This is a genomic window from Amycolatopsis halotolerans, assembly GCF_042647905.1.
Lineage (GTDB): Bacteria > Actinomycetota > Actinomycetes > Mycobacteriales > Pseudonocardiaceae > Amycolatopsis > Amycolatopsis halotolerans.
The window spans coordinates 277268-332976 of sequence record NZ_JBHRWI010000027.1 but is presented as its reverse complement, the minus strand read 5'-3'; the positions used below and the strand labels follow the sequence as shown (position 1 = coordinate 332976).

The window sequence follows — 55709 nt, the reverse complement described above, 5'->3', positions numbered from 1 at the left end:
GCCGCACAATTTATTCGACGTCGTCGGGAAAAGCCTTCGCATCGAAGGGTTTCTGGTGCGAAATCACCTGGACGCGCGCGAGGAGTTCGAGGAATTCCTGATCCCGCACGTCCGCAGCGGGCAGGTGCTCGTGAATGAGACTGTGGCAGAAGGGTTTTCCAGCATCGTGGACGCGTTCATCGGGATGCTGCGCGGAGAGAACGTCGGGAAGATGCTGGTGCGGGCCTGACCGCCCGCAAAGGACGCCAACAGCACCGGAATGCCCGATTTGCCGCCAGGTGGCCGGGTCTTGAAGTCCGTGAGGGGAACCCTGAGGGAATCAGAGTTCCTCAGGGTTCCCCTCACGGACCATAATCCGGCTTCCGTTCCCGGGTCCCGGGGGCCACTGCGGAAATACGCCGGCAGCGCGTCCACGGCACAGCCTTAAGCTACCGGCATGGGGCCTGACCGCCGGGAGGGGCCGCGAAGCCCCTCCCGGGTCAGAACCTCAATCGCGCCAACGGTTGTTGAGGAAGGCGTCGTCGTCCTCGTCGTCTTCCACCGGACGCGGGCGACGCGCCGGGCGACGCGGAGCCTCGCTTCGCGGGGCGGGCTGGTTCGGAGTCACCGCGAACGGGGACGCCGAACCGGGCTCGTTGCCGAACTCGTCCGAATCGAACGCCGAGGGCGGCTCGGTGCTCGGCCGGTCCGTGCTCCACCCGGACTTGGTCTTGCGCTTCCCCATCTCCCGCCGGTGCTGGACGTACCGTTCGGCCGCCTGCGCCTGCTTCGTCATGTACTCCTGGGACTGCGCCTTGACCTCCTCGGCCTTCTGCTCGCGCAGCGCCCGGCGGTCAGCCTGCTCGCGGACCAGCGCGTCCAGTTCTGCCTGCATCGCGGCGGTTTCGCTCATGCGTCCTCCTACCTGGTCCGGATGATCGGCGCGTCGTCGTCATCGTCGAGTGAACCAGTGATCCGGCTGGCCGGTTCGACGAGGTTGTCGAAGACCGCGCCCTCCACCCGGTACGCCGCGCGCCGCTCGGTCTCGCCGCCGCCACCGCCGCCGCCGTGTCCGCCGCCCATGCCGCCCATGCCGGGCATCCCGCTGCCGCCGGGCTGGCCCGAGCCGCCGGGGTGATCGCCCGCCGGCTGCGAGAACCCGCCGCCGGTTTGGGTGCCGACGACCGGCGTGCTGTCGACCCCGACCATGGGCCCGCCGTGCAGCGGAGCGCTCGGCGCGCCTGCGGGCACGCCCGGACCGCCGGTGTGCGAGATCTCCGGACCGGGGCCGCCTTCGATCGGGTGGCCCGGCGCCCCGCTCGGGACGCCGTGGTGCAACGGCTGGGCCGGACCGCCCGCGGGGTGTCCCGGGACGTCCGAACCCGAGGTCCCCGGACCGGCGGGGCCGCCTCCGGCCGGATGCGTCGGGTCGCCTGCCGGGTGCCCGCCGAACGGGTCCCCGGTGTGCGACATCTCCGGCCCCGGCCCGCCCTGCAACGGATGCACCGGGTGGCTGCTGCTGGGCGAGGCTCCGCCGTGCCCGTTGCCGTCGGGTCCCTTGTGCTCGCCGCCGTGGTGGCCGGGAGCGTCGTCGCGAGGCTGGCCATGAACGTCGCCCGCGTGGTGCCGTCCGGTGGTGCCGTCGGGCATTTGCGGGCCGTGGTCGACCTCGTGCACGCCCTGCCTCTTGTCGTCCTCCTCGCCGAGCGTGTAGGTCGTCGGGTTGCCCTTGCCGTCGTCGACCGTGACGACGGTGGGCCCGTTCGGCCCGTCCGGCCGCTCGGCGGTGATCTTCGTGTCGCCGTCGCGGAGGTGGATCTTGCCGTCCGCGCCGGGGTGGTGGACGTCGTCGCCGTGCTGCTGGCCGTCCCCGCCGTCGTGCGCGGACTTGTCGTCGGACCAGTCGATCTTGAAGTCCTTGGCGGGACCGGAACCCTCGCCGATCTTGATGTCCATCTTGCCGTCGTGGTCCGGCTCGGACATCTCGAAGGTCTTGTCGCCCTGCTTGACCTTCAGGACATCCCGGCCGTCGTCGTCGGGCTTGCCGTCGTGGTCTTTGTCCTCGCCGGGCTTGCCGTCGTGACCCTTGCCGTCGTCGTCGGGCTTGCCGTCGTGGTCCTTGTCCTCGCCCGGCTTGCCGTCGTGACCCTTGCCGTCGTCGTCCGGTTTGCCGTCGTGGTCCTTGTCCTCGCCGGGCTTCCCGTCGCCGGGCTTGCCGTCTTCGCCGCCGGGGCCGCCGTCGGCGGGGTCGGTCTTGATCGGCGGGCCGTCGACCGGACCGCCGCCGGGGGAACCGCCGCCGCCCTTGTCGCCGGGAGCCTTGTCACCGGGGCTCTTGTCGTCGCCAGGGCTCTTGTCGTCCGGCCCCTTGCCGTCGGGACCCTTGCCGTCGCCGCCGGTCGAACCGGGTTCGCCGCCGCCAGGCCCGCCGAGCGGACCGCCGCCGTGGCTGCCCTGCGAGTCCTTCTTCAGCGCGTCCATCGCGGCCTCGGCCTTTTGCTTGGCCTCGGCCTGGGCCTTCTGCTTGGCCTCTTGTTCGGCCCGCTGCTTGGCCTCTTCGTCGGACTGGGTGTGGTCCTGTCCGCCACTCGAACCGGAACCGCCCGGACCCGAACCGCCGGGGCCGGACCCACCGCTGGAGCCGCCGCTGGAGCCGCCGCCGGGATCGGTCTTGATCGGCGGGCCGTCCGCCGGACCGCCCCCGCCGGTCCCGCCGCCGGGACCGCCGCCCGAACCTCCGCCGAGCGGACCGCCGCCAGGCGAATCGGACGGAACGTCGAGGTCGGGGACCTTCCCGCCGCCCCCGCCGGAGCCGCTGCCGGACCCGCCGCCCGAGCCGGACCCGCCGCCGGTGCCGCCTCCCGGACCGCCGCCGATGCCACCGGGGCCGCCGCCAGTGCCACCGGGGTGGTCACCCTGCGGCGTGTCCGAACCGGACCCGCCGCCGGACCCGCCGCCGTAGCCGCCACCGGTTCCCCCACCGGTACCGCCGCCGTGCCCGTTGCCCTGGCCACCGCCGTTGCCGTTCCCGTTGCCGCCGCCGGAACCGTTGCCGTTGCCGTTGCCGCCAGGCCCCTGACCGCCACCGCCAGGACCCCCGCCACCGGGACCGCCAGAACCGCCCGAGCCGCCGGCGCCGCCGTCCTTGGCGCCCTCGAACTTGTTCTTGATCTTGCCCATCTCTTTGTCGAGAGTGTCGTAGGCCTTGTCGACGAGGTCCTTGGCGTCCTTGCAGGCCTTCTCGAAGCCCTTGTAGACGTTGTCCCACATGTCGGGGTTGAACTGGTTCATGATCCACTGCTTGGCGAGGTCCTTGCCGTGGCTCTGGATCTCGTCGTCGTCGCAGCAGCCCTGGTCGTTGAGGGTGTTGACCAGGTTGGTGTTGAAGTTGTAGTCCATCCAGCCGGCGATCTGGGCCAGGTCGTCGACGCTGCCGTGCTCGCCGTTGGCGACCGCGACGACCTTCTGCGCCATCGTGTAGTCGGCCTTGCCGACCTGGTCGCGGTACAGCGCGATGACCTGGTCGGCCTTCCCCTTGCACAGGTCGAACAGCGTCTTCGTGGTGGCCAGCGTCGCTTCACTGGCGTGGTTGAGTTCGTCGCCGAGCTTCGCGGCCTTCTTCTGGATGCTCTCGTTGTACTTGTCCGACGCCGCGTCGGCGCCGGCTCCGGTCCAGGTCCCGAACAGGGTGCCCAGTTCGGTGCCGGTTTCGGTCAGCGTCGACTTCACGGTTTCCGAGCCGTGCTTGAAGTGCATGGCGTCGTTGACGAAACCCTCGAAGCTGATCCCGCGCTGTTCGTCGAACGGACCGCGGATGTCCTTGTCGAGGTCGAGCTTGCGCGTGTTCCCCTTGCAGTCGTCGGGGATCTTCTCGAGCAGCCCGCCGAAGGTCTCGAACACCCGCAACGCGGCCGCCGCCGGGTCGAAGAGTTCATCGGACGTCTTCGTGCCGGTCGCCGCGGCGTCCTTGCCCTCGCCGGGGGCAGGCGGCTTCTTCTTGCCGAGGTCGTCCTTGCCCTGGTCGACCGCTTTTTTCTTCTCGTCCTGGTTGTAGCTGTTCTGCTGGCCCTTCTGCCGGGCCTCTTCGTAGACCTGCTCGAGCGGCGGAGCGCCGCCCGGCGCCGCGAACGGATTCTTCGGGATGGGGATGAACGTCCGGCCGTACGACTTGATGTACTTCGCGACGTCCTGGCCCTCATCGCCCTGGGGATTCGGGTGCTCGTGCACCCACGCCCGGAGCAGGCCGTCCTTCAGCTCCGGCGGCACCGCCGAGTTGTCGAGCAGCTTCTTGACATCCGGCCACGTCTTCGGCTTGTTTTCGTCCGCCATCAGAGGATCCCGTCGACGCCGTTGCCGGTCTTGTTGATGTTGCCGACCTGGTCGTCCTCGTTCTTGCCGTAGGCGGACCCGGCGGTCTTGATGTTCGTGCCGAACGATTCGAGCGCCTTGCTGTAGCCGGAGAGCGCGCCCCACAGCTGTTTGGTTCCCTCGAGGTACTTATCGGCGTGCGCCTGGTGCACCCGGCCGAACTTCTCCTTGGTCAGCTCGGAGTGTTCGAGGTCCGGATTGTCGTCAAGCAGCTTCTCCGCCAGGTCGCCGATGTTCGTCGACGCCTTCGACAACGCTTGGGTTGTCGCGGTGTACCCGCCCCCACCGCTCATTTCAGTGCTTCTCCTCAGCTCGGCAAGCTGTCAGGGCCTCCGCGAGCACTTCCGCCACGGATTCCACGTCGGTGAACCGATCGAGCTCGTCCAGATCGATCGATACGTCGTAGTAGATCTCCAGCGCCGCGAGAAGCCGGATCCGGCCCTTCGAGTCGATGCCGAGCTCCTCCAGCGGAGCGTCGGGCACGACGAGGGCCGGGTCGAGCCGGAAGGTGTCGCTGACGACCTTCGTGACCTCGGCGCAGTGATCACCCACGCACGCCACCGTAACGCGCTTTGGCGGCGGACCGGGCGACCTTCCCGCTGGAAGTGCGCGGAAGTCCGCCAGAAGGGACCAGGTGTACCGCACGGAGAGTGAGATCGTGCTCTCTCGAGACCGCTCGCAGCACCGCCCGGGTCACGTCTTTGACCTCGGCTTCCGCGCCGCGAGCCCATTCCGCGACCACCATCGCGCCCTCGCCCTGTTCGTCCGCGACGCCGAACGCGGCGACCCGGTCGCGGCGGATCGCCGGATGCGCCTCGCCCGCCGCCGCCTCGAGGTCCTGCGGGTGGAAGTTGCGGCCGTCGACGACGATCAGGTCCTTGAGCCTGCCCGTGACGTAAAGGTCGCCGCGGTGGACGACGCCAAGGTCGCCGGTGCGCAGCCAGCCGTCGAGCCCGTCGAGGACGCCGCTGAACGCCTCCGCGTCGCCGCGGCCCCAGTAGCCGGACGCGACGTTCGGGCCGTGCACCCAGATCTCGCCGACCTCGTCCTCGGGCTGCTCGTGTCCGTCGTGGACGATCCGGACGAGCTGCCCCACCGGCCGTCCCACCGACATGACCGGCTGGCCGTCCGGCGTTTCGACGGCCCGTCCCTGGGCCAGGGCTTCCCGGTCGAGCACCGCGCCGCGCGGCCCTTCGTCTCCCGCGCTCGCGACGTACACCGTGGCCTCGGCCAGCCCGTACGACGGACGGTGCGCTTCGGGACGGAACCCGCGCGGGCCGAAGACCTCGTGGAACCGCTCGACCGTGCGCGGCCGGACGGGCTCGGCGCCGTTGAGCGCGACCCGGACGTCCGAAAGATCGAGGTCGTCCTCCGCGCCGACGTCAGCCGCCAGGTCGTAGGCGAAATTCGGAGCCGCGGTGAAGACGGCCGGGTAATCCGAGAGCTGGCGCAGCCACCGTTGCGGCCGGTGCACGAACTCCGCCGGGGACATGAACACCGACCGGCCGCCGACGTAAACGGGCAGGCACAACAGCTGGATCAGGCCCATGTCGTGGAAGAACGGGATCCAGCCGGCGCAGGTCGTCTGCTCGTCCGAGGCGTAGGCCTGGCTGGCCTGCCAGCACGCCGCGACGATCGCCCGGTGCGGGATCACCGCGCCCGCCGGTTCGCGCGTCGACCCCGACGTGTACTGCAGGTAGGCGGGGCTTTCCGGGTCCACGCGGACCGGGTCGGCACCAGGTCCGGACAGCTCGTCCACCACCACGAGGTCGCCGGGATCGCTGAACTCGCGCACCTTCGCCGCGACGGCCGACGACGTCGCCCACACTCGCGCGCCGGAGTCGGCGAGGACGCCGGCGAGCCGGTCCGCCTGCGCGCGGTTGCCGGGCAGCATCAGCGGAACGGCGACCATCCCGGCGGCGAGAGCGCCGAAAAACGCCAGCGGATAAGCGAGTTCCTGCCCGGCGAGGATCGCGACGCGCTCGCCCGGTTCCGCGACCCGGCGCAGTTCCCCGGCCACGACCCGGACTTTCGCGGCGAACTCCGCCCACGTCAGCGTGTGCTCGACGCCGCGAGTGTGCTCTTGGTGGGTGAACAGCGGCCGTTCGTCGTCCTCGCGGGCGAACAGCCGGTCCACGATCGAGACGCGCATGACCTCGTCAGGCACGCTCGCAGACGTCCGGGACACGCAGCGCAACCTACTCGAACTCGGGACCGGCCCGCGAGGCCGGTCGCGGAGAAGTCCGTGAGGGGAACCCTGAGGGAATCAGATTCCCTCAGGGTTCCCCTCACGGACTTTCGCGGCTCGGGATTCCAAATAGCGCTTCTCCGCGATACTCGCCGTCGCCTTGGCCGCGAGCCGGTAGTTCTCGTACGCGCCAGGCAAATCCCCGGCCTTCTCCAGCAGATGCGCCCGCACCGACAGCAACCGGTGATGCCGCGCCATCCGCTCGTCACCGTCTAATGTGGACAGCAGAGCGAGCCCGGCAAGCGGCCCCTCGGTTTCGGCGAGCGCGATCGCGCGGTTCAACGTGACGACCGGGTTGGGCGCGATCCGTTCCAGGATCAGGTAAAGCGCGTGCACCTGCCGCCAGTTGGTCTCCTCCGCCGTCTCCGCGTCGGCGTGCGTCGCGGCGATGGCTGCCTGCAGTTGATACGGGCCGAGCTCCGAACCGGCCAGTGACGCTTTCGCCAGCTCAGTGCCCTCGTCGAGCATGGCGCGATCCCAGGTCGAGCGGTCCTGATCGGCCAGCGGGACCAGGTCTCCGGACGGCGTCGTGCGGGCCGTGCGGCGAGCATGGGTCAGCAGCATCAACGCGAGCAGACCGGTCACTTCGCTGTCGTCCGGCAGCCGCGCATGCACCATCCTGGCCAGGCGAATCGCCTCGTGCGCCAGGTCGGCGCGATGCAGATCGCTGCCGGACGACGCGGTGTAGCCCTCGTTGAAAATCAGGTACAGCACCTGCAGCACGACATTCAGCCGCTCCGGGCTTTCCGTGCCCGGGAACGAACTGCCCGCCGCCTTGATCCGCTGCTTGGCACGGCTGATCCGGGCAGCCATCGTGCCCTCCGGGACCAAAAACGCGCGGGCGATCTCGGCCGTGGTCAGCCCGCCGACCGCGCGCAGGGTCAACGCGGTCTGCGACGCCGGGGTCAGCGTCGGATGGCAGCACAGGAACAGCAGGAGCAGCGTGTCGTCGGTGTCCGGCACCTCGGGCGCGGCCTCGACGGCGTTCGCCAGCTCCCGCTCGCGGCGCGCCTGGTCGCTGCGCAGCTGGTCGACGTAGCGCCGGGACGCGACCGTCGACAGCCAGCCACGCGGATTGTTCGGCACGCCTTCGACCGGCCATTGCTGCGAAGCGGCGAGGACAGCCTCCTGCACGGCGTCCTCGCACCCCTCGAACTGGCCGTACCGGCGCACCAACACGCCGAGAACCTGCGGCACGAGTTCGCGCAGCAGGTCCTCGACGGCGGGAGGATTCACGCTTCCAACTGTCCTTCCGAGAACATCACCTGGCGCACCTCGACCCCCAGGCCCTCGATCGCGGCGTCCGGCACCTGCGCGGCCAGCTCGATCGCGCGTTCCTTGCTCTCGACGTCGATCATGTAGTAGCCGCCGAGGAACTCCTTGGACTCGAGGAACGGCCCGTCGGTCACCACCGGCTGCCCGTTCCGGACCGACACCACCGCGGCCTGCGACGGATCGGCGAGCGCCTGTGCGGCGATCAGCTCGCCGGACTTCTTCGTCGACTCCATGAACGCGGTGACGCCGTTGCCGAGGGCTTCCTTCTCCTCGTCGGTGAGCGCGTCGAGAACGGACTGGTTGATGTGCAGGCTGATCAGGAACTTCATCGTCTTGCTCCTCGTGGTTTCGGGGTCTTACGGGGAGTGGTCGGAGGCGCGGGCGGGTTCTGGACATGCACTTTATGTGACGCGCGTCACTCATGATTCGGGCGCAGTATGAACAGCATGGAGACCGACGTCTGGGCCGCGCTGGCGAGTCCGTTCGTGGAAGGCGCGTACGCGACCGTCAAGGGCCGAGTTCGCACGTACGTCCTGCATCAGCAGCTCTTGGCGCACCTGCCTCCGCCGCCGGCCACGGTGCTCGACGTCGGCGGCGGGGCCGGGCATCAGTCGTTCCCGTTGGCGCGCCTGGGTTACGACGTCGTCCTGCTGGATTCGTCCGACGCGATGCTGGCGAAGGCGCGGGAGCGGCTCGCTTCGGAACCAGCCGAGGTTCGCGAGCGCGTCCGGCTGGTGCGCAGCCGCGGCGAGGACGCCGTCGGGGCGGTCGGCGGCCAGAAGTTCGACGCGGTGCTGTGCCACGGCGTGCTGATGTACGTGGACGATCCCGTGCCGATGATCGACGCGCTGTGCGCCTGCGCGGCACCGGGCGGGATCGTCTCGGTGATGGCCCTCAACGCCGAGACGCTGGCCGTCCTCCCAGCCTTGGAAGGACGGTGGAGCGACGCGCTGACGGCATTCGACGCACGCGGCGAGCGGGGCGTCCTCGGCGTGGACACACGCGCCGACACCGTGGCGGGGCTGTCGCAGCTCCTCGTCGGGCAGGGAGCTGAACCGCTTGCCTGGTACGGAGTTTGGCTGTTCGCCGACTGGATGAACCTGGATCCCGAGGAAAGCCGGATCGCCGAGATCGCGGAGGTGGAGCTGGAGGCGGCGCGACGAGATCCGTACCGGCGGATGAGCCGGGTGTTCCATCTCGTCGCGCGCGCCTGAACTGTCCTATTCGGACGCTTCCCAGAACTCCGTGAGGATTCGCGCGCCCTGGACCGGATCCTGCGTCATCCACCAGTGCCCGAGACCCTCCAGCACCGCGACCTTCGCGCCGGCCCGCTCGGCCGCGCGGCGGCGCTGCTCGTCCGTCCCGACGAAGTGGTCCTCGGTCGCCAGCACGACGAGCCCCGGCCGCTCCGCCGCGCGTTCGAGATTCCGCCCGAATTCCGCGATCGCCGGCTGCGCCGCGGACCGGTAGAGCGGGAGCACCGCGCGGGCCATGTCGTCGTTCATCCCCTCGGCGACCTTGGCGGCCACCGACTCGTGCATCCCGCCGCCGACCAGGCGTTCCGCCCGCTTGTCCGCCGGCGCACCGAACATCGCCGCGACAGCTTCCTCGCCGACGCCCGGTTTCTGCCACCCCTGCGCGAGGTCGTGCCAGACGTAATCCGGGTCGAACGCGCCCGCCGTGTCGCTGACCCAGCTGCGCACCAGCTCCGGGCGGGCCATGACGGCGTTGAGCACGTGCGCGCCGCCCCAGTCGTGGCCGACGAGGTCGACCGGTTCGGGGAATTTCTCCAGCTCAGCGATCAGCCAGTCGCGGTATTCGACGGCCGTCGCACCGAATCCTTCTGGCCACGGCGTGCCGAATCCGGGCGGGGACAGGCACCCGACCGGCCGGTCGCCCAGCTCGGCGAGCAGGCGCTCCCACACCGCGGCGGTTTCCGGGTTGCCGTGGACGAAAACTGCGGTCATCGGACTTCCTCCCTCTCGTCGCTCCCACTCTACGCATACTTGCTTGTCAACTGGCAAGTATGTTGTAGAGTTTCTTCCCATGACCACGCGCCGCACTCAACAGGAACGCCGCGACCAGGCGTCGGCCGCTTTGCTCGAAGCCGCCGCCGAACTGGTCGTCGAGGAAGGCGTGCGCGCCGTGACCTTGGCCCGGGTCGGCGAACGCGCCGGGTACAGCCGCGGCCTGGTCACGCACCACTTCGGCGGTAAGCAGGCGTTGCTGGAACAACTCGCCCGCACCACGCAGACCGGCTTCGTCCCCGGCCTGGACTCACTGCCGCCCGGCCTGGACCGACTGCTGCGGCTCATCGACGGCTACCTCGCCCAGCTCAGCGAACCGGACGTGCTCAGCCGCGCTTTCCTGGTGCTGTGGGCGGAATCGATGACCGCGCCGGAGCTGGCCCCGATCTTTCGCGAACGCGACCAGGCCTTCCGCGACGACCTGCGCCACGAGATCTCCGCAGGCATCGCCGAGGGCACCATCCGCGCCGACGCGAACCCGGAGCAACTCGCCGTGGCCATCGTCGGACAGCTCCGCGGCATCGCACTGCAGTGCCTGCTCGATCCGGCCGCGGTGGAGCCCGCCGAACTGTGCCGCTGCGCCGCCGAAGTGTGGAAACGCGCACTGTCCTAGAGCGGTGCCAATTCCGCACCCGCGGTGTAGGTGGCGTTGAAGGCAAGGAACAACATCGCCCCCGGACCAACTCACGACGATCGTCGGAACGCGATAACGACCGTCCCGCAAGAGAAGCAGACCCGGTCCCGCCCCGCCGCCCATCAGACGGCGAGGCGGAACTCCCCCTCGAACGGAACTCCCCTCAAAGCACCGCTTCCCTCAAGTGGTCGCCCCTTCAGCGGCGCGGTCCCTCTCAGACATCCGTCCCCTCAAACGGATGCGCCTCGAACGCCGCCCCTCACGACCACCCTCCGGCACTGCCCCTCTCAGCTGGCTGCTCCCCTCAGGACACGCTCCCCTCAAAGCGCACGCTCCCCACGAACGCTCCCCACAACGCTGCCCATGAAACCGCCGCTGCCCTCGAGTACTGCCCCAACACAGTTGCCCCTCCAGCACCGCCCCGGGCAGTCCGGCTTCATCGAGCGGCACGACCCCTCAGACGTGCCGCCCGCGAAAACCGCGTCCCGCAAAGACCTCAGACCGCGAACGCCGCGGCCTTCCGCGCGATCACCGCGTTCTTCCGCGCCCGCACCGCTCGGTTGGCCCCGGGCAGCCACTGCACCACGAGCACTGCCAGCAGGCTCAGTACGGCAACCGCGTCGAAGGCGTTCAGGAGCGCCGGGTTCAGGTCGATCAGGTCGCGCAGGCCAAGCCCGATGCCGAAGACCGCGAACACCGTCAGCACCACTCGCGCCCAGTTGTGCGCGGCGAGGACCAGCACGGCCGACACCAGGGTTACCAGGCCGATGACCAGCCAGATCGCCGCGCGGCCGTTGAACGACGACATGGCGATCCCGGTCAGGTCGTCGGCGCTCAGCAGGCCGCTCGAGGCCAGTTCTCGGCCTTCGGCCTGCAGGTATTCCTGCACGGCGGGGCGGATCAACCCCTCGCCTTGCACCAGCACCATCGCACCCCACAGCAGCCCGCTGAGCGCGCCGACCAATCCCAGCCCCCCGCCGATGGTCAGGGTGCGAGAACGTCGCGCGCCGGTGGAACTGTACGAACTCACTTCTGTCGAACTCCTTGGATCAGCAATCGAATCAAGCGTCACGGAGTTTCCCGCCGACTGCTTGCGCCGTCCACTGGTTCGCCGATAAAATCTGCAGATTTTTTGAACTGGCCGCGAGATCAGGAAGGCCGGGTTAGGCTCTCCGGCGTCCGCGATGAGAATGAGAAGGCGAGTCCTGCCCGATGTCCGCACCCAGCCCGTTCCGGTCGCCGTCGTTCAACGTCCTCAGCAGGCTCCTGCGCTCGTCACCTGCCCTGCTCGACACGACGTTCGACCAGTTGCGCACGCTGATCACGGTCGCGGAGACCGGAACCGCCCTCGCCGCCGCCCGCACGCTCGGCCGCGACCAGTCCAGTGTGCAAAAACAACTCGACACTCTCAACCGCAATTTCTCCGAATTGTGCGGAGAACCATTGTTGCACCGCCAAGGACGCGGCCGTGACGTTCTTTTTACCGACACCGGACGCGCCGTCGCCCACCAGGCTCGCCGCACTCTTACCGAATGGCTGGACACCATTCACGAATGCCGCCGCGAACTCGGCGGAACGCTCACCGTCGGCGCGACTCGCTACACCCTCGGCAGCCTGGCCCACGCCGGCGATCTCGTGGCCGAGCAGTTCCGCGCCCGCGACATCGAACTGAACGTGGTGCACGTGCGCACCAAGGACCTGATCGACCGCCTGCTGGCCAAGGACGTGGACCTGGTGTGCGGCAGCGTCGTCACGACCAACGCGCTCGACTCCGTCGACGTGCTCGAATGGCGGCGCAGCGGTCTCGGCATCCTGTCCAATATGGACACTCCGAAGTCCGGCGAGTCCGTGCGCACCAGTGAATTGCCGACGCTCCCGCTCGTCGTGCCCAGCGGCGGCGTGATCAACGACTTTATGCGCGGCTGGTTCGGCTCCGACTACCGCAACCGGCTCGACATCGTAGCCGAGATCGACTCCGCGCAATACGGATTCGAACTGCTCCGTTCGGGTCTCATCCGCGGCTGCATGCTCGTCACCCAAGGACTCGGCGAAGCCGCGGGCGAAAACCGCCTGCACGCCGCCTCCGGATTGCGCACAATCAGCCTCGTCGACGACATCGAGCCGAAACTCGAACTTCTCGTCGGCGTGTTCGCCCGGCGCGGCGAACGCTCCTCGTACCCGGACAGCCATCCGCTCAACCTGCTGTGGAACGCGCTGCAACAGGCGGGCGAAGCCTCCTGGCTCGAAGTCGACCGCTGACCCGGCATTCGAGCCAGGATCAGCAGCCAGCCGAGACCGGCGCTGAACCAGGCAGAACGAAAGCGGCCTCGGCGCCGAACCGGGACCAGCGACCAGCCGGGACGACCAACTCGCCGGGAATCGGCGCCAAACCAGGACCAACGCCGAGCTTGGCTCAACAACGCACCGGGAACAGCACCGAACCAGGCCCAGCGACCCACCTGGCCCAGCGAACAGCCAAGGATCGGCGCCAAACCGGGATCGGCCCCCGAACCTGGCTCAGCGGCGAACCGGGACCAGCACCGCATCGGCCGCAACGCCGAGCCGGGGCCAACCCCTCCACGATCAGCCGCTCGAGCCGGGGCCAGCCCCGCGCCACGATCAGCCACCGGACCAACCGAAGAACCCCTCAGCCGACCTCCTCGATCTCCACCCGGTCCGGATAGAACGCGACGTGCCCCTTGATCGGAGCCACCGCGTCGTACGGGGCCTCGTAAACCCACACCGCGTTCTCGCCGTCCGGCACTGCGGCCAGGCTGTAGTACGAAGCGTCGCCCTTGTACGGGCAGTGCGTCTTGTGTGCGGTGGGCGACAGCATCGCCAAGTCGACATCCTCCAGCGGGATGTACTGCACCGGCGGGTAGCTGGCTTCCCGCAGCACCTGCGCGCGGGTGGTGTCGGCGATGGTCTTCTCGCCTGCCTTGACCACCACCCGCGCGGGGTTGGGCTCAACGGTGATCGGGTGGTCCGGCCCCGGGATCAGCTTGTCGGGCATCGTTCTCCTCCTCCGCGCAACGGAAGCGGTGCGCACTCCCAACACTAGGCCGGACCACCGACAAAATCAGACGTCGGCGAGGTCAGACCCCGGCGACCTGCGAGATCCAGCTGCGGTACCGCGTGATGTTGGTGTACGCGGTGCTGCTCTGCCGGTCGCTGGTCGACGCGACGCCGACCTGTCGTCCGGACGCGAACATCGGGCCGCCCGAGTCGCCGCCTGCGGTGATGCCGTCGCCGTACGTCGCGCACACCGCGACGCCGCCTTCGTAGTCACTGCACGAAGGCGTCGTCACCCGCACGTTGGCCACCTTCAGGTACCGCGACTGGCAGTTGATCTCCGAACCGCATCGGCTCGTCGCGCCCCAGCCGTACACCTGCACGGTCTGCCCGGCGCGGACGTCGGTCGACGTGCCGAGCGGCGAGTACGTCGCGTTCACCGAGCTCGACAGCCGCACGATGGCCAGGTCGGCGGCACCGGGGTAGCGCGTGATCGCGGCGCCGGTGGCCGTCGTGCCGCCGCTGCTCTGGTCGAGGCTGCCGATGCGGAAGGTGTACGTCCCGCTGGAGGCGACGCAGTGCTTCGCGGTGAGGATGTACTGCGGGGCGATGATCGTGGCCGTGCAGTTCTGCTGCCCGTTCACGAACAGCCGCGCCGCCCACGGGGCGTTGGACGCGTAGCCGCCGCCGATGATCGCCGGGCCAGGACTCGGGGAAGCGACAGCGGCGCCGGCCTGACCGGCGAATCCGGCTAGGCCAAGCGCGGTAGCGAGCACGAGGAAACAGGTGCGCAAACGCATGGTCTCTCGTTTCTGCGGCTTCGTCGCCGCGGGTTCCGGTGGGGACGGGAACCTCGATCATCTTCCGCCGCGCCCAGGAACCAGAACCGGCGAAAGTAGCCGGGGACCACCTGTTCTTCTGCCGCCACCGCCGCTACGGACAGTTCCGCGTACTGTTTCTCAGACCCGCGTCCGGCGCAGCCAGTACAGCCCGATCACCGGAAGCACCAGCGGGATGAACAGATACCCCTGCCCGTACACCGACCACACCGTGGCGTCCGGGAACGCCTGCCGGTCGAAAATGCTCAGGGTCCCGACCGTCAGCACGCCCAGCAGCTCGACCGTGCACGCGGCCAGCGCGATCCGCCACCACGTCCGGCCGCCGCGGGCGAGTGCGATCGTGGCCAGGATGTAGACCAGCGCGGCGAAGGCCGACAGCACGTACGCCAGCGGCGCCTCGTGGAATTTCGTGCCGATCTGGACGCCCGCTCGCGACGTCGCGGCGAGCGCGAAGATGGCGTACACCGCGACCAGGATCCGGCCGGGGCCGGTGGCCGTCTTACGCGCTTGCTCCACTCCACACCTCGTTCAGTCGCAGCACCATCACCGGAATGGCCAGGCAGGCGATGCCGAGCACGACCGTGCTCGACCGGCTCTGCTCGGCGAGCGCCCACGCCGCGCCGACCGGCAGCACGACGAGGCAGCCGATCAGGTAGGCGAGGTAGGTCGCGAGACTGCCCGGACGGTGGCCGCCGACCAGCAGCACGATCCCGATCACGAGCTGGGCGACCAGCAGCACCTCGATCACGCCGAGCGCGACGAGCAGCGGGGTGTCCGGCAGCTTCTTGCGCGCCGCCTGGACGAAACTCCACAGCGCGACGAGCGCCGCGCATCCAGCGACCGCTATCGCGAACCCGACGATCACCCGTTCCTCCTTTTGCCCGCCGGGGTCAACGTACCCGCCCGGCTGACCGCCCCGGACGGGCGAGGGGCCGACGGCGTGGCCGGGGCCACGTTCACCGGAACGGGTTCCTGGCATTCCGTCAATTCCCGAATGCCACGGAAATCCCGCTCGACCGGGCGACGGGGAATCACGCACGGTTCGCCGGTGCCGGTTTTATCCGCGCCCCGCTCGGGTCGGCCGAACGCTGAATTGGCGGATTGGCGCGGCGGCGAAGCTGTGCGGGAATAGTTTCCGTCGCCGGAGCACCGGAGAAGCGCACACGCGGAAAGGTCGACTTTATGAACGTCCGGCACGAGGCATTCTGCCTCGCCGATCCGTGGTTCTTCGACCGCCGACGGGAAATGTCCGCCGACGACCTGGCCGCCGTCCCGCCGAGTCCATTGTGGACGATAGAGGAAAGCGAACACTGGCGCTACCTCCGCCCTCCCGGAGCCGCATTGCCCGAACAGGGCTGGGCCGTGGAGATTTCCGCCGCTCCCGGCAACGCCGAGCGAGTACTGGACCGCGTCCGCGAGTACTGCCGGACCCGCGGGCTGCACCACCGGCACCTGCGTTCCCGGTCGATTTTCCTCGATCAGAATGCCGAATATCCGACGACCGGCGGAACCGGCGCGATCGCGACTATTTATCCGCCGGACAATAACGCGCTGGACCGGATCCTCGACGATCTTTCCGAACTCCTCACCGGCGAGCCGGGACCGGATATCGACGGCGCGCTCCGTTGCGGAGAATGCCCGATTCACGTGCATTACGGCGGATTCACCGAACTGTGGACCGAGTACGGCGGCGCCCGCGTGCCCGCCCTGCGCAGGCCGAGCAGCGCGCTCGAACCGGAGCACCAGGGTCCGGACTTCGCCGTGCCCGGCTGGGTCCGGATTCCCGACTGCGTCGCGGAGTACACCGAAGCTCCGGAGCCGCCGCACCCCGTCGTCGAAGTGCTCCGCCACGCCCACGGAACCGCCGTCTACCTGGCCGAACGCGGCAGCGAGCAGGTACTCGTCGAGGAAGCCTGGCCCTACACGGGCTTGGACGGCAACGGCGTCGACGCGGTCGCCCGGCTGGAGCGCAAGCACGACCTCTTCGAGCGGCTCGCCGGAATCCCCGGCATCCCGAAAACCCACGCGTACCTCGCCGGGCAGCGCCACTACCTGGTGCGGGAGTACCGGCCCGGCGTGGCGCTGGACGCCTGGCTCACCCGGCATTACCCGCTCACCCGCCGCGACTGCCCGGAAAGCGACCTGGCCGCCTACCGCAAACAGGCGCTGTCCGTGCTGGCGCAAGTCGACCGCATCGTCGGCGAAGCCGCCGAACGCGGCGTCGTACTCGAAAACCCGCACAACATCCTGGTCGACAGCACCGGCACGGTGTCGCTGACCGGCTTCGACCGCGACGAAACGCCCCTGCGGCTGCGCCTTTTCCTGCCGCTGGCCCCGCTCTATCACCTGGTGCCCGAACGCCTCCGCTGGGCCGCTGAGCTCACCGAACGCCGGTTCTCGCTGCCCGCCGGATACGCCGACGGCATCGCGCCGCACTCCGAGCCCGCGCACACCGAACTCGACGAGCCGCGTCCAGATTGGACCTTGGTGCGCAAGCAGATCTCCGAAGCACTGCTCGCGTGCGCGACCCCGAACCGGCTGGATCGCCTGTTCCCCGGCGACATCGAGCAGTTCCGCGTCGGCGGCGCGACCTTCGGCACCGGCGCGGCGGGCGTCCTGCACTCGCTGCACGTCGCGGGCGTCGGCCGCTTCCCCGAACACGAGCAGTGGCTCCTCGACGCGGTCGAGGGAGAACAGCCCAGCCGCGCGGGTTTCTACGACGGCAGCCACGGAATCGCTTACGTGCTCGAAGAATTCGGCTATCGGAAGGCCGCCGTCCATCTGCTCGCCGCCTCGCGCGCGCTGGTGGACCAGACCGTCGGCCACGACCTGGCGAGCGGGCTGGCCGGCATCGGCCTGACCCGGCTGCACTTCGCCGCGACCCGCGGGGACAACGAATTCGGCAGGCAGGCGCTGAACATCGGCATCCGGCTGGCCGAGGCGCTGGACACCGCGGAACCTCCGGGCGCGACGGCGCAAGCCGGTCTCTTGTACGGCTGGTCCGGCCCGGCGCTGCTGTTCCTGCGGCTCTACGAGCGCACCGGCGAACCCGCTTGGCTGTCGTTCGCCGACCAGGCGCTCGAACGCGATCTGGAAGAATGCGTCCCCGCGCTCGACGGCTCGCTGCCGGTCCGCGACGGCAACCGAGGTTCGCGACGCGGCGCGGGAATCGGCAGCGCCGGCATCCTGATCGTCACCGAACAGCTGGCGCGGTACCGCCTCGACGCGAAGGCCGCGCGCAGCCTGCCCGCGCTGCGCGTCGCGTGCCGCGGGGAATTCGCGCTCCATCCCGGCCTGCTGAACGGCCGCTGCGGGCTCGCCGCCGGACTGGCGTTCAGCAGCACCCCGGACCGGCGCACCCAGGACGCGATCGACCGGCACCTGACGCGGCTTTCGTGGTACGCGGTCCCGTTCCGCGGCGGTCTTGCCTTCCCGGGCACTCGCCTGCTACGACTGTCCGCCGACGTCGCCACCGGCGGCGCCGGAGTCCTGCGCACCCTCTCCGCGCTTCAGGACGGCACCGAACTGCTCCCGTTCCTCGGGCCGACCCCGCGGATCGCGCATTAGTCCACAGTGGACATTGACTGTCGACAAGTCGCCTAGTCGGCAGTTCCACCACGCGGAACCCTGACTGAGTGTCCGGACACTTTTTGAATCACTCATTCAGCCCAGCCCGTTGGTCCGAAATCCGCAGCCGGGGCCAGGGCCTCGAAAAACGCCGGGGGAACTCGGCACTACCGTCGGTAACCGCCGTCAAGACGGCGTTCGGCTGCTCGTTCAGCGGAACCACGAGGCCCCCGTTCGTGATAGAAACCGGGGCTGTTCCGTTCGGTGGGCCTACGAAGGGTATATCCGAGATTTCCGTGACGAGGACCACTCGCACCCACTGGCGTGTCCGCTTCCCCGGCCGTGTCCGCACTCTCGCCGAGGGTGACCCAGGAGTTCGTGAATCATCGTGGAGAACAAGGACGATCCCGGCAAGGCGTACGACAAGTCGATCCGGAAGAGGCTGACCCGGACGGTCCTGATCCCGAGCATCACCCTGCTCGTGCTGTGGGCGGTGCTGGCGACGGCCTTCTTCATCAACGGCTTGTACGTACGACTCGTCGCGGGCTCGGTGCGTGACGTTTCGATCCCCGCGCTGACGGCGCTGTCGTCGCTGCAGCAAGAACGTCAGTTCGCCCTGCAGTACCTCGACAGCCCCAGCTCCGGCCCGCAGCAGCTGCAGCAACAGGAGCAGGACAGCGACGGCAAGCTGAAGGGCCTGCAGGAAGCGTTCGCCGCCACCATTTCCAGCGCGCCGGACGAGATCGCCAGCAAGGTCACCGCGCTGAAGGCGCAGCTCGACCAGCTGCCGGTGCTGCGCTCGCAGGTCACCTTCCGCAGCATCAACCGCTCTCAAGTCAACGCCTATTACAACGGCGTCCTCGACTCCGCGGCGACGCTGTTCGACACGCAGGCGCGCATCGTCCCCGACGCGACCGCGGTGCAGGGCGCGATCTCGGCGACCTCGCTCTTCCGGGCGGGCGACCTGATGTCGCGCGAGACGTCGCTGGTGTCGGCGGCGTTCTCCGGCAGCAACTTCGCGCCGGACGACTTCGTCCAGTTCTCCCAGCTGGTCGGCTACTACCGCACGCAGCTGGCGCAGATCTCGCCGTTCCTCGAACCGGCGGTGCGCCGGCATTACCAGCAGCTGTCCACAAGCGACGCGTGGAAACGGCTCAACGCGGCCGAGGACTCGCTGATCAAGCACGGTCCGTGGAACAGCAGCGACCAGAACACCGTGCCGGTCTCGGCGGGCGATTGGCACGCGCTGACCGCGCAGGTCGCGCAAGGTCTGAACCAGCTCACCATCGAGCAGGCGGACCAGGTTTCCGCCGCCGCGATCGACTCCGGAAACGCGCAGCTGCGCAACGCCATCATCGGCAGCATCGTGGCCCTGCTCGCCTCGCTGGCCGCGATCATCGTCGCGGTGCGGGTGTCGCGTTCGCTCGTCGACCGCACCCTGATGACGCGCCTGGAGCGGCTGCGCAACGACTCGCTCGACCTCGCGCGCAACCGCCTGCCGAACATCGTCGGCAGGCTCAAGAGCGGCGACCCGGTGGACATCGAGGCGGAGCTGCCGAAGCTGGACCACGGCCGGGACGAGATCGGCCAGGTGGCCGAAGCGTTCAACACCGCGCAGCTCACCGCGGTCAACGCGGCGGCGAGCGAGGCGAAAGCGCGCAGCGGTGTGCACAACGTGTTCCTCGGCATCGCGCACCGCAACCAGGTCCTGGTGCACCGGCAGCTGCAGATCTTGGACGAAATGGAAAGCCGCGAAGAGAACTCGACCCAGCTGGCGTCGCTGTTCCAGCTCGACCACCTCGCCGCCCGCGCCCGGCGGACCACCGAGAACCTGATCATCCTCGGCGGCAAGCAGCCAGGACGGCGCTGGCGCAAACCGGTTTCGCTGATGGAGGTGCTGCGCGCGGCCGTCTCGGAAACCGAGCAGTACTCCCGGGTGCAGGTCGAGCAGGTGCCCGACGTCGCCATCGTCGGCACCGCGGTCGCGGACACCATTCACCTCGTCGCCGAACTGGTCGACAACGCGACGTCGTTCTCCCCGCCCGGTTCGCAGGTCGAGGTGACCAGCCGGATGGTCGCGCGCGGCGTCGTGGTCGACGTGTCCGACCAGGGGCTGGGCATGAAGGAAGGCGTGCGCGAGTGGGCCAACGCGATGATGGCCGACGCGCCCGAATTCGACGCGATGGCCCTGCGCGCGGACTCCAGCCTCGGCCTGTTCGTGGTCGCGCGGCTGGCTTCCCGGCTCGGCATCACGGTCACCTTCGACCCGTCGCGCTACGGCGGCACCCGGGCGACCGTGCTGATCCCGTCGAACCACCTGGCCGACGCGAACGCACCCGAACCCGCCGACGAGACCCCGGCGCTCGCTCAGGTCGGCGCGCCGGCGCTGGAAAGCGCGCACCGGCCGACCCCGGAGACGCCGCAGCCGTCGCCGTCGCCGCGCCCGTACCCGGCTCGCCCGCTGCCCACGCCTGCCCCGCGGCCTTCGCCGGAGCCGTATCCCCCGTCCGCGGGCCAGATCCCGGACGTCCCGGCCGCGCCGCGCGCGTCCGCCGAGCCGGACCTCAGCGGGCTGCGGGGCGACGACCGGCCCCGGCTCCCGCGCAGGCAGCCGCAGCAGAACCTCGTCGCCCAGCTGCACGACGACCCGGACGCCGCGGCCGAAGCGGACGTCACCAATGCCGGCGAGACCACCGCGCGGACGCTGATGGCGTTCCACAAGGGCACCCGCCGGGCGCGAGGCGGGCAAAATGACTCATAACGACCGAACACCTCACGACACCGAAAGTCAGGGTCTGTCCGCATGAACGAGTACGGGAACTCCACCCCTGATCTCAATTGGCTGCTCGACGACGTCGTCAACCGCGTCGTCGGCGCGCAGAACGCCATCGTGCTGTCCGCCGACGGCCTGCTGCTCGGCAAGTCGTCCGGGATGAGCAAGGACGACTCGGACCAGCTCTCCGCCATCGCGTCGAGCCTGCAGAGCCTCGCCAAAGGGGTGAGCAGGCAGTTCCACCGCGGTCCGGTGCTGCAGAACATGATCGAGATGGAACGCGGGTACCTCTTCGTCTCGGCCGCCGGGCAGGGCGCGTGCCTCGCCGTGCTCGCCGGCGCGGACATCGATGTCGAAATGATCGCCTACGAGATGAACCGGCTGGTCAAGCGCGTCGGCGACTACCTGGCCTCGGCGCCGCGCGAGGCCGCGAACCTGTTGCGGGAGGCGACATGAGCGACGACGGCTGGTACGACGAGGCCGCCGGGCCGCTGGTCCGGCCGTACACGATCACCAGCGGACGGACCCCGTCCGAACACCAGCTCGACCTCTCCACCCAGGTGATGACCCTGCAGCAGGGATCGGACCCGGTCGGGCTCGGCCCGGAGCACCTGGCGATCACGCAGCTGTGCCGCAGACCCTTGTCGGTGGCCGAGATCGCGGTGTACGTGAAGCTGCCGCTCGGCGTCGTGCGCGTGCTGTGCGGGGACCTGATCGACCGCGGCCTCGTCATCACCCGCGCCCCGTCCCGTCAGCCGGCCCAGGCGCCGGACCATGAAACTCTCCAGGCGGTTCTCGATGGCCTCATCAAGCTCTGAAGACGCCGCGGCGTCGGTACCGACCCCGGTCAAGATCATCGTCGCCGGCGGCTTCGGCGCCGGGAAGACCACCATGGTCGCCTCGGTCAGCGAAATCCCGCCGCTGTCCACCGAAGAGGTGCTGACCGAGGCGAGCACCGGCGTAGACGACCTGTCCGGCGTGGAGCAGAAGAAGACCACCACGGTCGCGCTCGACTTCGGCCGGATCACCATCTCGCCGCGGCACGTGCTCTACCTGTTCGGCACCCCGGGCCAGGAGCGGTTCTGGTTCATGTGGGACGACCTGGCGCGCGGCGCGATCGGCACCGTCGTGCTGGTCGACACGCGCCGGCTGGAGACCAGCTTCGCGGCGGTCGATTTCTTCGAGCGGCGGAAGATCCCGTTCGTCGTGGCGGTGAACTGCTTCGACAACGCGCCGCGCTACACCCCCGACGAGATCCGCGAGGCGCTCGTGGTGCCCGACGGCGTGCCGATCGTGATGTGCGACGCGCGGCAACGGGATTCAAGCAAGATCGCGCTGATCCGCCTGGTGAAGCACGCGATGACGGTGGTTCCGCAGCCCGCCTGAGCCGGTACCGCGACTGCCCCAATGTGGCATTGGGTGCGTCACACGCACCCAATGTGGCATTCGGTGCGTCAGATGCACCCAATGCCACATTGGGGCGCGACCGGCGATGAGACCAGCGAGGGGGTTCCCGGCGCGGGGAGCCCCCTCGTTCGCTTCGTGCTGTCCTTAGTGGACTAACTCAATGCGGCGCTCCCGATGCCGACTGAGACGCGCCCAGGCGGAGCCAGCCGTCCGTGAGGGGAACCCTCACGGACTCTGATTCCCTCAGGGTTCCCCTCACGGACGTCAGCAGACCGTGAGCGGGCCGAGCCCTAGCGGCATGAGCTCCCGGCATGGATCCTTAGCGGACCGGGGCCATCCGGAGATTGAAGTGCCGCAGGATCTTCGGCGCTTCGACGATCCGGTACCCCGGCACCTGCTCCGGGTTCTTCGCGATGTCGCCGAGGATCTCGGCCACGTAGTCGTAGTGGCCCTGGGTGTACACGCGCCGCGGCAGCGCCATCCGGACCAGCTCGAACGGGGCCGGGGCGATCAGCTCGTTCTGCTCGTCGAGCGTGCCGAGGTAGAGCGAACCCAGTTCCACACAACGGATTCCGCCCGCCAGGTACAGCTCGCACGCCAGCGAGTGGCCCGGGAACCGGGACGCGGACAGATGCGGCAGCAGGCGGCCGGCGTTGAGGTAAAGCGCGTGGATGCCCGGCGGCTGCACGATGTCCACGCCAGCCTCGTTGGCCTGCCTCGCGAGCCGGGCCGCCTCGCCCGCCCGCGCGGCGAGATAGTGCGGGTCGACGACTTCCAGCAGGCCCTTGGCGACGCGGTCCAAGTCGTGCGCCGCGAGCCCGCCGTAGGTGCGGAAGCCCTCGGTGGCGATGAGGTTGGTTTCGCAGCGCTGCGCCAGTTCCGGGTCGGTCAGGCCGATGAACGCGCCCATCGGCGAGATGCCGTCCTTCTTCAGGCTCGCGACACAGCCGTCGACCAGGCTGAACGCCTCTCGCGCGACCTCGCTCGGCGTCTTGTCCGCGTAGCCCGCCTCGCGCTGGATGACCAGCCACGCGTTCTCCGCGAACCGTGCGGCGTCAAGGAAAACCGGCACGCCGTGCGCCCGCGCGAGCTTCGCCGCCGCGGCCAGGTTGGCCATCGAGACCGGTTGTCCGCCGCCGCCGTTGTTGGTGATGGTCAACAGAACCTGGCCGACACGGTTGCCGTCCGGGCCGCTGAGCAGGCGTTCGAGTGCATCGAGGTCGATGTTGCCCTTGAACGGTTCGAGGCTGTCGAGATCGCCGAACTCCGCGCAGGGCAAGTCGATCGCCTCGGCGCCGAGCAGTTCGACGTTCGCGCGGGTGGTGTCGAAGTGCGTGTTGCTGACCGAGATCCGGCCGCTCTCCAGCACGCTGGAGAACAGGACGCGCTCGGCCGCACGACCCTGGTGCACCGGCAGGAGATGCGGATATCCGGTGAGGTCGCTCAGCGCTTCGCGGAAGCGGTAGAACGAATCCGATCCGGCGTACGAACGGTCCGCGGCGGCCGCGGCGGCCTCCTGCGCGGTCGAGACCGCACCGGTGCCGGAGTCGGTGAGCAGATCGATGCTGACCTTGTTCGCGGGCAGGTTGAAGGCGTTGTAGCCCGCCTCGGCGAGCGCCTGTTCCCGTTCGGCACGGGTGGTGACCGGGATTTCGGCGACTACTTGGGCGCGGTATGGCGGGAAGGTCCGCATCAGGGTATTTCCTCCAGTTGTGGGTGACAGCCGAAAACTGCCGCGTCAGGTCATCCGGCCGAGCACCGGACGTTTTCTCGGCGGTGCTACGGCATAGGCCTCGGAGGACAGGTAGACCGTGATTCCGGAACCGAACTCGCCCATTCGCAACGACACGTGCGCGATCAGTCCGACGCCGTCGCGCAGCGGCCGTTCCGAAACCGCTGCCAGCGCTTTGTCCAGTTGTGTCGGGTCGAAGTCGTACTGCGCGAGAATGGCGTGCACCCGGGCGCGAGCGATCTCGTCGTCCGGCACGTAGCTGCGAATAGGAAGGTAAAGACTGTAGTTTCCGGGAGTACCACCCATACCTTCGACAAAGGAATAACTGGAAACCAGCGGACGACCTTCGAAAGGACCTTTTCCGCCGCCGAGCACGGCGAGGAATTCCCGGATCAGCATCGGGTCCGCACCGGGCACCAGCTCCGCCGCGCGCACCGCGTCCTCGGCCTCGGCGGCGTCGTGCGAGACGTACACCTTGACCCGCGACAGCGGGTCGTCGTCGAGGTCGAGCGCGAAGAAGGTGAAGTTGTCGCTCTCGCCGCGGCGCAGCGCGTGCTCCACGACCGGGTCGAACGCCTCGCCGAGATTCAGCCGCCGAAACCCCTCGCTGACCAGGGAATCCGCCATGGTCGGACCGCTGATCTGGGGGTTCAGGTAGACCTTGATCTTCGGCGCGGAGCCGTTGCGGAAGATCAGCGAGTACCACAGCGTGAACGGCCCGCGGCGCTCGTCGTGCGGGAGGAAGAGGTCGGCCACCGCGTCGAGCCGGTCGGTGACCAGGCCGTACTCGCCGGCCACCCGGGCGAGGAACTCGCGCGGGTCCGGAGCCCCGACGGTCTCGCCGAGAACCCTTACCACACATTCGCCATTGGCGTCGAATGCGACCGAGAATTCAACGGGCGTGGTGTCGTCCGCCACATTGCACGGGAACTGCGCCGGAGCGTCGACAGTCAATTCACCGGACTCGCCGAGCAACAACCGGAGAAGATCCAGGTGACGGCGTTCTTCGGGATCGAATCCCACTGCCTGGCACAGCCGGTCGAGTTGACCACCGGCGTGGCTGTACATCGACAACTCGACCATCGGCACACTCGCTCCGACCATGGCGCTGTATTCACCGTTTCATTCGTGCGTTCGGCCCCGTGAAGCATCCGCTGTTCGGCGGAGCGGGCGTTCGCGGGCCGCCGAGAAGATTAATCCCCGGAATGCCGATCACGATACCTCTGACGGAGCGACAACACCGTACGAAAACCGTGCCTGAGTGTGCTGATCAACACCGGAATTCACCTGAATTCCGCATCGACAGAACCGGATTCTGCAGCTACCCGGGCCCGCCATGTGGTCTAGCCCACTGCTGCGCGCGGCCGGTGTCCCGTGCACCCGGCTCGGCGGCTCTTCGGCGAAAATTGTCGGTGGCGGGTGAGACGCTCGTCTCATGACACCGACCCCGAAGCATCTGGCCAAGGTCGCCGAGAGCGACCGCCCGCCGATCCCCCGCGTCGCCGACGAACGCGAGACCCTGCTCGCTTACCTGGAGTGGCACCGCGAAACCCTCGAGCTGAAGTGCTCCGGGCTGAGCCAGGAAGCCGTGTCCGCCCGCGCGGTGCCACCGTCCACAATGTCGCTGCACGGCCTGGTCCGGCACCTGGCCGGCGTCGAACGATGGTGGTTCCGCATCCAGTTCGCGGGCGAGGACCTCCCGCTGCTGCACTACTCGGACGACGAGCCGGACCAGGACTTCGACCGCCTGGACGGTGATTTCAGCGAGGCACTGGCGTTGTGGCGCGCGGAGTGCGACCGGAGCCGGGAGATCGTGGCGGCGACGCCTTCTTTGGACGCGCGGGGAGTCGGGAAGACGACGGGCGAGCCGTTCTCGCTGCGATGGATGCTGATGTCGATGACCGCGGAGTACGCCCGCCACAACGGGCACGCGGACCTGCTGAGGGAGGTGGCGGACGGAGCTACTGGCCGGTGAGGTGGTTGTTGTTCGAGTCCTGTTTGGAGGTGAGGCACCAGGGTTTGCGCTCAGATGATCGGCAACCGTCGCCACGGTTCGCTCTCCCGCGATCGACAACCGCCGCCACGATTAGCCCTCCGGCGATCGACAACCGCCGCCACCGTTAGCCCTCCCGCGATCGGCAACCGGCACCACGGCTCGCGCGCAACCACGGCTCGCGCCGCTTCGCCGGAACGCCCTTCCGGCAAGTTTCCGCACCGCAGCGGCCAACGACAGCGTCTGCGCCGCTGGTCAGCCAAGCGCGTGCCCGGTGAGGTCGACGCCGCTCACGCTCTGAGTGGTCAGCGACCTTCCCACCGCAAGCCACCCGGCGTGCGATGCTGGACGGCATGACCGCCGATCCTGACTCCGGCCTGCTCTCACCGGTGCGCGCCGGAACCCCGGCCGAAGCGGTGACTGGTGACCGGGCGTTCGCAGCCGCCCTGCTGGAAGCGGAGGGCTCACTCGCGCGGGCACAGGCGCGGCTTGGCACGGTGCCGGCCGAGGCAGCCGAGCGGATCAGTGCTGCCGCGAGGCTGTTGGGCGAGGGCGAACTCGACGTCGTCCAACTTGCCCGCGACGCGCGTGCGACCGGGAACCCGGTGGTCAGCCTGGTGCGCACGCTGTCCGCCAAGGTCCCGGACGTCGCCGACTACGTGCACCGCGGCTCCACCAGCCAGGACATCGTCGACACGGCGATGATGCTCGTCGCGCGCAACGCTCTGCGGCTGATCAGCGCGGACCTCACGGCGATCGCGGACGCCCTCGCCACGTTGGCGCGCGCCCACCGCGACACCGTCATGCCCGGACGCACCCTCACCGCGCACGCCGTCCCGACGACGTTCGGTCTGAAGGCAGCGATCTGGCGGCAGGGCGTCCAGGAGTCCGCGCGCCGGATCGCTGAGCTGCGGCTGCCGGTGTCGCTTGGCGGCGCGGCGGGAACGTTGGCGGCGTACGTCCAGTACGGCGACGGCACCGACGACTATGCGGAACGGCTCGTCGCTGCCTTCGCGGAGGAAACCGGCTTGACCGCACCGATTCTGCCGTGGCACGCGGATCGCACCCCGGTGGCCGAACTGGCTTCCGCGTTGGCTGGCGTGACGACAGCGTTGGGCAAGATCGCTGTCGACGTTCAGGTGCTGGCCCGTACCGAAATCGGCGAAGTGACCGAGGCGACCGGCGGCGGGTCTTCGGCGATGCCGCACAAGCAAAACCCGGTGCAGTCAGCGTTGGTTCGCTCAGCCGCGCTGCAGGTGCCGGTGCTGGCGGCGGGAGTCACCCAGTCCGGGCTGGCGGAGGACGAACGCTCGGCTGGTGTCTGGCAGGCCGAGTGGCAGTTGCTGCGCGAATGCCTGCGCCTCACCGGCGGTGCGACGCATACGGCTGCGGATTTGGTGCAGGGCTTGGACATTCACGCGGACCGGATGCAGGATAATCTCGAGCTGACCAACGGATTGATCGTCTCTGAACGACTGTCGGCAGCACTGGCACCGATCGTGGGCAAGGCGCGCGCGAAGGACTTGCTGGGTGCCGCCTCCTTGCGGGCGATCGAGGAAAACCGTCCACTGGCCGAGATCCTGGCGGACACGCCGGAGATTACCGCCGCCATCGACGCTGCGACGCTGGCCGATCTCGCAGACCCGGCACAGTACGTCGGTGCGGCGGGACGAATGGTGGACCGGGCGTTGGAAGATTTCGGCGAGTAAGCACGAACGGGACCGCTGCCGGAGGAAATGGCCCTCCGGCAGGCGATCCCGCTGCGCGGTTATTCCACTGTGGACGAACTAGTGGGCCAAGCCGTGCCCGCCCGCCTCGGGTCGGCGCGGCTGGGCGGCCGGGTCGACTTCGACGGGTTCCTCGTCCTCGGGAAGCAGAACCCCGTGGCGCGCCGGGAGAACCGCGGTCAGCAGACCGAGAACCGCGATGCCGAGGTGCAGCCAGTTGTCAGCGTCGGCGAGGTTGAGCGGGTTGCCGAGGCCGGACACCGGGTTGACCGTGATCGTCCCGGCGAGCATCAGGCCCCAGACGAACAGCGCGCCGTAGCCGAGGAAGAGCAGCCAGCCGAACGTCCGGGCGCGGCCGGAGCCCAGTGCCAGCAGCAGGCCGATCACGCCGGTCGCCACGTGGACGACGTTGTTCAGCGGGTTGGCGGAAAACCGCCACAGAGTGACACCGTGTCCGGTGAAATCCCCGAACCCGGACTTCACGAGCCCGATGATGCCGTAGGCGAGAAACAGGACCCCGAGCAGAATGGCCAGCACCTGGGCGGGCTGCACCCCTTCCACCCGGACGCGGGCTCGATGCGCACGAACCATGACTCCAGTCCTTCCCATACCGAAGGTGACGGTGGGTCAACCCTGAAGGGATCCCCCGCCCCGCCCGGCCCGAAACCCGAATCCCGCCGCCCCGACGCGCCCACCGGGCAAAATCGGCGGCACGGACTGGGCTGCCGGGGCCAATGGGGCTGCTGAGCCGACCGGAGGCCCGAGTGAGGCACCATACGGACCGGCTCGCGGCCTCGGCGGCGGAGAGCCGAAGAATTGGCGCGGCGACTCCTCCGGCCCCGGAAACGGGAGCGCGGCAGAACCGCGCGGCTCGGACCAGCCCGGCGATCGGCATGGCTCTCGCGGCACTCAGACCAGCGCGGCGAACCCACACCGACGCGTCGACCGGCAGAGCCCGGCCGCACGCACCCCAGCCCGGCCGCACGCACCCCAGCCCAGCCACCGGCAGAACCCCACGCACCCAGACGAGCCCAGCGATCGGCAGGACCCGCGCGGCACTCAGACCAGCCCAGCGAACCCACCCAGACCAACGCGGCGACCGGCAGAACCCACCCACCCACACCAAACGAGCCCAACGACCGGCAAGACCCGCGCCCCACCCAGACCGACAGAACGCCTGCCGCACGCACACCAACCCAGCGACGAGCAGCACCACCGCCGCACCCCGGCCAACCCAGCGACCGGCCGAACCGCCGCCGCGCTCAGACCAGCGCGGCGACCAGCACAGCAAACGCACCGATGATCACCGCGACCCGCGCGTAGTGGTAGCGGTCCCAGCGGTTCATCTGCTCTTTCCAGTCCGCGGGCCGGTTCTCCGGGGTCCACGTCTTGCCCTGGTTGTTGATCGGGACCAGCAGCAGAATCGACATCACCACGCTCACGATCAACAGTCCGGCCCCGATCACGACAAGCCCGGTGCCAGGGCGATCCCAAGCAAAGACCGCCCAGATCGCGCTCAGGACAAGCGACCCGATGTACCAGAACGGCATGATCGCGCCGAGCATCCGGCCCCCGTGGGCGCGGCCTAGCTGATTGCTGTCGTCCGGGAGCCCGTTGAGGATCGGGTTGATGACGAAGGCGACGCAGAACTCCACCCCCACCATCACGCCGACGACCACGACGGTGCAGACCTCGAGTGCGCTGAGCATGATGACCTTCCTGAAATCTAGCAGTGCTAGCCAATGAGGCGATGCTAGTACTACTGCCGCTCGGTTGTCTAGCAGTGCTAGACTCCCCTTATGTCGGTACACGAACGCAAGCAGCGCGAACAGGCGGAGCGCGAGCGCCTCATCGTGGCGACCGCCCGGGAGCTCGCCGAGCAGCAGGGCTGGGACGCCGTCACCACCCGCAGGCTCGCCGAGCGCATCGAGTACAGCCAGCCCGTCCTCTACAGCCATTTCCGCGGCAAGCGCGAGATCATCGGCGCGGTCGCGCTCGACGGGGCCGCCGAGCTGGCAGCGGCGGCGCGGTCCGCGGCCAGCGCCGAAGACGACCCGCGCGCCCGGGTCACGGCCCTCTCCCGCGCGTACCTCGACTTCGCCGAGCAGCACCCGGCGGTCTACGACGCCATCTTCCAGCTCGACGGCGGCCTCGCGTTCGCGCAGGACGACACCCCGGAACCGCTGAAGGACGCGTTCGCCGCGCTGATGGAAACGCTCGGCGAAGTCGCCGGCGAAGGTGTCGACCCGGGCCTGTTCACCGAGCTGTTCTGGGCGTCCCTGCACGGAATCGCGACCCTGACCCGCGCGGGACGGCTGCCGAGGGAGTTCGCCGAGCAGCGGGTCGACCTGCTCGTGGAACGGCTCGTCGTGGTCTGAACCACCACTGCTTGCCCGCAGCCCGCCCGACCGTCACGCGTACTGGCCGGTACCGAGACCCATCCCACAAACCGGCCCCATTCGGCGAACCCTGATCAGGTGATCGGGGAAGTCGGGGCATGCGCAGGGCGAATACGTTCCTCTTGGCCGGCTTGCTTCTCGGTGCGGTCATCGCGTTTCTGGTCACCGAGGCCCAGCCGTACCGGCAGGTGGTCACCGCCGCCGCGCCGGCGGACGGGTCCGGCGTCATCTCCGCGACAACCGACTCCAGCACGCCCGGCTCCAGTCCCGTCCCGAAAGCGAGCACCGGCAGCGCCGCGCCGCAGCAGGGCGCCGATCTCAAGACCGAACTCCCCGCGCTCGTCCCCCAAGGGCACGTCAGCGTGGTCGTCTACGACCGCCGCAACGGCACGACCCCGGTTTCCCTCGACGCGCATCGGCACTACACGTCCGCGTCACTCGTGAAGCTCATGATCGCCTTCGACGCGCTCGACCGCGGCACCAGTCCGGCCACCGTGCGGGAAATGCTGTCCCGCAGCGACGACGACCTCGCCAGCAAGCTCTGGGTCGCGGGCGGCGAGACGCACATTGTCCGGGAAGCGGTGAGCGAGATGGGCCTCGCCGAAACCACCCCGCCTGAGGACCCGGGACGCTGGGGCGACACGGAAATCACCGCCGCCGACATCACGCGCGTCTACCGCTACCTGATGGATCGCGCGCCGGCCCAGCAGCGCGAGACAATCCTCCGGGCGCTCCGCGGCGCGACCGAGAACGGCGCCGACGGATTCCGTCAGTACTTCGGCATCCCGGACGCGCTCGGCGACGCTTCCTGGGCCGTCAAACAAGGTTGGTCCTGCTGCAATCCCGGGCGCATCCTGCACACCTCAGGCCTCGTCAAGGACGACCGGTACCTCGTCACGGTCCTCACCGAGAATCCCCGCTCGGTCGGCTACGAAACCGCCGAAGCCCAGGTCACCGAAGTGGTCAAGCACCTTCCCGGGATCCGCTGAGCGTCACTGCTCGACCGCGGTCAGCCCGCCCCGCGCGCCCGTGCTCGGCAGCGGCCACGGCTTCACGCCGCCAGTCACGTCGGCCCGCGGCCCCGGAGCCGACGGTCCGGGAATCCGCTGCCCGATCCACGTCAGGACGTCCGGCAGCTGCGCTTTGAAGGTGTTCATGTTGTGCCCCGCGTCCGGAATCCGCCACGACGTGAACTGCACCGGAGCCTGCGCGGCCGCGCGCATCTGGTCGACTGCGCGGCTTTCGTTCTGCTCCTTCTCGCCGGAGATCGCGAGGAGTTCCAGCGGGGCCGGATGCAGCCGGACGTTGATCTTGACGTTGTTCGCGTCCTCGATGTCCTTGCGGCCGCGGAAAAGATTCTCGGTCTCACCGTCCACTTGGGCCTTCTCGTAGCCGCTCACGCTCGCCGCCTGCGCGTACCACTGCGGATGCCGCGTCACGAGATTCAGCGCGCAATAGCCGCCGGACGACCAGCCCGCGATCGTCCACGCCCGCCGGTCCGGATTGACGCCGAGGCGCTGGATCGCCCATTCCCGGACGTCCGCGGACAGATAGGTGTCATTGGGACTTCCGTTGACCTCGTCGACGCATTCGGTGTCGTGGCCGATTTTCGGCGTTCCGGTCGGGTCCGGGATCAGCACGATCACCGGCGGCAGCAGATGCTTCGAGATCGCCGCGTCAAGCTGCTCGGGCAAGTGGTACCCGATCGGGGCGGTGGTGACCTCCGGACCGGACGGGTAGTTCGGGATCCACGTGATCGCCGGGAACCGCATCGACTTGTACGGGTGCTGGAAGTATTGCGGCGGAAGGTAAACCGTCACGTCGCGGGTGAGTCCGGTGCGCCGCCCGGTCACCGTCACGTGCGCGATGGTGCCCTTGCCGACCCGTGCGTGCGCCACCCCGAGGTCGCGCGCGCGGGCGAGGTCGACGCCGTTGTCACCGCCTTCGACGTCGATGCCTTCGGCGGCGAACGCGCCGGTTCCGAGCAGCGAGCCGAGCGTCGGGAAGAATCCGCCGATCATATTGCCGGTCAAGCCAAGCGTGACGATTACGAGACACAGCGCGACAAGAACCGTGGCACTGCGGCCGATTTGCTTGCGCTTGCGCCATTTGTCCCAAAACCACGGTACCGAGATGACCGCGAGAAGCGCGAGCACGCCGATCACCGCGAGCATGACGGGCGAATCCAACCTGATTGCGCTCAGGTGCACGGGAACCTCCAGGACCGATCGCGCGCCCGGAAGGCGGGACCCGCTGCTCTAGATACGTTTGAGAGGCCATTCTCGTTGTGATCAAGTGATGTCGATCACGCCCAGAATGGCCCCGCCAAACTCAGCAGAACCTCAGGATTGCCCGTTAGTCCCTGATTAGTTGCCGAATGCGCCACGCAGCACAGTGATCGCCTGTGTGATCGCCGCTTCCGCCGCGTGCGTTTCACGAAGCGCGTTCACCATCACGAAGTCGTGGATCACTCCCTGATACCGCACCGCCGTCACCGGCACGCCCGCCGTACGCAGCTTCGCGGCGTACGCCTCGCCTTCATCGCGAAGAACGTCGGCCTCGCCGGTGATCACGAGAGCCGGCGGCAGTCCGGCAAGCTGCTCCACAGTGGCGCGAAGCGGCGAAGCGGTGATCTCGGCGCGCTGCGCCTCATCGGTCGTGTACTGGTCCCAGAACCACTTCATGCCTTCGCGGCTGAGGAAGTAGCCGTCGGCGAACTTGGTGTACGACTCGGTGTCGAAGGCAGCATCGGTGACCGGGTAGAACAGCACCTGCTGAAGGAACTTCACGTCACCGCGCTCCTTCGCCATGAGCGTCAGCGCCGCGGTCATGTTTCCGCCGACGGAGTCGCCCGCGATCGCGATTCGCGTGGTGTCGAGCCCCTTCTCCGCGCCGTTCTGGACAACCCACTTCACGGCGGCGTAGTTCTCTTCGATCGCGACGGGGTAACGAACCTCCGGCGAACGGCTGTATTCCGGGAAGACAACGGCCGCGCCGGTTCCGGCGGCAAGTTCGCGGACCAGCCGCTCGTGGGTGTGGAAATCGCCGAAGACCCAGCCGGCGCCGTGGATGTAGACGAGCACCGGCAACGGTCCGGTGACGCCCTGCGGCTTGACGATCCGGACCTCGACGTCCCCGTTCGGTCCACCCGGGACGGTCAGCGTCTCGATGTCGGCGGGCGCCAGTGCGACGTCGCCGTCTTGCACGCCGTCGACCGCCTTGCGGCCCTCGGCGGGCGGGAGCTGGAAGAGGTACGGCGGCTGGTCGGTGGCCTCGGCGAACGCCAGGGCGGCCGGCTCCAGGGCGAGGTTCTGCGGGTTCGCGGTCATGACTTCCTCCGATAGCTGCGTCGTGCGGACTGCACAGAACATAGCTCCACAACTTAGTTGTGCACAACTAGATGACGCTCAATGAGATATAGAGCACTTGAGTTGCCCTTCCCGGCCAGCCGAGAGAAGATGGAGAGCTGGACGACGAAAACCGAGGGAGGCCACCGATGACCAGCCCAGACACCGGAGAAACCGGTTCCCTGCTGCTTGACGACCAGCTGTGCTTCGGCCTGTACTCGGCCTCCCGGGCAGTCACCGCGCTCTACCGCGCGCTGCTCGAACCGCTCGACCTGACCTATCCGCAGTACCTGGTGATGCTCGCGCTGTGGCAGCAGGACGAGCAGCAGGTCAAGGAACTCGGCTCCGCCCTGAACCTCGACTCCGGCACGCTGTCGCCGCTGCTGAAGCGGCTGGAGAAGGCCGGGCTGATCAAGCGCGAACGCCAATCCGACGACGAGCGCTCGGTCCGCATCCGGCTCACCGAAGAGGGAACCGCGTTGCGCGCCAAGGCCGAACGGATCCCGCCGCACGTCGGAGCGGCGATGAACTTGAACAACGCCGAACTCGGCCGGATGCGCGCCGCGATGGATCAGCTGACGGCTTCGGTCAACGCCTACCGGGAGTCCTACCGGCCGAGCTGAACGCGGCGCCATGGTTAGCATGAGCGCCAGGGCGAGCGTGAGGACGGCGATGAACACACAGGACGAAGCACTGCGCGCGGTGGAAGCCAGTCTGGACCGGCCGTCGGCGGCCCGCGTCTACGACTACTTCATCGGCGGCACCACCAACTACGCGATCGACCGCGTCTTCGCCGAGAAGGTGCGCGAACGGCTGCCGCTGATGGGCGAGTACTGCCGCACCAGCAGGCAGTTCCTCGGCCGCGCGGTGCGCCAGAGCGTGCGCGAGGGCATCCGGCAGTTCGTCGACATCGGCTCCGGCCTTCCCACCGCGGGCAACGTGCACGAGGTGGCCGACGACGAGCGCCCGGAACACGACACTTCCGTGCTGTACCTGGACAACGAGCCGGTGGCGCTCGCGCATTCGCAGGTGCTGCTCGCCGACACCGCGGACGAGGACCGGCACCAGGCGATGGCCGCCGACCTCCTGCAGCCGGCCGAATTGTGGGACCGGGTCGCCGATTCGCACGTGATCGACATCCGGAAGCCGGTGGCGCTGATCGTCAACGCGGTGCTGCACTTCATCAAGGACGACCAGGACCCGGACGGCATCCTCGAGTTCTACCGCAAGCAGCTCGCGCCGGGCTCGTTGCTCATCCTTTCCCAGATGACCAACGAAAATCCGGTGGACGACAACGAACGCCAGGCGCTGGTCGACATCATCAAGTACTACGAGTCGACCACCAACCCGGGCATCCTGCGCACGAAGGCGGAGTTCGAACGGTTCTTCGGCGGCTGGCCGTTGCTCGAACCGGGCCTGGTGTACGCGCCGGCGTGGCATCCGGACGGCGACACGGTGTTCGCGAAGGTGCCGTCGGAGTCGCGCGTGATCGGCGGCGTGGCCCGCAAACCGCAGGCCTGACCAGGTTTTCCCACCCGGCCTCCACCCCCGGGTGGAGGCGCGGGACGGGCCGGTCCGGGCACAGTCGGCGCTGTGCCGAACACCTTCGACAACATCCTGATCGGCCTGGTCGTCCTGACCTGGCTGATGTGGCGACAACTCCAAGTCCGCCGCGCCGACCGCCCGCCGGTGGTGCTGCTCGTCATCAGCGCGCTCGGGGTCGCCTCGCTCGGCGTCGCGATCGCGAAGACCGCGCCGACGACCGCGGCGATCCTGTTGCTCGTCGGCAGTTTCGTCGTCGCCGGCGGCTTCGGCGTGGCCCGCGGGTACACCATGCGAATCTGGCGCGCCGACGGAACCTTGTGGCGGCAAGGAAATTGGCGAACCGCCGTGCTGTGGCTCATTTCCTTCGGCGTCCACTTAGGACTTGACTTCGCCATCGACGCGGCCAACGCAGCGAAAGGCCTCGGCGGCGCGTCAATCCTGCTCTACCTCGCGGTTTCCCTCGTCACCCAACGACTCACCGTCCGCAGCCGCGCTCACGACGCCTTGCGCAAGACGTCCAACGCCGCGTAAACCGCCTCCCGACCCAGCTCCACCGCGCGCCGCAGCACCGCCGGATCCCGCTCCAGCACAGCAACATCCGGCGCACCAGCCGGAGGCCGGACACTCGCCAGCCGCGGATCTTCCCGCAGCTGGCGTTCGTCCTCCAGATCCCGGTCGTACTGCGTGCGCCAAGCGTCGACGGTGCCCGGCGCGTGGCGACGCAGGAACCGCGGCACCACCACGTCCTGCACACGCGGCGGCCGCATCGGAAGCTCGTCCTCGCGCCGGGTCCTCAGCAAAAGCACGTCCGTCGCGCCCTGCGCGAGCGCGGTGCGGAACGGCAGCGGCTCGGCGATCCCCGCGTCCACGAACCGCCGCCCGCCCATCGCGATCGGCGGACCGGCCAGCACCGGCATGCACGACGACGCCGCGAGCGCCGTTTTGATCCCGGCCACGTCCTCGATGAACGGATGCAGATCGGTCGACTCGCCGGTTTCGGCGTCGGTGGCGAGCGGGTGGAAGCCGACCGGATTCGCCAGGATCGCCGGGAAATCCATCGGTTCGAGCACCGAATACACCTGGTGCACGAGGTACTCGAGATCGACCACCGCCCGGCCGCGCAGGGCGTGCAGCGGGTTGATGATCCGCCGCATCACCACCGGGTTCCACCAGGTCCGCACGCCGGTCCGCGAACGCCCGCACAACAGCCAGGCGGCGTTGAGCGACCCGGCGGAAGCGCCGTAAACGTCGTCGAACGCCGACGCCGCCCCGAGTTCGTCGAGCGCGAGCGCCATTCCGCTCGAATACGTGCCGCGGCTGCTGCCGCCCTCCACCGCGAGCGCGAGCCTGCGGCCGTCCGTCCGCCGCCCCGGCACGCTGCCCTCGGCGATGCGCTCGGCGAGCAGTTCCAGAACCGGATTCACCCCTCCATCTTGCTGCTCTTCGCCGCCGCGATCGACCCGTTTTGCCCCCTCTCCGGGTGACCTGGCTTGCACTCAGTTGCACTGCACCTAGTTGCATATGACACTGTCCGACATGGCACTGGAGCACGCGATCCTCGTCTCGTTGTCGGAGCGCTCCGGCTCGGGCTACGAGCTGGCGCGCCGGTTCGAGAAGTCCATCGGGCTGTTCTGGAGCGCCTCCCACCAGCAGATTTACCGCGTGCTGAAGCGGATGGAGGAAGCCGGCCAGGTCGCGGTCAACGTGGTGGCACAAGACGGCCGGCCGGACAAGAAGGTCTACACCGTCAGCGAGCCGGGCCGCGTCGAACTGCGCCGCTGGCTCGCCGAACCGTCGCCGTCAGCCGGGCCCCAGGAGCTGGCGGTGAAGCTGCGCGGGGCGTCGTTCGGCGACGCCGAAGCGGTCGCCGCCGAGATCACCCGGCACCGCGACGCGCACGCCGAGTGGCTCGAGCTGTACCGGCAGATCGAGAAGCGCGACTTTCCCGCCCCCGACCGGCTCCGCGGCCGTCCGCTGCACCAATACCTCGTGCTGCGCGGCGGAATCCGCGTCGAAGAAGGCCAGGTCGAGTGGCTGGAAGAAATCCTGACCGCGTTGCAGGCCGACGAAAAGGAATCTCACTGATGACCGAGTACCCGAACCTGCTGTCCCCGCTCGATCTCGGCTTCACGACGCTGCGCAACCGCGTCCTGATGGGCTCGATGCACACCGGTCTGGAGGACCGCGCGTCCCGCTTCCCGCAGCTGGCCGAGTACTACGCCGAACGCGCGCGCGGCGGCGTCGGCCTGATCGTCACCGGCGGGTTCGCGCCGAACCGCACCGGCTGGCTGTTGCCGTTGGCCTCGAAGCTGTCGACGCCCGGCGAGGCGAAGAATCACCAGCTGCTCACCGGCGCGGTGCATGCCGAGGGCGGCAAGATCGCGCTGCAGATCTTGCACGCCGGCCGCTACGCCTACCACCCGCTGAGCGTTTCCGCGTCGAGCCGCAAAGCGCCGATCAACCCGTTCCGCCCGCGCGCGCTCACGGCGTACGGCGTGCACCGCACGATCCGCGCGTTCGCCGATTGCGCCGCGCTGGCCCGCGACGCCGGGTACGACGGCGTCGAGATCATGGGTTCCGAGGGCTACCTGATCAACCAGTTCCTCGCCGAACGCACCAACCGGCGCACCGACGCCTGGGGCGGCACCGCGGAGAAGCGCCGTCGGTTCGCGGTCGAGATCGTCCGCCGTACCAGGGAAAAAGTCGGGTCGGACTTCATCATCATCTACCGGCTGTCCATGCTCGACCTCGTCGAAGGCGGACAGAGCTGGGACGACGTCGTCGCGCTGGCCCGCGACGTCGAGGCCGCCGGGGCCACGATCATCAACACCGGCATCGGCTGGCACGAGGCCCGCGTGCCGACGATCGTCACGTCAGTGCCGCGCGGCGCGTTCACCTGGGTCACCGGCAAGCTGAAGCCGCACGTTTCGGTGCCGGTGGTGACCTCCAACCGGATCAACCTGCCGCACGTCGCGGAACAGGCGCTCGCCGACGGCGACGCGGACCTGGTCTCGATGGCCCGCCCGCTGCTCGCCGACCCGGACTGGATCCGCAAGGCCGAGACCGGCCGCGCGGACGAGATCAACACCTGCATCGCCTGCAATCAGGCCTGCCTCGACCACGCGTTCAGCCGGAAACCGGTGTCCTGCATGGTGAATCCCCGGGCCGGGCACGAAACGACCCTGAACCTGCTGCCGACCCGACGGGTCAAACGGGTCGCGGTCGTCGGAGCCGGACCCGCCGGGCTCGCCACCGCGACCGCGCTCGGCGAACGCGGCCACGACGTCGAGCTGTTCGAGGCCGACGACGAAATCGGCGGCCAGTTCGGGATCGCGCGGCGGATTCCGGGCAAGGAGGAGTTCGCCGAGACCATCCGGTACTACACGCGCCGACTGGAGGTCACCGGGGTGAAGGTGCACCTCGGCACCCGGGTGACCGCCGCGGACCTGACCGGCTTCGACGAGATCGTGCTGGCTACCGGCGTCACGCCGCGGGTCCCTTCGCTGCCCGGGATCGACCATCCGAAGGTGCTGTCGTACGTGGACGTCGTGCGGCACGGCAAACCGGTCGGCGAACGGGTCGCGGTGATCGGCGCGGGCGGCATCGGCGTGGACGTCAGCGAATTCCTCACGCACAGCTCGTCGCCCGCGTTGGATCGCGACGCCTGGATGGCCGAATGGGGCGTCACCGACCCCGCGCTCGCGCCCGGCGGACTCGCGAAGCCGAAGCCGGAACCGTCGCCGCGGCAGGTCTACCTGCTGCAGCGCAAGAAGTCGCCGATCGGAGCGGGCCTCGGCAAGACGTCCGGCTGGGTGCACCGCGCGGCCTTGCGCGCCAAGGGCGTTGAAAAGATCAGCGGCGTTTCCTACGACCGGATCGACGACGCCGGTCTGCACCTCACGGTCGACGGGAAACCGCGGCTGCTGGAAGTCGACACCGTGGTGGTCTGCGCAGGCCAGGAATCCGTGCGGGAGCTCGCCGGCGCGCTCGGCGACGTGCCGGTGCATCTCGTCGGCGGGGCCGACGAGGCACGCGAACTCGACGCCAAACGGGCCATCGACCAGGGCACCCGGCTGGCCGCCGTCCTGTAGCCGCTTGCGCGCACTGGCAGGATGGCCCCGTGCGAGACGTATGCGTAATCGGGCTCGGGCTCATCGGCGGTTCCCTGCTGCGAGCCGCCGCGGCGAGCGGCAGGACCGTATGGGGAACCACAGTGTCCGAAGTGGACGCTGACGCGGCGAGCCGCGGCGGCTACGACGTCACCACCGACGCCGAAGCCGCCCTGCAGCGAGCCGCGGCAGCGGACGCGATCGTGGTCATCGCGGTGCCGCTGCCCGCTGTGGAGAACCTGCTGCGGCAGGTCGCGCAACACGCGTCGCACTGCATCCTCACCGACGTGGTCAGCGTGAAGGGCCCGATGCTCGACGCAGTCCGCCGCCGCGCGCCGTACACGCGCTACGTCGGCGGACACCCGATGGCGGGCACGTCGCGCTCCGGCTGGCTCGCGGGCGACACCATGCTCTTCCGAGACGCGGCCTGGGTCGTCGGCGTCGAAGAGGAAACCGACCTCACTGCGTGGGCCGAGGTCACCCGGCTCGTGCTGGACGTCGGTGCGCACGCCATCCCGCTGCCCGCCGATTCGCACGACGAGACAGTCGCCCGGATCTCGCACCTGCCGCACCTGTTCGCCGCGATCCTCGCCTCGGTCGGCGCGCAAGGCGGCCCGCTCGCGATGACGCTGGCCGCCGGCTCGTTCCGCGACGGCACCCGCGTCGCCGGATCATCGCCGGACCTGGTGCGCGCCATGACCGAAGGCAACCGCGACGCCCTGCTCCCGATCGTCGACGACGCACTCGGCCGCCTCGGCGCCGCCCGCGGTTCGCTCGCGTCCACCGGCGGCCTCGCCGCGACTATCAACGCAGGTCACGAAGGCGCTTTGGCGTTGGAAGCGGCGCGCGACGCGGCGCTGTCCGGCGTCCGCATCGACCTCACCGCCGCCGACGCCCGCGAAGGACTCGTGGCACTCGGCGAACGCGGCGGCCGGATCACCGGGCTGGACGGAGCGGTCGCACTCGGCGAAGTGTCTTGACTTGCCTGGAACGCCTGGTGTGTGACGATTGAATCCTCTCAATCCCAACCCCGGGGAGGCATTCGATGGGCATCAACTTCGACGAGCTCAAGAACAAGGCGACCGAGGCGCTGCGCGAGAACAGCGGCAAGCTCGAGCAGGGTCTCGAGAAGGCGGCTGAATTCGCGAAGTCCAAGGTCAGCGGCCACGACTCGCAGATCGACGGCGGCGTGGACAAGGCGAAGGACCTGCTCGGCAAGGTCACCGGCAAGAACGAAGAAGGCGGCGAGAAGCCGGAAGACGGCCCGAAGCCCGAGGGCGGCCAGGCCGAGGGCGGCCAGGCCGGCGGACAGCAGTAACCCTTCGCCTCCAGGTTGGGCCCGTTCGCACCCCAATGTGGCATTGGGTGCATCCCACGCACCCAACGCGGCGTTCGGTGCATCCCACGCACCCAATGCGGCGTTCGGTGCATCCCACGCACCCAATGCGGCGTTCGGTGCATCCCACGCACCCAATGCCACATTGGGGCGCTTCGGCCAGGCTCAGGTGCGCCGGTGATACGGCAGGAACCGGCGCACCAGCCGCAGCGGCGACCGTTCCACCAGGTCCGGCCCGCGCACCGCGTCGAAGGTCGAGCCGAGCTGGTCCACCACTCCGGCGAGCCGCGGGTTGTCCGGCATCGGCATCGAGTCCGGGTCCCGCTGCTCGCGGACCGCGGAAGCCAGCTCCGCCAACGCATCCGTGAGCAGCTCGATGTCCGCGGGCGACGGAGCGGGCGCGCCCTCCCCGATCGTCACGCCGACCTCGGTCACCGCGTCGGTCACGCGCTCCAGGCCAGCGATCACCGGCCACCACGCCACCGCCTGCCGTCCCGCCGGCGACGGCTCCACGATCACCTGCTGAAACGCCGTCCGCAGGTCCGCGAGCGCCCGGTACGCCGCGCGCCGGGCCCGCGACCGGGCGAGCCGCGATTCGCCGGTCGAGTTCAGCACCATCGCGGTGCGGACGTACTTGGCGACCGTGTCGAAACTGTCCGCCAGCCGCCCGCCGACGGTCGGCCGCCGCGAACCCGGCCACAGCAGATAGCCGACGACGAGCACGATCACACAGCCGATCACGGTGTCGACCAGCCGCGCCAGCACGACCGTCCAGCTGCCGGTGTTGGCGAGGTCCATCTGCAGGATGATCAGCGGCGTCACGAACGTGCCGAGCATCCCGTAATTGCGCACCTTCCCGACCGCGGCCCCGCCGGCGAACACCGCGATCAGCGCCACCAGCACCCAGCCGCGCGCGCCGAAGGCGAGCACCACCGCGCCGATCCCGACGCCCGCGACCGTGCCCATCCCGCGCAGCACCGCGCGGCCGAACACCGAGCCGAAGTCCGGTTTCAGCACCACGCCGACGGTGAGCGTGATCCAGTACGACCGCTCGAACGGCACCATCAGCGCCACCACTTCGGCCACCGCGACGCACACCGTGAGCCGCAGCGTCGCCAGCCAGGTCAGCGGTCCGGAAAGCCCGCTCGCCCACTCGCGCACCCGGCGCAGCAGCGAGACCTTCTTGCGGCGCTTGCGGTCGTCGAGCTTCCCGATCCGCGCCAGCCCGGCGTAGAGCGCACTGACCACCGCGTCGGCGTTCTCGTCCGCCAGCTCGGGCGCGGGCGGAAGCGGCTGGCTCGCCAGCACCGAGGCGGCCACGCGCGTCAGGTAGTCGATCACCTCGTCCGGCGCGCGCTGTCCGGCGTTGACCATCGCGACCGACGCCTCGACCGCGGGTGTCGTCGCGGACAGCCGGTTCAGCAACCGCCGATACGCCGCGTCTCGGCCGGACAGCCAGGAACGCGCGACCAGCAATCGGTCGTATGCCGTGCTCATCGCGGTGGTCAACTGGTGGCGCGCGACCCGCGAAGTCGGTTCGTCCTCCGCCGACAGCATCGCCGCGAGTTCGATGTAGACCTGCGCGACGGCTGTGCGTTCCGGGCTCGTCGCGCGGAGCGTCCAGGTGCCGAGCGCGACCAACAGCCCCCAGCCAGCGCCCGCGCAGAAGAAGCCGAAGAGCGCTTCGGTGCGTACGCCGGTCGCGTGCTGCGCGGTGCCGAGCACGCAGAAGACGAACATCTGCAGCCCGGCCACCGAAGCGTTGCTGCCCGCCGCGCTGATGAGCGCGGAAACCGCCGCCACCACCACGACCGCCGGGATCGACCAGGCGGGCATGCCGCCGGTGAGCAGCCCGATGAGGTACCCGGCCCCGGCCGCGAACGTCGCCCCGCCCAGCCGGCGCGCACGGTAGCGATAGGCCCCGGACGCCTCGGACAGCACGGTCGGCAGCGCTCCGGTGGAGATCAGCGCGCCCACCGCGATGTCGCCCGCCGCGTACGCGACCGCCAGCGGAGTAGCCAACGCGACCACCGCGCGAGCGACCATGTTCCACGGAATGGGAACAGGTTTGGAACGCAGAAGCTGCGTCAGCCAGTGCGGCGCGGCGAAGTCGGAGCGGCTCACCGCACCATCTTGACCTACCGGGGCCGTCCGGGATTGATTTGTCGCTCTGCCAACAACGTGTTCGAGGAGCTTTCATGCCGGGTCGCAGGTACTCGTTCGAGGTGAACAAGGTGAGCAGCGCGCCGCCGCCGGTGCTGTTCCGGCTGGAAAGCGACGGGACGCTGTGGTCGACGTGGGCGCGTCCGCTCGTGTGGCAGTCCCGGTGGTCGGCGCTCGGCGACGACGGCCGCGTCGGCGCTGTCCGGGAAGTCGGGTTGTGGCCGGTTCAGGTCCGCGAACGGACTCTCGAATACGTACCGGATCGACGCCACGTCTACACATTCGACGGTTTCAGCCCGGTCCACGACTATCGTGCGGAGGTGGCGTTCACGCCGAACGCCGACGGCGGCACGGACCTCAGGTGGTCGGGGTCGTTCGCCGAACGCATCCCCGGAACGGGGCCCGTCGCCCTCGCAACGTTGCGCAGCGTGATCGGATTTTTGGCCACGCAGTTGGCCAAAGCGGGCAATCGTGCTGCCTGACGGGGGTGCGTTGCACCACAACGATCAACTCAGACTGGAGTACAGACGTCATCCCCTCGGGTGACCCCGAGGGAAAGGAAGCAGCATGGCGAAGCGGTGGCTGGCGGCGGCATTGGCCGGTTTGCTCGCATTGTCGGCGTGCTCCAGCCCTGATTCGAGTCAATCGCCGGAACAGGCGAACCCCGCTCCGGGGGCCGCGAAGCCGGGTCCGCCGCCCGGGCCGTACCCGTTCGGCACCGTGCAGCAGAAGGCCCCGGCGATCCAGGACGGCAAGGTCGGCGTGGTCCGCCGCATCCAGACTGACAAGCCGTACGTCTTCATCACCATGGACGACGGCGCGGTGAAGGACCCGTCCGCGCAGGGCCTGATCCAGCAGTCCGGCGGGCATCCGGTGCTGTTCCTCAACAATCGGTACGTGAAGGGCCACGAGGCGTACTTCAAGGCCATCCTGGACTCGACCGGCGCGGTGCTCGGCGACCACACGGTCAACCACCCGAACCTCAAGGGCAAACCGCTGGACTTCCAGAAAAAGGAAATCTGCGACGACGCCGACGACTTCCAGAAGTCCCTCGGCGTGCGCCCGAGCCTGTTCCGCCCGCCGTTCGGCAACTACGACCAGAACACGCTGAAGGCCGCCGCGGAGTGCGGGATGCGCGCGTCGGTGCTGTGGACCGCCTCGGTCAACGACGGCGTCGTCCAGTTCCAGTCCGGCGACAAACTCCGCCCGGGCGACATCGTCCTGATGCACTTCCGCAAGACGTTCAAGGAAGACTACGAAGCGTTCATCGCCCAGGCCAAGAAGGACGGCCTGACGCCGGTCCCGCTGGCCGACTTCCTGGGCTGAGCACCGACCGCGGGTCTCGTGCGTGGCAACCCTCCTACGCGGCGGTTCCCACTGCCATCGCCACTCACGAAGCCCGCCACGCGCCGTGCCGCTTCCTTCGCCGACCCTCATGCTCGGCAATCACGGTTCTCACCGTGACAGCCACTCACGAGCCCCCACCACGAACTCGCCACCGCGCCGCTTCCTCTCGCCTCACCGTGGCGGTCAGCCTTCGCGAAGGCGCTCCTCGCCCGTCAGCCGCGCGGTTATCCTCGCGCCGCGCAGCACGCCGTCTTCGGGCGAGCGCTCAGCCAGCCCCGAGGCACACGAACGGCCGCCGCATCGGGTCCACCGCCACCGCCTCGGCCAGAGCCAGCGCGGGGGAAGTCCCCTCCGCCAGCCGCCGGTGCAGGTCCGCCATCGTGTCCGCCGCCGCCCGGTCGCCGACTCGGGCCACCGCGCCGATGACCGTCCGCGAACCGCTCGCCAGCAGCGTCCCGGCGAAGCCCAGCGCTTCCTCGCCCGGCCGGATGTGGCTCATCGCCAGCTCGCACGCGGCCAGCACCACCCGCTCCGGCGGGTTCGCGAGCCGGGTCGTCTCGTGCGCGAACAGCGGGCCGTCGACCAGCTCCACCCGGGAGAACAGCGCGTTCGCCGGCTCGTGCGCGCCGTGCGCGACCAGGTGGGCCAAGCGGGTGCCGTCCAGCGCGGTCAGGACCGTGGCACTCGTCGCGTCGTCGCCCTCGACCAGCTGCGCGTCCGGGTACACCGAGCGCAGCTTACTCACCTCGCCGACCGCGCCCGGCACCCCGGGACCGCCCGCGAGCAGCACCGGACCGTCCTCGGCGGGACGTTTCGCGGTGATCCACGCGGTCGCCGACGGAGCGATCGAGACCGGATGCCCGCGCAGCGACGGCAACGCGCCCCACGGCATCGCGTACAGCTGCCCGATCGGGACGATCACCAGCTCGCGATCGTCGAGAGTCTTGACCAGCGACGCGGAAATCAGCGCGTCGAGCTTCTCCGCCCGCCGGCGCGCGGACGCGGACACCGTCTCCGCCATGATCGGCGACAGATGGTCCGGCGCGAGCGCGTCGAGGTCGGCGTGCAACTGGGTCGCGGTCTCCACGATGTCGTCCAGCGGCCCCAGTTTGAGCAGCCGGAACGTCCCGCGGTCGACGACCAGCGAGTACAGCTGATTGTTGTACGGCACCAAACTCACCAGCACGCGGTCGCCGAGCGCGGCGACGACCTCGTCCGGCGTCGCGACCGGACGCGGGCGGCCCCACTGGCTCGTGTACCAGCCGAGCCTGCTCGCCTCGCGCTGCAGCTGCGTGTACCGCTGCTCCAGCGCCTTCACCGGCTCGCCCTCCAGCCGGGCGCGCTGAATGGTGCGCTGGACGTGCCGCATCTCGTTGATGTGCTTGGCCAGCACCGGATCCTCGATCACCGGCAGCGGTTCGTACCGGTAAACCTGCGCCCGGGTGCGTTCCAGCCACGCGAACATCCGCCGCGCGCCCGCCGCGTTCCGCCGCGCGCGCCGCAGCACGAGCCGCATCGCCAGCCTGCCCAATTCCTCGCCGTGCACGGCCGTGCCGCACAACAGGTCGAGCCCGCCCATCCGGTCGCGGATCGTGCCGAGTTCGCGCAGTCCGGCGCGGGCCTGCGCGAGCGCGGCGCGCGGCCGATCCTCGGCGACGGCCAATTCCGCCCGGCACAACCGGAACAGCATCCGGTGGTCGACCGGCGACGTCGCGCGCGGGGCGGGAACGTGCGTGAGAACGAGCGAGGCTTCGGCGATTTCCTTGCGGCGGATCAGCAATCGCACCGCGAAGAGCCGCGCGACCGCCGCTTCGTCACGCAGCCCGAGCGCGGCCAGCCGTTCGGCGATGGAGACGAGTTCGGCGGGCAACCGCGAGGTGGACCGGCCATGGCGGTCCGACAGCACCTGCTGTGCTTCCGCGCGAAACCGTGCGAGACCGGCGATCTCGGCCCACGTCCGATTGCCGCGACGGAGAAATCGGCGGCGCGCGTCTGACGCGGACTTTCGCGCCAACGCGAAATCGCCCTCCAGCAACGCGGCCGCGGCCCGGGCGACCTCGGCTTCCGCGATGTGCTGACCGGATCCGTTGGCGCGCAACTCCGGCAGCGCTTCGTCGAGGTGCTTGCCCGCCTCGTCGGCGAGGCCCGCGGTGAGCAGCGCGCGGGCCTGGTCGAGCCGGATCAACGGGATCGAACCGGGCGATTCGGTGACGAGGATCCGCGCGGCTTGTTCGTAGCTGGACAGCGCCTGCGGGACGTCGCCGATGAGCTGCGCGTGGTCGCCGAGGTTCTGCCGGATCTTGCCTTCGAGCCGGGTGTGCCCATTTTCGCGCGCGAAGCCGAGCGCGCGCTCGAGGTCGGCTTGCGCGGCGTTCGGCTGATTCAGCGCCATGTGCACGAGGGCCCGGTTCAGGAGCATGATCACCAGCGTCCGGCGGGAGTCGTCGAACTCCGCCTCGATCCCGGGCATGACGGCGTCGTACACCGAAAGCGATTCGCTGAACCGGCCGCCGCGCATCAGCACCACCGCGCGTTGGCCGGTGACCAGCAACCCCAGTTCGCGGACGGCCTTGTTTTCCGGAAGCTGGTCGCGAAGATGCCGCGCGGTCTCCAGGTGCGCGAGACCGGCGTCGGTGGAGGCGACCTCGGCCTCGGCCGCACCGAGGCTCACCAGCACCCGCACCTGCAGTTCCCGGTGCTCAGGCAGCGGTTCGGCGACGCGCGCCAGCCGCGTGAGCGCGCTGCGGAACAACCGCACCGCGATGCCGGGCCGCTGGTCGGACGCGGCGGCCCGGCCGCGCGCGTACAGATCGGACGCCGCCGCGATCGTTCGATCATGGACGGGCGCGGACACGGACTCTATGGGAGCACACCTCCGCCACTCTCCATAACGCCCGTCCGGGTTTCTCAGAGAACGACGGTCGGCGTGACGACGGTGCGGCGGTGCGCGCCGGCGCCGAGGTGCACGAGGATCTGCGTGGTTCCGCAGGGGACGCGTTCGAGCACGAACCGTCCGCCCTCGTCGGTGGCCGTCGCGAACGTGCCGTGATCGGCGACCCGTACCTCCACGTCGTACTCGCCCGCGGGCGCGAGCCAGCCGTCGATCCGGTGCGTCTTCCCGATTTTGGTCAGGTTGATCATCACCGTCAGGTCGCTGACGGTGAAGGTGATCGTGCCGGTCGCCGTGCTGCGCACGCCCGCCAGTTCGTCGAGCCGCTCCCAGCGCGCGACCTCGACGTCGAGGTTCTCGAGCTCGAGCGCGAACTGGACCCGCTGCACCAGGTCGTCCGGCGGCGGGTCTATTTCGTCGAGAAACCGGCCGATATCAGTCAGAATGGCCTCGTCGTCCGGAATCGCTTGGCCGTGTCCCGGCCTGCCGATGTTGTCGCTCACCGGGCACCCCCTTCTCCTGCGAGCAGATCGCGCATCGAGTCGAGGCAGCGGCCCCTGGTGGGCCCCACGCTGCCGCGCGGCATCTGCATAGCCTCGGCGACCGCGCGGTATTCGGCGCGGCCGGCGAGGACGGTCAGCCGCAGCAGCTCCTGGCAGCGTGCGGGCAGGCGGAGGAAGGCGCGCCAGACCCGGCGGTCCCGGTCGGCGCGGACGGCTTCCTCCTCAGGCGCGGGATGATCGCTTTCCAGCGTCGCGGCGACCTCGTCGGACAGCGGCACGGGCTGGGCGCGCCTGCCGTAGGGACGGGTCGCCTCGCGGCGAGTCGTGGTGATCAGCCAGGCGGCGAGCGCGCGGGGGTCGCGCAGCTTCGCGAGCTGGCTGAACAGAGCGAGCCACACGGTCTGGACCACGTCCTCGGCCAACTGCCGGTCGAGCCCGTTGGCGCGCGCGACGTGCCACACGAGCGGCGTCAGCTCGTCGACAAGTTTCGCCATGGCGCGCCGATCGCCGCCCTGCGCCGCTTTCATGCAAGCGGCGTGCAGGTCTGCGCCGGTCAGGCCTTCCCAGGGCGGGTCTACCTCGGTGGTGTGCACGTCGGTCACCGTAGCTGCCTCACTCCGGAGGTGGGCCGACCCAGGCGAGCTAGCCACCGGTCGTGTCGGCACGGCCGGGCCCGTCGCGGGTCGCCTCTCCGGTCGCGTGCCGGATCGATCGTGAATTGTGCGCGCTCTTTCGGTGGGTTCGGTGATGCGGATGGTGTACAGGGGCACGGTGTGTGCCCCGTGGGTGGGCTCTTGGTTGAGGAGCGAACAACTGGCTCTGGGATACATCAATCTCTGACTTTTTTTCGGGTGAGTTTTTCTTGGAGCCGGTTTGGGGCGGCTTTGGTGCGGTTTCGGTGCTGCTGTGGTGCGGTGGTCGTGCGGGTCTTGCCGCGGTTTTCGTGCCGTTCGCCCGGCGGTGTGCGCGCAGGCCCGGCGGGTTCTCTCGGGCCTGGCAGTCCGGCTGCTTCCGTCGGACCGGCGGGGTGCCGGGACACGACCGGCCGGGCTCCCCCTCCAGCACGGCCGCGTCCCGACAGCTCCGTCGGACCCGATGAGTCCCCCAACGACCCATCGCGGCCCCGCCGACCCGGCTCGGCCGGGTGGATCCCTCCCCTGGATCCGCCCGTCCGCACCGGCCCGGAAGCTGCCAGCCGATTCACCAGTCCCGCCGTCCCAGCTCGTCAGCCGGATCGATCCCTCCCCCGGATCCACCCGGCCGAGCCAGTCAGGTCAGCTCGCAGGCCTGGCTGGCCAGGCGGATTCCTCCCCGAACCCGCCCGGCCAGACCAGGCCGCAAGCCAACCGCCGGACCAGCCCGCGAGCCCGCCGGCCGGCGGATCCCTCCCCGAGATCCGCCAAGCCGCGCCAGCCCGCGAGCCAGTCCGCCTGAACCAGCCCGCGAAACCCGCCAACCGAACAGACCCCTCCCCGGACCTGTCCAGCCGCGCCAGCTCGCGGGCCGGTCCGCTGAGGTCTGGCCTCTTCCGCCGCTCCGGTCTGCTCAGCGGCCGGGCGGGTCCCCTCCGAAACCCGTCCGCGGCCGGGCCGGGTCCCCCAGACCCGGGCCGAGCGGAGACCGGACCGGCGCGGTGGCCAGTCCTTGTCACGTCCATCTCTCACTGCGCACCGGCCGTCGGCCTGATCGCCCCCTTGTGCCGATCAGGTCGCCGGTTCAGCGCTCGTGCACGCGGAGCGTGCGGTCGTGCGGGTGCGCACCGGCCAGCGCGGGCTGCTCGCGCGCGCCGACCGGTACTCCCCGCCCCCATGAGGGCCCGCTCCCCTGTCGGGCCCCGCCGGAAGGGAATTCCTCCCCGAACTCCCTCCGGCCGACGACGTCCGGCAGCCCCCTCGGCTCCCGGGCGCCGCCCGTCTCGCTATTTGGCAGTACCGGTGTCGTCGAGCGGCTCGTGGTTGCCGTCCGGCTGCACTCCCCGGTTCGCCCCAGGCGCGGGGCTCGTCTTGACGGGCGGAATGGTGGTTCCCGGCTGCCGCTCGTCCTTCTGATCCGCAGGCATGTGGCCCTCCCTTTTCCTTGGTTCGCCCTATAGGACGCATCCAGGGTGCGCCTAGATACACGGAGCGCCAAAGTTTTTGGGATTTTTGTGAACCTGCCGGTCAGGACGGCCGCGTTACCTCCCCCGGATGCCAACCGTCAGTGACGATCGGTAATCCCTCCGAGAGCGCGGCGGCCCAAGCGCGGTAACCGTCCGGGCCGGGATGGAAACGGTCAGCGGCGAACATTCCCGGACGGAGCAATCCGGGCGCCAATGGGATGTGCGTGACCCTGGGAAGCCGGGTGAGCTCGCGCGCCGCCCGGTCGAGCGCGACGGACCGCGCGCCGAGCACGTCCCGCAGCGGCCGGGGCAAGGACGGGAAACTCGCGAGCGGCGGCACGCCCGCGAGGACGACCGGGACATCGCCGACCCTCCGCCGCACCTCGACGACGATCGCCAGCAGGTCCCGGCGGTACCGGGCGGCCGAGTGCAGTTCCAGGGTGTCGTTCACACCGAGGACGACCACCACCACGTCGGCCACCCGGACGCGCGGAACCAGCTCGTCGAGAACCACCCGCGCCGAAGCACCGGTGATGCCCAGCGCGTGCCACCGCACCTCCCGGTCTGGGTACGCGCGGGCCAGCCCCACCGCGAGCTGCCCGGTGAGCGCGTCGGCGTGGGTGAGCGCGCCGACGCCGTCCACCGTCGATTCGCCGATGACGGTGAGCCGCAGCGGTCGCCCGGAACCGAGAGCGCCCTCGATCGGCCCGTCGGCACCGGGGAGCCTCGGAGTCGCCCGACGCACCCGGACCGCTTGCGCGACCAGCACGGGTGCCATCAGGAAGAGGAGGAACAGCCGTAGAACTGCCATGCCTCCGACAGTAACGAGGACCTACGACAGATCCGGGCCCGCGGAGGGAGTTGTCCACAGGGGATGTGAGTTGTGGACAACCCTGGGGATAGTTTGGGGAAAGCCGCCGGGAGCAGCGTGTCTGCAACTGCAGACAGAACCATCAGCCACGAGCGGCAGGGGCCTCGGACACTCCAGTCGCAGGTGTCGGCAATCGCGGACAGCCTCTTCACTGAGCGATCGACACCGTCTTCCCCGTCAGAGAATTGTCCTCGACCGCGTCCAGCAAGAACCGCGCCACGTTCGCCCGCGGGATCTGGAACCTCCTCCGCACATCCCGCCCCACCTGGCTGCGCACCCGAGCCCGGGCGGGCTTGTCGGTCAGTCTCGTCGGGCGCACGATCGTCCACCGCACCTCCGGAGCCTCGTGCAGGGTCGCCTCCATCCGCCGCAGATCGGCATACCCGTTGCGCAGCACCGCACCCAGCAACGGCTTCAGCAGCAGCCGCGAGAACAGGGCGTCCCCCTCAGCTGGCAGACCGGACGCGCTCACCACCACAAACCGCGTCTGGGAACCACGCAGCGCGGACACCACGGAGCGAGTGCCGTCGGAGTTGACCGTCGTCGGCTTGAGATCCGTGGGGCCAAGGGCCAGGACAACAGCGTCACGACCGGTCACCGCATCGGCCAGGCGAGGATCAGTCAGTGTGTGAACCGCGACGTCCAATCGGGGATGAGCGGGGGCGGTCAATCGCGCAGGGTCGCGGACCACGGCGGTCACGTGCCATCCGCGCGCCAGTGCTTCCCGCACCGCCAGGCCGCCGATCCGGCCGCTCGCGCCGAGGACGGTGATCTTCATGAGAGGCCTCCAAAGAGGGGTGAGCAAACACTTACCGACTAGGGTGAGTGAACACTCACCACACTGAGAAGACCCTCAGGGAGCACACATGGGAAGCCGCGAAGACCTCGTCGCCGCAGCAGCGACGGTCATGCGGGAGCGCGGGTACGCACATGCCACGACCAAGGCGATCGCGCAGGCCGCGGGCTACTCGGAAGCCTTGCTGTACAAGCATTTCCGCGACAAGACCGCACTCTTCCTGGCAGTGCTGAGAGAGGAGCTGCCCGATCTCGTCGCCACCGCGGCGAGGCTCACCGAAAACCCCGGGAAGGCAGCGCTCGGCGACAATCTCGCCGAGCTGACCACCACGGCGCTGGCCTTCTACTGCGCGAGCTTCCCGATCTCCATCTCGATCTTCTCCTCGCGCGATCTGCTCCGCACCCACCGGGACACCCTCGAAAACGGCCCCGACCTGCCGATCCAGCACGTCGCCGATTACCTCGACGCCGAGGTCAAGCTGGGCAGGCTGCGCAGCGATCTCGACACCGAAGCGGCAGCCCGGCTGCTGCTCGGCGGGTGTTTCCAGGAAGCGTTCCTGGCGTCCTTCGAGGAACGAGAGCCACGCCCGGACCTCGCGCACCGGCTCGCCGCGACCCTCGAGAAACTCGGCTAGTCGCGGTTTTTCCGCAGCTCGTGCCAGCGGTCGTACAGGTTGTTGACCTCGACCAGCATGAACGCCAGGAAGTCCCGCATCTCGGCCAGCCGCTTCCCGGCGGGAGTGTCCTCGCCGAGCGCGTCGATGCCTTCGGTGGCCGCGTCGCGCCACATGATCAGGAAACGGTCGCGCTTGAGGAAGGTCGCGTACCAGAGGTCGTCGTAGAGCCGGTAGTGGTCGCGGCGCTCGCCGGGTTCGCGGACTTTCGTCACGAGACCGATCTGGTCCAGGTACCGCACCGCGCCGGAGATCGCGGCCGGGCTCACCGACAGCTGCTCCGCGAGCTCGGCGGCCGTCAGCTGCCCCGAGTCGGTCGTCATCAGCGCCGCGAAAACCCGCGCCGACATGCGCTGCATGCCGATCTGGGACATCACCAGGCCCAGGCTTTCGACGTATCGGCGGACGGCGTCCTCGTCTCTCTTCGTCTCAGGCGTCGTCATCCGTCCATCCTCTCCCAGCGACGTCCAGAAGATCACTCGGTCCAGACGTTTTCTTAACTTCACAACTTCGTGAAAAGAGTGTAGCTTCCGGACCATGGGAAACGCCATTGCGATCTCCGGCTTGCACAAAGCATTCGGCCGGGTGAAGGCCCTCGACGGCCTTGATCTTCAGGTTCCCGCGGGGGAAGTCCACGGATTCCTCGGTCCGAACGGCGCCGGGAAGTCCACCACGATCCGGGTGCTGCTCGGATTGCTGCGCGCCGACGCCGGCGAGGTCCGGCTGCTCGGCGGCGACCCGTGGCGCGACGCCGCGAGCCTGCACCACCGGCTCGCCTACGTGCCCGGCGACGTCAACCTCTGGCCCAACCTGTCCGGCGGCGAGGTCATCGACCTGCTCGGCAGGCTGCGCGGCGGGCTCGACCAGAAGCGCCGCGAGGAACTCGTCGAGCGCTTCGACCTCGACCCGCGCAAGAAGGGCCGCACGTACTCGAAGGGCAACCGGCAGAAAGTCGCCATCGTCGCCGCACTCGCGTCCACTGTGGACCTTCTGCTGCTCGACGAGCCGACCTCGGGCCTCGACCCGTTGATGGAGGCCACCTTCCAGGAAGTCATCCAGGAGGAACGCGCGCAGGGCCGCACCGTGCTGCTGTCCAGCCACATCCTCGCCGAGGTGGAAGCCTTGTGCGACAAGGTAAGCATCATCCGGAACGGCCGCACGGTCGAGACCGGAACGCTCGCCGAACTGCGCCACCTCACCCGTACCTCGATCTCCGCGGAACTGTGCGGACCGCCGAATGGCCTCGCCAAGCTCTCCGACGTGCACGACCTCAAGGTCGACGGCAACCGCGTCCGCTTCGACGTGGAGACCCGCTCGATCGAGGACGCGCTGCGCCAGCTGACCCAGATCGGCGTGCGCAGCCTGGAAAGCAGGCCGCCGACGCTCGAGGAACTCTTCCTGCGCCACTACGCGGACGAACTCGAGGCAGGGAAATGACCGGCGCGCTCAACGGCACCGGACCGCTGATCCGGCTGGCCCTTCGCCGCGACCGGATCATCCTGCCGATCTGGATCGTCCTGCTCAGCCTCATCCCGGTGGCCACGATCAGCAGCTACGACCAGTTCTACCCGACCGCCGCGAGCCGGGCCGGGCTCGTCGCGTCGGCCGCCGCGAACCCGTCGTTCGCGCTGCTTTACGGCCCGGCGTTCAACCTCGGCACGGCGGGCGGGTTCATCGCCTGGCGGATGGGCGGATTCCTGGCTCTGCTGACCGGTCTGATGGCGATCTTCACGCTTACCCGGCACACCCGCGCGGAGGAGGACACCGGCCGCGCCGAACTGCTGGCGTCCACTGTGGTCGGCCGCTACGCGCCGCTCACCGCCGCGCTCGCGGTGACCGGCGGGGCGAGCGTGCTGATCGGTGTGCTGCAGGCGATCACGCTGGCGTCGAAGGTTCCAGCAGCGGGTTCCGTCGCGCTCGGCGCGAGCACTGCGCTCGCTGGTCTGGTCTTCACCGGCGTCGCCGCGGTGGCCGTGCAGCTCGGCGAATACTCGCGCACCGCGAACGGCATCGGCACGGCGGTGCTCGGCGTCGCGTTTCTGTTGCGTGGCGCGGGAGATTCGACCACCGACGCGCACTGGCTGTCGTGGATTTCGCCGCTCGGCTGGGCGCAGCAGATCCGGCCGTTCGCCGAAGAACGTTGGTGGGTACTGATTTTGCCCGTCGCGACCACGCTCGTACTGTTCGTCGTGGCCTACGTGCTGCTGCCGCGCCGGGACGTCGGCGTCGGCCTGCTTCCGCCGCGGCTCGGCCCCAGCGAAGCCGCGCCGTCGCTGCGATCGCCGTTCTCGCTGGCCTGGCGGCTGCAGCGGGGGCCGTTGCTCGGCTGGCTGGTCGGGCTCGCGGTCGGCGGCGCGCTGTTCGGGACGATCGCGCAGGGCATTTCCGGCCTGGTCGGCGGCACCGAGCAGAGCAGGCAGATCTTCGAACGGCTCGGCGGATCGCACGGGCTCGTCGACGCTTTCCTCGCGACGATGGTGAGCCTGTTCGCGATGCTCGCCTCGCTCTACGGCGTGCAGGCGACGCTGCGGATGCGCACCGAGGAAACGGCGATCCGGCTCGAACCGCTGCTGGCCACCCGGGTCGGACGGCTGCGCTGGGCCGCGAGCCACCTCGTGTTCGCGTTCCTCGGCAGCGCGTTGCTCGTGCTCGTCGGGGGCGTGCTGCTCGGGCTGTCGAACGGGCTGCGCAGCGGTGACGTCGGGGGCTCGGTCGGGCACATGGTCGCGGCCGTCGCGGTGCAGGTGCCCGCGGCGTGGGTGATCGTCGCGGTGGCCGCGCTGATCTTCGGGCTGCTGCCGAAGCTCGCGACCGCCGCCTGGGGCGTGGCGGCGCTGGCGTTGCTGATCAGCATGTTCGGGCCGGTCGTCAACGCGCCGCAGGTGCTGCTGGACGTCTCGCCGTTCCAGCATCCGCCGAAGGTGCCCGGCGAGGTGTTCACCGCGCTGCCGCTCGTGCTGCTGCTGGCGGTCTCGGCGGTCGTGCTCGCGGCGGGCCTGGCCGGCTGGCGGCGGCGCGACGTCGGCTGACCTCAGCGTTCGTCGCGGAAGAACCCGGTGGTCGGGGCCAGCGTGGTCGGCGGGGGTGCCGACGGGCTGGTGGCCGTCGGGGTGACCGACACCGTGGCCGTGGTGGTTCGCGGCGGCGGGGCCGGGGGCGCGGGCGGGCGATGGGTCACGGTGACCGGCGGCAGCGGGAGGCCGGTCACCGTGACCGTCACCTGCTGCACGGGCGGCGGGGTGGGCGGCGACGACTCTCCGGCCGGACGCGGAGTGCGACCGGCGACCAGCAGCGCGGCGACGAGCAGGCCGCCAGCGAGCCCGGCGAGACCGGTCACGACGACATAACCCCAGGTGGGAGCGGTGTCCGACATCCGGCACCTCCTCGCCGCACGGTCACTCGGCTACGAGGGTTTCGTCGCGTTGATCATAGGCGCCGTTACGCAGTGTGCAACTTGATATATACCGACTCAACTTATATAACACTAACCTTATGAGGGGGATTCTTCGCTCGCCGGACTGTGTTTTTGGCGTCGGCTCCGCCGTCGCGGGCGGGATCGCCTTCAAGCCGGTGTCTGGACGGATCGGCGTGCCCGGCCGGGGGCCGATCACACCGATCCGTCCAGACACCGGCGCGATCCCGCGTTTGGGTTAGGTCAGAGGTGAGCTGACGCCGCGCGATCTGGGATCGCTGACACTGGGCCATCTGTACGTCGTCGTGCTGCTGGCCGGCGTGTTCACCGTCTTCTTCAACGTCGCGCACCAGACCTACCTGCCGAACCTCGTCGAACGCGGCGAACTGCCCGACGCGAACGCCCGGCTGCAGACGAACCTGTCCGTCGCCGCGATCGCTGGTCCTGGCCTCGGCGGGATGATCGTGCAGTTCGTCGGGGGCGCGGGCGCGATGGCGCTCGACGCGTTGACCTACCTGTGGTCCGCCGCGTGGCTGCGCCGCATCCGCACGCCGGATGTGCGGCCGGAGCCTGCTGAACGGAACCTCCGCCGCGAGATTGGCGAGGGGCTGCGGACGGTGCTGCGCCATCCGATCCTGC

Annotated in this window: 55 protein-coding genes (2 of these 55 running past the window's edge); 26 read left to right on the top strand and 29 right to left on the bottom strand. The window is 69.3% G+C overall.

Features of this window, described 5'->3' with window-relative positions; all coding sequences use genetic code 11:
• Positions 1-229, top strand: the final stretch of a protein-coding gene (locus tag ACFORO_RS23765) for an NADP-dependent oxidoreductase (RefSeq protein WP_377868781.1). Its footprint begins 761 nt before the window's first position; 229 of the gene's 990 nt are visible here — the last part of the coding sequence; its start codon lies beyond the left edge, outside the window; its stop codon occupies positions 227-229.
• Between the two features lie 258 nt (positions 230-487).
• Here the strand turns inward: ACFORO_RS23765 and ACFORO_RS23760 are convergent, their stop codons facing one another.
• The 7 genes from ACFORO_RS23760 to ACFORO_RS23730 all read right to left on the bottom strand — a co-directional run bounded on the left by ACFORO_RS23760 (position 488) and on the right by ACFORO_RS23730 (position 8199).
• Positions 488-892: a hypothetical protein gene (locus ACFORO_RS23760; RefSeq protein WP_354738868.1), complete on the bottom strand. Its 405-nt coding sequence runs from the start codon at positions 890-892 to the stop codon at positions 488-490.
• An 8-nt stretch (positions 893-900) separates the two neighbouring features.
• Complete coding sequence (locus ACFORO_RS23755) at positions 901-4308, bottom strand: hypothetical protein (protein WP_377896628.1); 3408 nt, start codon at positions 4306-4308, stop codon at positions 901-903.
• Positions 4308-4640: a hypothetical protein gene (locus ACFORO_RS23750; protein WP_377868779.1), complete on the bottom strand. Its 333-nt coding sequence runs from the start codon at positions 4638-4640 to the stop codon at positions 4308-4310. The genes ACFORO_RS23755 and ACFORO_RS23750 overlap by 1 nt, the downstream gene beginning before the upstream one ends.
• 1 nt (position 4641) lies before the next feature.
• Positions 4642-4899 carry an acyl carrier protein gene (locus ACFORO_RS23745; RefSeq protein WP_067584101.1) on the bottom strand — a complete coding sequence of 86 codons (258 nt, stop codon included), beginning with the start codon at positions 4897-4899 and terminating at the stop codon, positions 4642-4644.
• The gene (locus ACFORO_RS23740) at positions 4892-6499 is read right to left on the bottom strand and encodes a fatty acyl-AMP ligase (RefSeq protein WP_377868790.1); all 1608 of its coding nucleotides are present in this window, start codon (positions 6497-6499) and stop codon (positions 4892-4894) included. Before ACFORO_RS23740 ends, ACFORO_RS23745 begins: the two co-directional genes overlap by 8 nt.
• A 114-nt stretch (positions 6500-6613) precedes the next feature.
• Positions 6614-7831, bottom strand: a complete 1218-nt coding sequence (locus ACFORO_RS23735) for an RNA polymerase sigma factor (RefSeq protein WP_377868778.1) — start codon at positions 7829-7831, stop codon at positions 6614-6616.
• Complete coding sequence (locus tag ACFORO_RS23730) at positions 7828-8199, bottom strand: YciI family protein (RefSeq protein WP_377868777.1); 372 nt, start codon at positions 8197-8199, stop codon at positions 7828-7830. Before ACFORO_RS23730 ends, ACFORO_RS23735 begins: the two co-directional genes overlap by 4 nt.
• 117 nt (positions 8200-8316) lie before the next feature.
• Between ACFORO_RS23730 and ACFORO_RS23725 the strand changes: the two genes are divergently transcribed.
• A complete protein-coding gene (locus tag ACFORO_RS23725) occupies positions 8317-9084 on the top strand; it encodes a methyltransferase (protein ID WP_377868776.1) in 768 nt (255 codons plus the stop codon).
• A gap of 6 nt (positions 9085-9090) precedes the next feature.
• Here ACFORO_RS23725 and ACFORO_RS23720 read toward each other — a convergent pair whose 3' ends face one another.
• Positions 9091-9837 (bottom strand): alpha/beta fold hydrolase, encoded by a 747-nt coding sequence (locus tag ACFORO_RS23720; protein ID WP_377868775.1) that lies wholly within the window; start codon positions 9835-9837, stop codon positions 9091-9093.
• Between the two features lie 79 nt (positions 9838-9916).
• On the opposite strand from ACFORO_RS23720, the gene ACFORO_RS23715 reads away from it, so the two are divergent.
• Positions 9917-10510: a TetR/AcrR family transcriptional regulator gene (locus ACFORO_RS23715; protein WP_354738881.1), complete on the top strand. Its 594-nt coding sequence runs from the start codon at positions 9917-9919 to the stop codon at positions 10508-10510.
• Positions 10511-11027: 517 nt separating this feature from the next.
• Here ACFORO_RS23715 and ACFORO_RS23710 read toward each other — a convergent pair.
• Positions 11028-11561 carry a hypothetical protein gene (locus ACFORO_RS23710; protein ID WP_377868774.1) on the bottom strand — a complete coding sequence of 178 codons (534 nt, stop codon included), beginning with the start codon at positions 11559-11561 and terminating at the stop codon, positions 11028-11030.
• 182 nt (positions 11562-11743) lie between these two features.
• On the opposite strand from ACFORO_RS23710, the gene ACFORO_RS23705 reads away from it, so the two are divergent.
• Positions 11744-12790, top strand: a complete 1047-nt coding sequence (locus ACFORO_RS23705) for a LysR family transcriptional regulator (protein ID WP_377868773.1) — start codon at positions 11744-11746, stop codon at positions 12788-12790.
• A gap of 388 nt (positions 12791-13178) precedes the next feature.
• Here the strand turns inward: ACFORO_RS23705 and ACFORO_RS23700 are convergent, their stop codons facing one another.
• From ACFORO_RS23700 to ACFORO_RS23685, 4 genes are all read right to left on the bottom strand, one after another.
• The gene (locus ACFORO_RS23700) at positions 13179-13544 is read right to left on the bottom strand and encodes a DUF427 domain-containing protein (protein WP_377868772.1); all 366 of its coding nucleotides are present in this window, start codon (positions 13542-13544) and stop codon (positions 13179-13181) included.
• Between the two features lie 82 nt (positions 13545-13626).
• Complete coding sequence (locus ACFORO_RS23695) at positions 13627-14343, bottom strand: S1 family peptidase (protein ID WP_354738889.1); 717 nt, start codon at positions 14341-14343, stop codon at positions 13627-13629.
• Between the two features lie 159 nt (positions 14344-14502).
• Complete coding sequence (locus ACFORO_RS23690) at positions 14503-14859, bottom strand: hypothetical protein (protein WP_354739050.1); 357 nt, start codon at positions 14857-14859, stop codon at positions 14503-14505.
• Positions 14860-14881: 22 nt separating this feature from the next.
• The gene (locus ACFORO_RS23685; protein WP_354738891.1) at positions 14882-15247 is read right to left on the bottom strand and encodes a hypothetical protein; all 366 of its coding nucleotides are present in this window, start codon (positions 15245-15247) and stop codon (positions 14882-14884) included.
• 317 nt (positions 15248-15564) lie between these two features.
• Between ACFORO_RS23685 and ACFORO_RS23680 the strand changes: the two genes are divergently transcribed.
• The 5 genes from ACFORO_RS23680 to ACFORO_RS23660 all read left to right on the top strand — a co-directional run bounded on the left by ACFORO_RS23680 (position 15565) and on the right by ACFORO_RS23660 (position 22108).
• On the top strand, positions 15565-17949 hold the full coding sequence (locus tag ACFORO_RS23680; RefSeq protein ID WP_377868771.1) for a class III lanthionine synthetase LanKC N-terminal domain-containing protein: 2385 nt from the start codon (positions 15565-15567) through the stop codon (positions 17947-17949).
• Between the two features lie 388 nt (positions 17950-18337).
• Positions 18338-20710 (top strand): sensor histidine kinase, encoded by a 2373-nt coding sequence (locus tag ACFORO_RS23675; protein ID WP_377868770.1) that lies wholly within the window; start codon positions 18338-18340, stop codon positions 20708-20710.
• 42 nt (positions 20711-20752) lie between these two features.
• Positions 20753-21178, top strand: coding sequence for a roadblock/LC7 domain-containing protein (locus ACFORO_RS23670; RefSeq protein ID WP_116199532.1), 426 nt, complete (start codon positions 20753-20755; stop codon positions 21176-21178).
• Positions 21175-21540, top strand: a complete 366-nt coding sequence (locus tag ACFORO_RS23665) for a DUF742 domain-containing protein (RefSeq protein WP_009071595.1) — start codon at positions 21175-21177, stop codon at positions 21538-21540. The genes ACFORO_RS23670 and ACFORO_RS23665 overlap by 4 nt, the downstream gene beginning before the upstream one ends.
• A complete protein-coding gene (locus ACFORO_RS23660) occupies positions 21521-22108 on the top strand; it encodes a GTP-binding protein (protein ID WP_067583957.1) in 588 nt (195 codons plus the stop codon). Before ACFORO_RS23665 ends, ACFORO_RS23660 begins: the two co-directional genes overlap by 20 nt.
• Before the next feature lie 340 nt (positions 22109-22448).
• Here ACFORO_RS23660 and ACFORO_RS23655 read toward each other — a convergent pair whose 3' ends face one another.
• A complete protein-coding gene (locus tag ACFORO_RS23655) occupies positions 22449-23822 on the bottom strand; it encodes a tryptophanase (RefSeq protein ID WP_377868769.1) in 1374 nt (457 codons plus the stop codon).
• A gap of 45 nt (positions 23823-23867) precedes the next feature.
• On the bottom strand, positions 23868-24965 hold the full coding sequence (locus tag ACFORO_RS23650; RefSeq protein WP_377868768.1) for a tryptophan dimethylallyltransferase family protein: 1098 nt from the start codon (positions 24963-24965) through the stop codon (positions 23868-23870).
• Between the two features lie 331 nt (positions 24966-25296).
• Between ACFORO_RS23650 and ACFORO_RS23645 the strand changes: the two genes are divergently transcribed.
• The gene (locus ACFORO_RS23645; RefSeq protein ID WP_377868767.1) at positions 25297-25836 is read left to right on the top strand and encodes a DinB family protein; all 540 of its coding nucleotides are present in this window, start codon (positions 25297-25299) and stop codon (positions 25834-25836) included.
• A gap of 371 nt (positions 25837-26207) precedes the next feature.
• Positions 26208-27563: a 3-carboxy-cis,cis-muconate cycloisomerase gene (pcaB, locus tag ACFORO_RS23640; RefSeq protein ID WP_377868766.1), complete on the top strand. Its 1356-nt coding sequence runs from the start codon at positions 26208-26210 to the stop codon at positions 27561-27563.
• Between the two features lie 78 nt (positions 27564-27641).
• Here pcaB and ACFORO_RS23635 read toward each other — a convergent pair whose 3' ends face one another.
• Both ACFORO_RS23635 and ACFORO_RS23630 read right to left on the bottom strand, forming a co-directional pair.
• Positions 27642-28172: a DUF4383 domain-containing protein gene (locus tag ACFORO_RS23635; RefSeq protein WP_377868765.1), complete on the bottom strand. Its 531-nt coding sequence runs from the start codon at positions 28170-28172 to the stop codon at positions 27642-27644.
• A 671-nt stretch (positions 28173-28843) separates the two neighbouring features.
• The gene (locus tag ACFORO_RS23630) at positions 28844-29290 is read right to left on the bottom strand and encodes a DUF1772 domain-containing protein (RefSeq protein WP_354738905.1); all 447 of its coding nucleotides are present in this window, start codon (positions 29288-29290) and stop codon (positions 28844-28846) included.
• Between the two features lie 90 nt (positions 29291-29380).
• On the opposite strand from ACFORO_RS23630, the gene ACFORO_RS23625 reads away from it, so the two are divergent.
• A complete protein-coding gene (locus ACFORO_RS23625; protein ID WP_354738907.1) occupies positions 29381-29959 on the top strand; it encodes a TetR/AcrR family transcriptional regulator in 579 nt (192 codons plus the stop codon).
• Positions 29960-30078: 119 nt separating this feature from the next.
• Positions 30079-30969 carry a hypothetical protein gene (locus ACFORO_RS23620; RefSeq protein WP_377868764.1) on the top strand — a complete coding sequence of 297 codons (891 nt, stop codon included), beginning with the start codon at positions 30079-30081 and terminating at the stop codon, positions 30967-30969.
• Positions 30970-30972: 3 nt separating this feature from the next.
• Here ACFORO_RS23620 and ACFORO_RS23615 read toward each other — a convergent pair whose 3' ends face one another.
• A complete protein-coding gene (locus tag ACFORO_RS23615) occupies positions 30973-32190 on the bottom strand; it encodes an alpha/beta hydrolase (RefSeq protein ID WP_377868763.1) in 1218 nt (405 codons plus the stop codon).
• 156 nt (positions 32191-32346) lie between these two features.
• Positions 32347-33309: an alpha/beta hydrolase gene (locus ACFORO_RS23610; protein ID WP_354738913.1), complete on the bottom strand. Its 963-nt coding sequence runs from the start codon at positions 33307-33309 to the stop codon at positions 32347-32349.
• Positions 33310-33476: 167 nt separating this feature from the next.
• Here ACFORO_RS23610 and ACFORO_RS23605 point away from each other — a divergent pair, with 167 nt between their 5' ends.
• The 3 genes from ACFORO_RS23605 (at position 33477) to ACFORO_RS23595 (ending at position 35403) form a co-directional block, all read left to right on the top strand.
• A complete protein-coding gene (locus tag ACFORO_RS23605) occupies positions 33477-33950 on the top strand; it encodes a MarR family winged helix-turn-helix transcriptional regulator (protein ID WP_377868762.1) in 474 nt (157 codons plus the stop codon).
• Positions 33951-33999: 49 nt separating this feature from the next.
• Entirely contained in the window at positions 34000-34848 is an 849-nt protein-coding gene (locus ACFORO_RS23600; protein WP_377868761.1) for an SAM-dependent methyltransferase, read from the top strand.
• A gap of 72 nt (positions 34849-34920) precedes the next feature.
• On the top strand, positions 34921-35403 hold the full coding sequence (locus tag ACFORO_RS23595) for a hypothetical protein (protein WP_377868760.1): 483 nt from the start codon (positions 34921-34923) through the stop codon (positions 35401-35403).
• Here ACFORO_RS23595 and ACFORO_RS23590 read toward each other — a convergent pair.
• Positions 35367-36296 (bottom strand): patatin-like phospholipase family protein, encoded by a 930-nt coding sequence (locus ACFORO_RS23590; RefSeq protein ID WP_377868759.1) that lies wholly within the window; start codon positions 36294-36296, stop codon positions 35367-35369. The two genes, ACFORO_RS23595 and ACFORO_RS23590, sit on opposite strands and share 37 nt — an antisense overlap.
• A gap of 112 nt (positions 36297-36408) precedes the next feature.
• On the opposite strand from ACFORO_RS23590, the gene ACFORO_RS23585 reads away from it, so the two are divergent.
• The 4 genes from ACFORO_RS23585 (at position 36409) to ACFORO_RS23570 (ending at position 40299) form a co-directional block, all read left to right on the top strand.
• Complete coding sequence (locus tag ACFORO_RS23585; RefSeq protein WP_377868758.1) at positions 36409-36957, top strand: PadR family transcriptional regulator; 549 nt, start codon at positions 36409-36411, stop codon at positions 36955-36957.
• Positions 36957-38963, top strand: a complete 2007-nt coding sequence (locus ACFORO_RS23580) for an oxidoreductase (RefSeq protein ID WP_377868757.1) — start codon at positions 36957-36959, stop codon at positions 38961-38963. The genes ACFORO_RS23585 and ACFORO_RS23580 overlap by 1 nt, the downstream gene beginning before the upstream one ends.
• A gap of 29 nt (positions 38964-38992) precedes the next feature.
• A complete protein-coding gene (locus ACFORO_RS23575; RefSeq protein ID WP_354738927.1) occupies positions 38993-39961 on the top strand; it encodes a prephenate dehydrogenase in 969 nt (322 codons plus the stop codon).
• 65 nt (positions 39962-40026) lie between these two features.
• A complete protein-coding gene (locus ACFORO_RS23570) occupies positions 40027-40299 on the top strand; it encodes an antitoxin (RefSeq protein ID WP_377868756.1) in 273 nt (90 codons plus the stop codon).
• Positions 40300-40482: 183 nt separating this feature from the next.
• On the opposite strand, the gene ACFORO_RS23565 is transcribed toward ACFORO_RS23570, so the two are convergent.
• Positions 40483-42441, bottom strand: coding sequence for an FUSC family protein (locus tag ACFORO_RS23565; protein ID WP_377868755.1), 1959 nt, complete (start codon positions 42439-42441; stop codon positions 40483-40485).
• Between the two features lie 74 nt (positions 42442-42515).
• Here ACFORO_RS23565 and ACFORO_RS23560 point away from each other — a divergent pair, with 74 nt between their 5' ends.
• Positions 42516-42962, top strand: coding sequence for an SRPBCC family protein (locus ACFORO_RS23560; RefSeq protein ID WP_354738933.1), 447 nt, complete (start codon positions 42516-42518; stop codon positions 42960-42962).
• Positions 42963-43047: 85 nt separating this feature from the next.
• On the top strand, positions 43048-43806 hold the full coding sequence (locus tag ACFORO_RS23555; protein ID WP_354738935.1) for a polysaccharide deacetylase family protein: 759 nt from the start codon (positions 43048-43050) through the stop codon (positions 43804-43806).
• A gap of 286 nt (positions 43807-44092) precedes the next feature.
• Here the strand turns inward: ACFORO_RS23555 and ACFORO_RS23550 are convergent, their stop codons facing one another.
• The 6 genes from ACFORO_RS23550 to ACFORO_RS23525 form a co-directional block, all read right to left on the bottom strand.
• The gene (locus ACFORO_RS23550) at positions 44093-46681 is read right to left on the bottom strand and encodes a CHAT domain-containing protein (protein WP_377868754.1); all 2589 of its coding nucleotides are present in this window, start codon (positions 46679-46681) and stop codon (positions 44093-44095) included.
• Between the two features lie 53 nt (positions 46682-46734).
• Positions 46735-47220: a carboxypeptidase regulatory-like domain-containing protein gene (locus ACFORO_RS23545; RefSeq protein ID WP_377868753.1), complete on the bottom strand. Its 486-nt coding sequence runs from the start codon at positions 47218-47220 to the stop codon at positions 46735-46737.
• The gene (locus tag ACFORO_RS23540; RefSeq protein ID WP_354738941.1) at positions 47217-47822 is read right to left on the bottom strand and encodes an RNA polymerase sigma factor; all 606 of its coding nucleotides are present in this window, start codon (positions 47820-47822) and stop codon (positions 47217-47219) included. Before ACFORO_RS23540 ends, ACFORO_RS23545 begins: the two co-directional genes overlap by 4 nt.
• 1316 nt (positions 47823-49138) lie before the next feature.
• Positions 49139-49279 carry a hypothetical protein gene (locus tag ACFORO_RS23535; protein WP_354738943.1) on the bottom strand — a complete coding sequence of 47 codons (141 nt, stop codon included), beginning with the start codon at positions 49277-49279 and terminating at the stop codon, positions 49139-49141.
• A gap of 100 nt (positions 49280-49379) precedes the next feature.
• The gene (locus ACFORO_RS23530; RefSeq protein ID WP_377868752.1) at positions 49380-50129 is read right to left on the bottom strand and encodes an SGNH/GDSL hydrolase family protein; all 750 of its coding nucleotides are present in this window, start codon (positions 50127-50129) and stop codon (positions 49380-49382) included.
• A 208-nt stretch (positions 50130-50337) separates the two neighbouring features.
• Positions 50338-50967 carry an NAD(P)-dependent oxidoreductase gene (locus tag ACFORO_RS23525; RefSeq protein ID WP_377868751.1) on the bottom strand — a complete coding sequence of 210 codons (630 nt, stop codon included), beginning with the start codon at positions 50965-50967 and terminating at the stop codon, positions 50338-50340.
• A gap of 88 nt (positions 50968-51055) precedes the next feature.
• Between ACFORO_RS23525 and ACFORO_RS23520 the strand changes: the two genes are divergently transcribed.
• Positions 51056-51619, top strand: coding sequence for a TetR/AcrR family transcriptional regulator (locus ACFORO_RS23520; protein WP_377868750.1), 564 nt, complete (start codon positions 51056-51058; stop codon positions 51617-51619).
• On the opposite strand, the gene ACFORO_RS23515 is transcribed toward ACFORO_RS23520, so the two are convergent.
• Positions 51616-52101: a GbsR/MarR family transcriptional regulator gene (locus ACFORO_RS23515; protein WP_354738951.1), complete on the bottom strand. Its 486-nt coding sequence runs from the start codon at positions 52099-52101 to the stop codon at positions 51616-51618. The genes ACFORO_RS23520 and ACFORO_RS23515 overlap by 4 nt on opposite strands.
• A 94-nt stretch (positions 52102-52195) precedes the next feature.
• Here ACFORO_RS23515 and ACFORO_RS23510 point away from each other — a divergent pair, with 94 nt between their 5' ends.
• On the top strand, positions 52196-53095 hold the full coding sequence (locus tag ACFORO_RS23510; protein ID WP_377868749.1) for an ABC transporter ATP-binding protein: 900 nt from the start codon (positions 52196-52198) through the stop codon (positions 53093-53095).
• Entirely contained in the window at positions 53092-54687 is a 1596-nt protein-coding gene (locus tag ACFORO_RS23505) for an ABC transporter permease (protein WP_377868748.1), read from the top strand. The genes ACFORO_RS23510 and ACFORO_RS23505 overlap by 4 nt, the downstream gene beginning before the upstream one ends.
• Positions 54688-54689: 2 nt before the next feature.
• Here ACFORO_RS23505 and ACFORO_RS23500 read toward each other — a convergent pair whose 3' ends face one another.
• Positions 54690-55031: a hypothetical protein gene (locus ACFORO_RS23500; RefSeq protein ID WP_354738957.1), complete on the bottom strand. Its 342-nt coding sequence runs from the start codon at positions 55029-55031 to the stop codon at positions 54690-54692.
• 344 nt (positions 55032-55375) lie between these two features.
• Here ACFORO_RS23500 and ACFORO_RS23495 point away from each other — a divergent pair, with 344 nt between their 5' ends.
• Positions 55376-55709, top strand: partial view of an MFS transporter gene (locus ACFORO_RS23495; RefSeq protein WP_377868747.1) — the start only. The gene runs 584 nt beyond the window's last position; only the first 334 of its 918 coding nucleotides appear in the window; its start codon is at positions 55376-55378; the stop codon falls past the right edge of the window.

What these genes read in the sequence shown, in the direction of transcription:
- ACFORO_RS23760 (WP_354738868.1), bottom strand. Translation starts at nt 892, where the DNA reads ATGAGCGAAACCGCCGCGATGCAGGCAGAACTGGACGCGCTGGTCCGC.
- ACFORO_RS23755 (WP_377896628.1), bottom strand. Translation starts at nt 4,308, where the DNA reads ATGGCGGACGAAAACAAGCCGAAGACGTGGCCGGATGTCAAGAAGCTG.
- ACFORO_RS23750 (WP_377868779.1), bottom strand. Translation starts at nt 4,640, where the DNA reads ATGAGCGGTGGGGGCGGGTACACCGCGACAACCCAAGCGTTGTCGAAG.
- ACFORO_RS23740 (WP_377868790.1), bottom strand. Translation starts at nt 6,499, where the DNA reads ATGCGCGTCTCGATCGTGGACCGGCTGTTCGCCCGCGAGGACGACGAA.
- ACFORO_RS23730 (WP_377868777.1), bottom strand. Translation starts at nt 8,199, where the DNA reads ATGAAGTTCCTGATCAGCCTGCACATCAACCAGTCCGTTCTCGACGCG.
- ACFORO_RS23725 (WP_377868776.1), top strand. Translation starts at nt 8,317, where the DNA reads ATGGAGACCGACGTCTGGGCCGCGCTGGCGAGTCCGTTCGTGGAAGGC.
- ACFORO_RS23720 (WP_377868775.1), bottom strand. Translation starts at nt 9,837, where the DNA reads ATGACCGCAGTTTTCGTCCACGGCAACCCGGAAACCGCCGCGGTGTGG.
- ACFORO_RS23715 (WP_354738881.1), top strand. Translation starts at nt 9,917, where the DNA reads ATGACCACGCGCCGCACTCAACAGGAACGCCGCGACCAGGCGTCGGCC.
- ACFORO_RS23705 (WP_377868773.1), top strand. Translation starts at nt 11,744, where the DNA reads ATGTCCGCACCCAGCCCGTTCCGGTCGCCGTCGTTCAACGTCCTCAGC.
- ACFORO_RS23700 (WP_377868772.1), bottom strand. Translation starts at nt 13,544, where the DNA reads ATGCCCGACAAGCTGATCCCGGGGCCGGACCACCCGATCACCGTTGAG.
- ACFORO_RS23695 (WP_354738889.1), bottom strand. Translation starts at nt 14,343, where the DNA reads ATGCGTTTGCGCACCTGTTTCCTCGTGCTCGCTACCGCGCTTGGCCTA.
- ACFORO_RS23680 (WP_377868771.1), top strand. Translation starts at nt 15,565, where the DNA reads ATGAACGTCCGGCACGAGGCATTCTGCCTCGCCGATCCGTGGTTCTTC.
- ACFORO_RS23670 (WP_116199532.1), top strand. Translation starts at nt 20,753, where the DNA reads ATGAACGAGTACGGGAACTCCACCCCTGATCTCAATTGGCTGCTCGAC.
- ACFORO_RS23665 (WP_009071595.1), top strand. Translation starts at nt 21,175, where the DNA reads ATGAGCGACGACGGCTGGTACGACGAGGCCGCCGGGCCGCTGGTCCGG.
- ACFORO_RS23660 (WP_067583957.1), top strand. Translation starts at nt 21,521, where the DNA reads ATGGCCTCATCAAGCTCTGAAGACGCCGCGGCGTCGGTACCGACCCCG.
- ACFORO_RS23655 (WP_377868769.1), bottom strand. Translation starts at nt 23,822, where the DNA reads ATGCGGACCTTCCCGCCATACCGCGCCCAAGTAGTCGCCGAAATCCCG.
- ACFORO_RS23650 (WP_377868768.1), bottom strand. Translation starts at nt 24,965, where the DNA reads ATGGTCGGAGCGAGTGTGCCGATGGTCGAGTTGTCGATGTACAGCCAC.
- ACFORO_RS23645 (WP_377868767.1), top strand. Translation starts at nt 25,297, where the DNA reads ATGACACCGACCCCGAAGCATCTGGCCAAGGTCGCCGAGAGCGACCGC.
- pcaB (WP_377868766.1), top strand. Translation starts at nt 26,208, where the DNA reads ATGACCGCCGATCCTGACTCCGGCCTGCTCTCACCGGTGCGCGCCGGA.
- ACFORO_RS23635 (WP_377868765.1), bottom strand. Translation starts at nt 28,172, where the DNA reads ATGGTTCGTGCGCATCGAGCCCGCGTCCGGGTGGAAGGGGTGCAGCCC.
- ACFORO_RS23630 (WP_354738905.1), bottom strand. Translation starts at nt 29,290, where the DNA reads ATGCTCAGCGCACTCGAGGTCTGCACCGTCGTGGTCGTCGGCGTGATG.
- ACFORO_RS23625 (WP_354738907.1), top strand. Translation starts at nt 29,381, where the DNA reads ATGTCGGTACACGAACGCAAGCAGCGCGAACAGGCGGAGCGCGAGCGC.
- ACFORO_RS23620 (WP_377868764.1), top strand. Translation starts at nt 30,079, where the DNA reads ATGCGCAGGGCGAATACGTTCCTCTTGGCCGGCTTGCTTCTCGGTGCG.
- ACFORO_RS23610 (WP_354738913.1), bottom strand. Translation starts at nt 33,309, where the DNA reads ATGACCGCGAACCCGCAGAACCTCGCCCTGGAGCCGGCCGCCCTGGCG.
- ACFORO_RS23605 (WP_377868762.1), top strand. Translation starts at nt 33,477, where the DNA reads ATGACCAGCCCAGACACCGGAGAAACCGGTTCCCTGCTGCTTGACGAC.
- ACFORO_RS23600 (WP_377868761.1), top strand. Translation starts at nt 34,000, where the DNA reads ATGAACACACAGGACGAAGCACTGCGCGCGGTGGAAGCCAGTCTGGAC.
- ACFORO_RS23585 (WP_377868758.1), top strand. Translation starts at nt 36,409, where the DNA reads ATGGCACTGGAGCACGCGATCCTCGTCTCGTTGTCGGAGCGCTCCGGC.
- ACFORO_RS23580 (WP_377868757.1), top strand. Translation starts at nt 36,957, where the DNA reads ATGACCGAGTACCCGAACCTGCTGTCCCCGCTCGATCTCGGCTTCACG.
- ACFORO_RS23570 (WP_377868756.1), top strand. Translation starts at nt 40,027, where the DNA reads ATGGGCATCAACTTCGACGAGCTCAAGAACAAGGCGACCGAGGCGCTG.
- ACFORO_RS23560 (WP_354738933.1), top strand. Translation starts at nt 42,516, where the DNA reads ATGCCGGGTCGCAGGTACTCGTTCGAGGTGAACAAGGTGAGCAGCGCG.
- ACFORO_RS23555 (WP_354738935.1), top strand. Translation starts at nt 43,048, where the DNA reads ATGGCGAAGCGGTGGCTGGCGGCGGCATTGGCCGGTTTGCTCGCATTG.
- ACFORO_RS23535 (WP_354738943.1), bottom strand. Translation starts at nt 49,279, where the DNA reads ATGCCTGCGGATCAGAAGGACGAGCGGCAGCCGGGAACCACCATTCCG.
- ACFORO_RS23530 (WP_377868752.1), bottom strand. Translation starts at nt 50,129, where the DNA reads ATGGCAGTTCTACGGCTGTTCCTCCTCTTCCTGATGGCACCCGTGCTG.
- ACFORO_RS23525 (WP_377868751.1), bottom strand. Translation starts at nt 50,967, where the DNA reads ATGAAGATCACCGTCCTCGGCGCGAGCGGCCGGATCGGCGGCCTGGCG.
- ACFORO_RS23520 (WP_377868750.1), top strand. Translation starts at nt 51,056, where the DNA reads ATGGGAAGCCGCGAAGACCTCGTCGCCGCAGCAGCGACGGTCATGCGG.
- ACFORO_RS23515 (WP_354738951.1), bottom strand. Translation starts at nt 52,101, where the DNA reads ATGACGACGCCTGAGACGAAGAGAGACGAGGACGCCGTCCGCCGATAC.
- ACFORO_RS23510 (WP_377868749.1), top strand. Translation starts at nt 52,196, where the DNA reads ATGGGAAACGCCATTGCGATCTCCGGCTTGCACAAAGCATTCGGCCGG.
- ACFORO_RS23505 (WP_377868748.1), top strand. Translation starts at nt 53,092, where the DNA reads ATGACCGGCGCGCTCAACGGCACCGGACCGCTGATCCGGCTGGCCCTT.
- ACFORO_RS23500 (WP_354738957.1), bottom strand. Translation starts at nt 55,031, where the DNA reads ATGTCGGACACCGCTCCCACCTGGGGTTATGTCGTCGTGACCGGTCTC.